The 54,947-nt window shown below is 65.1% G+C and carries 55 protein-coding genes (1 of these 55 running past the window's edge); 29 read left to right on the top strand and 26 right to left on the bottom strand.

Features of this window, described 5'->3' with window-relative positions; genetic code table 11:
- The 7 genes from WG899_RS03705 to fabI form a co-directional block, all read left to right on the top strand.
- Positions 1-482, top strand: the 3' portion of a protein-coding gene (locus WG899_RS03705; protein WP_339594712.1) for a class I SAM-dependent methyltransferase. 157 nt of this gene lie to the left of the window's left edge; 482 of the gene's 639 nt are visible here — the last part of the coding sequence; the start codon falls outside the window, past its left edge; its stop codon occupies positions 480-482.
- A 7-nt stretch (positions 483-489) separates the two neighbouring features.
- A complete protein-coding gene (locus WG899_RS03700) occupies positions 490-912 on the top strand; it encodes a nuclear transport factor 2 family protein (RefSeq protein WP_339594274.1) in 423 nt (140 codons plus the stop codon).
- Between the two features lie 26 nt (positions 913-938).
- Positions 939-2,141 (top strand): MFS transporter, encoded by a 1,203-nt coding sequence (locus tag WG899_RS03695; protein WP_339594273.1) that lies wholly within the window; start codon positions 939-941, stop codon positions 2,139-2,141.
- A gap of 128 nt (positions 2,142-2,269) precedes the next feature.
- Positions 2,270-4,618, top strand: coding sequence for a DUF3141 domain-containing protein (locus tag WG899_RS03690; protein ID WP_339594272.1), 2,349 nt, complete (start codon positions 2,270-2,272; stop codon positions 4,616-4,618).
- A 20-nt stretch (positions 4,619-4,638) separates the two neighbouring features.
- Positions 4,639-5,589: a phosphate acetyltransferase gene (locus tag WG899_RS03685; protein ID WP_339594271.1), complete on the top strand. Its 951-nt coding sequence runs from the start codon at positions 4,639-4,641 to the stop codon at positions 5,587-5,589.
- Positions 5,586-6,860, top strand: a complete 1,275-nt coding sequence (locus WG899_RS03680; RefSeq protein ID WP_339594270.1) for an acetate/propionate family kinase — start codon at positions 5,586-5,588, stop codon at positions 6,858-6,860. Before WG899_RS03685 ends, WG899_RS03680 begins: the two co-directional genes overlap by 4 nt.
- A 2-nt stretch (positions 6,861-6,862) precedes the next feature.
- Positions 6,863-7,645: an enoyl-ACP reductase FabI gene (gene fabI / locus WG899_RS03675; RefSeq protein ID WP_339594711.1), complete on the top strand. Its 783-nt coding sequence runs from the start codon at positions 6,863-6,865 to the stop codon at positions 7,643-7,645.
- Positions 7,646-7,665: 20 nt separating this feature from the next.
- On the opposite strand, the gene WG899_RS03670 is transcribed toward fabI, so the two are convergent.
- From WG899_RS03670 to WG899_RS03655, 4 genes are all read right to left on the bottom strand, one after another.
- The gene (locus WG899_RS03670) at positions 7,666-8,232 is read right to left on the bottom strand and encodes a tetratricopeptide repeat protein (protein WP_339594269.1); all 567 of its coding nucleotides are present in this window, start codon (positions 8,230-8,232) and stop codon (positions 7,666-7,668) included.
- 90 nt (positions 8,233-8,322) lie between these two features.
- Positions 8,323-8,721 (bottom strand): GFA family protein, encoded by a 399-nt coding sequence (locus WG899_RS03665; protein WP_339594268.1) that lies wholly within the window; start codon positions 8,719-8,721, stop codon positions 8,323-8,325.
- Between the two features lie 100 nt (positions 8,722-8,821).
- Entirely contained in the window at positions 8,822-9,694 is an 873-nt protein-coding gene (locus tag WG899_RS03660) for a tetratricopeptide repeat protein (protein ID WP_339594267.1), read from the bottom strand.
- A gap of 72 nt (positions 9,695-9,766) precedes the next feature.
- The gene (locus WG899_RS03655; RefSeq protein ID WP_339594266.1) at positions 9,767-10,276 is read right to left on the bottom strand and encodes a GNAT family N-acetyltransferase; all 510 of its coding nucleotides are present in this window, start codon (positions 10,274-10,276) and stop codon (positions 9,767-9,769) included.
- 194 nt (positions 10,277-10,470) lie between these two features.
- Between WG899_RS03655 and WG899_RS03650 the strand changes: the two genes are divergently transcribed.
- Positions 10,471-12,462, top strand: coding sequence for a peptidase U32 family protein (locus WG899_RS03650; RefSeq protein WP_339594265.1), 1,992 nt, complete (start codon positions 10,471-10,473; stop codon positions 12,460-12,462).
- Positions 12,463-12,535: 73 nt separating this feature from the next.
- Here the strand turns inward: WG899_RS03650 and WG899_RS03645 are convergent, their stop codons facing one another.
- On the bottom strand, positions 12,536-13,297 hold the full coding sequence (locus WG899_RS03645; protein ID WP_339594710.1) for an alpha/beta family hydrolase: 762 nt from the start codon (positions 13,295-13,297) through the stop codon (positions 12,536-12,538).
- A 342-nt stretch (positions 13,298-13,639) separates the two neighbouring features.
- On the opposite strand from WG899_RS03645, the gene WG899_RS03640 reads away from it, so the two are divergent.
- Positions 13,640-14,095 (top strand): hypothetical protein, encoded by a 456-nt coding sequence (locus WG899_RS03640; RefSeq protein WP_339594264.1) that lies wholly within the window; start codon positions 13,640-13,642, stop codon positions 14,093-14,095.
- Between the two features lie 197 nt (positions 14,096-14,292).
- Positions 14,293-15,876, top strand: coding sequence for a thioredoxin family protein (locus WG899_RS03635; RefSeq protein ID WP_339594263.1), 1,584 nt, complete (start codon positions 14,293-14,295; stop codon positions 15,874-15,876).
- A 48-nt stretch (positions 15,877-15,924) separates the two neighbouring features.
- On the opposite strand, the gene WG899_RS03630 is transcribed toward WG899_RS03635, so the two are convergent.
- The 3 genes from WG899_RS03630 to WG899_RS03620 are packed head-to-tail and all read right to left on the bottom strand — an operon-like array spanning position 15,925 to position 19,447.
- Positions 15,925-18,339 (bottom strand): bifunctional diguanylate cyclase/phosphodiesterase, encoded by a 2,415-nt coding sequence (locus WG899_RS03630; protein WP_339594262.1) that lies wholly within the window; start codon positions 18,337-18,339, stop codon positions 15,925-15,927.
- Positions 18,340-18,359: 20 nt separating this feature from the next.
- A complete protein-coding gene (locus tag WG899_RS03625) occupies positions 18,360-18,980 on the bottom strand; it encodes a methylamine utilization protein (RefSeq protein ID WP_339594261.1) in 621 nt (206 codons plus the stop codon).
- Between the two features lie 32 nt (positions 18,981-19,012).
- Positions 19,013-19,447 carry a group I truncated hemoglobin gene (locus WG899_RS03620; protein ID WP_339594260.1) on the bottom strand — a complete coding sequence of 145 codons (435 nt, stop codon included), beginning with the start codon at positions 19,445-19,447 and terminating at the stop codon, positions 19,013-19,015.
- A 157-nt stretch (positions 19,448-19,604) separates the two neighbouring features.
- On the opposite strand from WG899_RS03620, the gene WG899_RS03615 reads away from it, so the two are divergent.
- On the top strand, positions 19,605-20,483 hold the full coding sequence (locus tag WG899_RS03615) for a DUF3034 family protein (RefSeq protein WP_339594259.1): 879 nt from the start codon (positions 19,605-19,607) through the stop codon (positions 20,481-20,483).
- Positions 20,484-20,609: 126 nt separating this feature from the next.
- Here WG899_RS03615 and WG899_RS03610 read toward each other — a convergent pair whose 3' ends face one another.
- From WG899_RS03610 to WG899_RS03600, 3 genes are all read right to left on the bottom strand, one after another.
- Positions 20,610-22,544: a TonB-dependent siderophore receptor gene (locus WG899_RS03610; RefSeq protein WP_339594258.1), complete on the bottom strand. Its 1,935-nt coding sequence runs from the start codon at positions 22,542-22,544 to the stop codon at positions 20,610-20,612.
- A gap of 761 nt (positions 22,545-23,305) precedes the next feature.
- Positions 23,306-24,157 carry a YHS domain-containing (seleno)protein gene (locus WG899_RS03605; protein WP_339594257.1) on the bottom strand — a complete coding sequence of 284 codons (852 nt, stop codon included), beginning with the start codon at positions 24,155-24,157 and terminating at the stop codon, positions 23,306-23,308.
- 21 nt (positions 24,158-24,178) lie between these two features.
- Positions 24,179-24,787 carry an NUDIX hydrolase gene (locus WG899_RS03600; RefSeq protein ID WP_339594256.1) on the bottom strand — a complete coding sequence of 203 codons (609 nt, stop codon included), beginning with the start codon at positions 24,785-24,787 and terminating at the stop codon, positions 24,179-24,181.
- A 139-nt stretch (positions 24,788-24,926) separates the two neighbouring features.
- On the opposite strand from WG899_RS03600, the gene WG899_RS03595 reads away from it, so the two are divergent.
- Genes WG899_RS03595 through WG899_RS03585 form a run of 3 tightly spaced genes read left to right on the top strand, consistent with a single transcriptional unit; the run spans position 24,927 to position 28,202 of the window.
- On the top strand, positions 24,927-26,213 hold the full coding sequence (locus tag WG899_RS03595; protein ID WP_339594255.1) for an efflux RND transporter periplasmic adaptor subunit: 1,287 nt from the start codon (positions 24,927-24,929) through the stop codon (positions 26,211-26,213).
- 8 nt (positions 26,214-26,221) lie between these two features.
- Positions 26,222-27,496, top strand: a complete 1,275-nt coding sequence (locus WG899_RS03590) for an ABC transporter permease (protein ID WP_339594254.1) — start codon at positions 26,222-26,224, stop codon at positions 27,494-27,496.
- 4 nt (positions 27,497-27,500) lie between these two features.
- Positions 27,501-28,202 (top strand): ABC transporter ATP-binding protein, encoded by a 702-nt coding sequence (locus tag WG899_RS03585; protein ID WP_339594253.1) that lies wholly within the window; start codon positions 27,501-27,503, stop codon positions 28,200-28,202.
- 28 nt (positions 28,203-28,230) lie between these two features.
- On the opposite strand, the gene gstA is transcribed toward WG899_RS03585, so the two are convergent.
- The 4 genes from gstA to WG899_RS03565 all read right to left on the bottom strand — a co-directional run bounded on the left by gstA (position 28,231) and on the right by WG899_RS03565 (position 30,589).
- A complete protein-coding gene (gene gstA, locus WG899_RS03580) occupies positions 28,231-28,839 on the bottom strand; it encodes a glutathione transferase GstA (protein ID WP_339594252.1) in 609 nt (202 codons plus the stop codon).
- 75 nt (positions 28,840-28,914) lie between these two features.
- On the bottom strand, positions 28,915-29,250 hold the full coding sequence (locus tag WG899_RS03575; RefSeq protein ID WP_339594251.1) for a PspC domain-containing protein: 336 nt from the start codon (positions 29,248-29,250) through the stop codon (positions 28,915-28,917).
- 189 nt (positions 29,251-29,439) lie between these two features.
- Positions 29,440-30,009, bottom strand: coding sequence for a GNAT family N-acetyltransferase (locus tag WG899_RS03570; RefSeq protein ID WP_444718810.1), 570 nt, complete (start codon positions 30,007-30,009; stop codon positions 29,440-29,442).
- Positions 29,969-30,589, bottom strand: a complete 621-nt coding sequence (locus WG899_RS03565) for a helix-turn-helix domain-containing protein (RefSeq protein ID WP_339594249.1) — start codon at positions 30,587-30,589, stop codon at positions 29,969-29,971. The genes WG899_RS03570 and WG899_RS03565 overlap by 41 nt, the downstream gene beginning before the upstream one ends.
- Positions 30,590-30,780: 191 nt before the next feature.
- Between WG899_RS03565 and WG899_RS03560 the strand changes: the two genes are divergently transcribed.
- From WG899_RS03560 to WG899_RS03535, 6 genes are all read left to right on the top strand, one after another.
- On the top strand, positions 30,781-32,013 hold the full coding sequence (locus WG899_RS03560; RefSeq protein ID WP_339594248.1) for a cytochrome-c peroxidase: 1,233 nt from the start codon (positions 30,781-30,783) through the stop codon (positions 32,011-32,013).
- 145 nt (positions 32,014-32,158) lie between these two features.
- On the top strand, positions 32,159-33,373 hold the full coding sequence (locus WG899_RS03555; RefSeq protein WP_339594247.1) for a putative porin: 1,215 nt from the start codon (positions 32,159-32,161) through the stop codon (positions 33,371-33,373).
- Positions 33,373-33,939: an FMN-binding protein gene (locus WG899_RS03550; RefSeq protein WP_339594246.1), complete on the top strand. Its 567-nt coding sequence runs from the start codon at positions 33,373-33,375 to the stop codon at positions 33,937-33,939. The genes WG899_RS03555 and WG899_RS03550 overlap by 1 nt, the downstream gene beginning before the upstream one ends.
- Positions 33,940-33,948: 9 nt before the next feature.
- Positions 33,949-34,710: an FAD:protein FMN transferase gene (locus WG899_RS03545; RefSeq protein ID WP_339594245.1), complete on the top strand. Its 762-nt coding sequence runs from the start codon at positions 33,949-33,951 to the stop codon at positions 34,708-34,710.
- A 102-nt stretch (positions 34,711-34,812) separates the two neighbouring features.
- Positions 34,813-35,187, top strand: coding sequence for a hypothetical protein (locus tag WG899_RS03540; RefSeq protein ID WP_339594244.1), 375 nt, complete (start codon positions 34,813-34,815; stop codon positions 35,185-35,187).
- A 23-nt stretch (positions 35,188-35,210) separates the two neighbouring features.
- Positions 35,211-35,678, top strand: coding sequence for a MaoC family dehydratase (locus WG899_RS03535; RefSeq protein WP_339594243.1), 468 nt, complete (start codon positions 35,211-35,213; stop codon positions 35,676-35,678).
- A 24-nt stretch (positions 35,679-35,702) separates the two neighbouring features.
- Here the strand turns inward: WG899_RS03535 and WG899_RS03530 are convergent, their stop codons facing one another.
- Positions 35,703-36,353: a glutathione S-transferase family protein gene (locus WG899_RS03530; protein ID WP_339594242.1), complete on the bottom strand. Its 651-nt coding sequence runs from the start codon at positions 36,351-36,353 to the stop codon at positions 35,703-35,705.
- 180 nt (positions 36,354-36,533) lie between these two features.
- Here WG899_RS03530 and WG899_RS03525 point away from each other — a divergent pair, with 180 nt between their 5' ends.
- The 3 genes from WG899_RS03525 (at position 36,534) to WG899_RS03515 (ending at position 37,997) form a co-directional block, all read left to right on the top strand.
- Entirely contained in the window at positions 36,534-36,914 is a 381-nt protein-coding gene (locus WG899_RS03525) for a hypothetical protein (protein WP_339594241.1), read from the top strand.
- A complete protein-coding gene (locus WG899_RS03520) occupies positions 36,911-37,102 on the top strand; it encodes a helix-turn-helix transcriptional regulator (protein ID WP_339594240.1) in 192 nt (63 codons plus the stop codon). Before WG899_RS03525 ends, WG899_RS03520 begins: the two co-directional genes overlap by 4 nt.
- A gap of 106 nt (positions 37,103-37,208) precedes the next feature.
- Positions 37,209-37,997, top strand: coding sequence for a substrate-binding periplasmic protein (locus WG899_RS03515; protein WP_339594239.1), 789 nt, complete (start codon positions 37,209-37,211; stop codon positions 37,995-37,997).
- 52 nt (positions 37,998-38,049) lie between these two features.
- On the opposite strand, the gene WG899_RS03510 is transcribed toward WG899_RS03515, so the two are convergent.
- From WG899_RS03510 to WG899_RS03465, 10 genes are all read right to left on the bottom strand, one after another.
- A complete protein-coding gene (locus WG899_RS03510; RefSeq protein WP_339594238.1) occupies positions 38,050-38,853 on the bottom strand; it encodes an META domain-containing protein in 804 nt (267 codons plus the stop codon).
- A 63-nt stretch (positions 38,854-38,916) separates the two neighbouring features.
- Positions 38,917-39,312: a VOC family protein gene (locus WG899_RS03505; protein ID WP_339594237.1), complete on the bottom strand. Its 396-nt coding sequence runs from the start codon at positions 39,310-39,312 to the stop codon at positions 38,917-38,919.
- A gap of 27 nt (positions 39,313-39,339) precedes the next feature.
- Positions 39,340-39,852, bottom strand: coding sequence for a GNAT family N-acetyltransferase (locus WG899_RS03500; RefSeq protein ID WP_339594236.1), 513 nt, complete (start codon positions 39,850-39,852; stop codon positions 39,340-39,342).
- A gap of 89 nt (positions 39,853-39,941) precedes the next feature.
- A complete protein-coding gene (locus WG899_RS03495) occupies positions 39,942-40,370 on the bottom strand; it encodes an energy transducer TonB (RefSeq protein WP_339594235.1) in 429 nt (142 codons plus the stop codon).
- Between the two features lie 161 nt (positions 40,371-40,531).
- The gene (locus tag WG899_RS03490; RefSeq protein WP_339594234.1) at positions 40,532-41,458 is read right to left on the bottom strand and encodes a hypothetical protein; all 927 of its coding nucleotides are present in this window, start codon (positions 41,456-41,458) and stop codon (positions 40,532-40,534) included.
- Between the two features lie 215 nt (positions 41,459-41,673).
- Complete coding sequence (locus tag WG899_RS03485; RefSeq protein ID WP_339594233.1) at positions 41,674-43,386, bottom strand: AMP-binding protein; 1,713 nt, start codon at positions 43,384-43,386, stop codon at positions 41,674-41,676.
- Between the two features lie 167 nt (positions 43,387-43,553).
- The gene (locus WG899_RS03480) at positions 43,554-46,121 is read right to left on the bottom strand and encodes a tetratricopeptide repeat protein (protein WP_339594232.1); all 2,568 of its coding nucleotides are present in this window, start codon (positions 46,119-46,121) and stop codon (positions 43,554-43,556) included.
- A 119-nt stretch (positions 46,122-46,240) separates the two neighbouring features.
- The gene (locus WG899_RS03475) at positions 46,241-46,918 is read right to left on the bottom strand and encodes a zinc metalloprotease (RefSeq protein ID WP_339594231.1); all 678 of its coding nucleotides are present in this window, start codon (positions 46,916-46,918) and stop codon (positions 46,241-46,243) included.
- Positions 46,908-47,906 carry an XdhC family protein gene (locus WG899_RS03470; RefSeq protein ID WP_339594230.1) on the bottom strand — a complete coding sequence of 333 codons (999 nt, stop codon included), beginning with the start codon at positions 47,904-47,906 and terminating at the stop codon, positions 46,908-46,910. The genes WG899_RS03475 and WG899_RS03470 overlap by 11 nt, the downstream gene beginning before the upstream one ends.
- A gap of 35 nt (positions 47,907-47,941) precedes the next feature.
- Positions 47,942-48,181 (bottom strand): DUF2789 domain-containing protein, encoded by a 240-nt coding sequence (locus WG899_RS03465; RefSeq protein ID WP_339594229.1) that lies wholly within the window; start codon positions 48,179-48,181, stop codon positions 47,942-47,944.
- 253 nt (positions 48,182-48,434) lie between these two features.
- Between WG899_RS03465 and WG899_RS03460 the strand changes: the two genes are divergently transcribed.
- From WG899_RS03460 to WG899_RS03435, 6 genes are read left to right on the top strand one after another with little or no spacing between them, the layout of a single operon-like run.
- Entirely contained in the window at positions 48,435-48,923 is a 489-nt protein-coding gene (locus tag WG899_RS03460; protein ID WP_339594228.1) for a (2Fe-2S)-binding protein, read from the top strand.
- Positions 48,923-51,286 carry a xanthine dehydrogenase family protein molybdopterin-binding subunit gene (locus WG899_RS03455; RefSeq protein ID WP_339594227.1) on the top strand — a complete coding sequence of 788 codons (2,364 nt, stop codon included), beginning with the start codon at positions 48,923-48,925 and terminating at the stop codon, positions 51,284-51,286. The genes WG899_RS03460 and WG899_RS03455 overlap by 1 nt, the downstream gene beginning before the upstream one ends.
- A gap of 27 nt (positions 51,287-51,313) precedes the next feature.
- Entirely contained in the window at positions 51,314-52,105 is a 792-nt protein-coding gene (locus tag WG899_RS03450; protein WP_339594226.1) for an FAD binding domain-containing protein, read from the top strand.
- Positions 52,106-52,110: 5 nt separating this feature from the next.
- Positions 52,111-53,007: an AAA family ATPase gene (locus WG899_RS03445; RefSeq protein WP_339594709.1), complete on the top strand. Its 897-nt coding sequence runs from the start codon at positions 52,111-52,113 to the stop codon at positions 53,005-53,007.
- A 55-nt stretch (positions 53,008-53,062) separates the two neighbouring features.
- Entirely contained in the window at positions 53,063-54,256 is a 1,194-nt protein-coding gene (locus WG899_RS03440; RefSeq protein ID WP_339594225.1) for a vWA domain-containing protein, read from the top strand.
- A complete protein-coding gene (locus tag WG899_RS03435; protein WP_339594224.1) occupies positions 54,253-54,828 on the top strand; it encodes an SRPBCC family protein in 576 nt (191 codons plus the stop codon). Before WG899_RS03440 ends, WG899_RS03435 begins: the two co-directional genes overlap by 4 nt.
- Positions 54,829-54,947: the final 119 nt, after the last annotated feature.

Below are 54,947 nucleotides of genomic sequence, written 5' to 3'. Positions count from 1 at the left end.
CCCGGCGCCGTCGGGTACTGGAGTTAGGCTCCGGGCCCGGTTTTTTGGCCCAGCATCTGCTGCAGGCCTTGCCAGAACTGGACTATGTGGCCTTGGATTTTTCGCCGGCCATGCATAGCTTGGCGCGCGAGCGCCTCGGCGACTTGAGCCAGCGCGTGCAATTCATCGAACGCAGCTTCAAAGACCCAGACTGGGCCCAAGGTCTGGGTAGTTTTGATCATGTGCTGACCCACCAGGCGGTGCACGAATTGCGCCACAAGCGCTACGCGCCGGCGCTGCACCGCCAGGTCATGGCCCTGCTGAAGCCGGGTGGCGACTATCTGGTCTGCGATCACTGGGCCGGTGCAGGCGGCATGTCTAACGATCAGCTTTATATGACCGTGGAGGAGCAAGTTGCGGCGCTGCGCGAGGCCGGCTTTGGCATCGTTGAGCCGGTGCTGATCAAGGGCGGCTTGGCCCTGCACCGGGCCGGGTTGGCTTGAACACCCCATGAACAGCAGCGCCAGCCAATGGTCCGACGACGACGCCACGCTGCTGCAGCACTTGACGGCCTTGGAGTGCCAATTGCACCAACCGGCCATGCGCACCGATGCCGATGTCTTGGCGCAGCTGCTGCATCCGCAGTTTCGGGAGTTCGGTCGCTCGGGGCGAAGCTACACGCGGGAGAGCATGCTGGCTCTGCTGATGGCCGAAGATACGACCGACCCGACCTTGGTGCACGCCCAAGACTTTGAATTGCAGCGCCTCGGCGACGAGGCGGCGCTGCTGACCTATCGCTCGGCCCATCGGCAGCCTGACGGGCGCTTGAGCGGCCCGACCCATCGATCCTCGGTCTGGCGCAAGACGCCCAAGGGTTGGCAGATGATCTTTCATCAGGGCACGCCTACCAGTGACTTCTGGCCCAGCCGCTAGCCCTTAGCCCAGCGTCACCCTGCCCCATGGAACCCAGGCCTCCCAGCGCCACGCCCGAGCGGGCACGCTTGCCTGCCGGCATTTGGGTGTTGGGCTTCGTCAGTCTCTTGATGGATGTCTCGTCCGAGATGATCCACAGCCTGTTGCCGCTCTTCATGGTCGGGTCGCTGGGCGCCTCGGCTTTCACCGTCGGTTTGATCGAGGGCGCCGCCGAGGCCACGGCCCTGATCGTCAAGATTTTCTCCGGCGCGCTGAGCGACTACCTGGGGCGACGCAAGGGCCTGGCGCTGCTGGGCTATGGACTGGGCGTGGCCAGCAAGCCGATCTTTGCTGTCGCCAGCAGCAGCGGCTGGATCTTGTTTGCACGCCTGAGTGACCGGCTCGGCAAGGGCATTCGCGGTGCCCCGCGTGATGCGCTGGTGGCCGACCTGGCGCCACCGGCGCTGCGAGGCGCGGCCTTCGGTCTGCGCCAATCGCTGGACTCGATCGGCGCGGTGCTGGGCCCCTTGCTCGGCGTGGGGCTGATGCTGTGTTGGGCGAACGACTTCCGGGCGGTGTTCTGGGTGGCGGTGATCCCTGGGCTGATGGCGCTGGCCTTGCTGGCCTTTGGCGTGCATGAGCCCAAATCCGAACGCGCCGAGAAGCGCAGCAACCCGATCAGCCGCGCCAATTTGCGGCAGTTGTCGGCGGCCTATTGGGCCGTGGTCGGCTTGGGCGGCCTGTTCACGCTGGCCCGCTTCAGCGAGGCCTTTTTGGTGCTGCGGGCGCAGCAAAGCGGCTTGAGCCTGGCGATGATTCCACTGGTGATGGTGGCCATGAATCTGGTCTATTCGGCCAGTGCCTACCCTTTTGGAAGATTGGCCGATCGCCTATCGCACAAACAACTGCTGGCGGCCGGCCTGCTGGTGCTGCTGTGCGCCGACCTGCTGCTGGCCAGCAGCCCCCATATTGCCGCCTTGTTCGGCGGTGTGTTGCTGTGGGGCCTGCACATGGGGCTGACCCAGGGGCTGCTGGCCACGATGGTGGCCGACACCGCGCCGCCGCAGTTGCGCGGCACCGCATACGGCGTCTTCAACCTGGTTTGCGGCGTGGCCATGCTGTTGGCCAGCGTCTGCGCCGGGGCCTTGTGGGACGCTTTCGGCGCCGCCTCGACCTTTCTGGCAGGCGCGGCCTTTTGCCTGCTGAGCCTGGCCGCGCTGACGCGGCTGCACCCGACGCGCCCCGTCTGAACGGGCCAAACGCCCGGCTTTGGCGTCACACAAAAGAAACAAAACCGGCACATGATGAGTTTGCTGCACCGCAGCAAATCAAGTATCTTTGCTGAATCGAGGCCCAGGCCTCGCACCGAAAGACGCCCATGTTCCCGTTCAATCTGCCCCACCCCACGGGGTCCGCTGTCTCTTCGTTCTTCCCGGTGGCCGGGCCGGCCTTGCCCGCCGCGACGCTGGGCCAGCAGGCGCTGGACTACTGGCTCGACGCGGCGCAGCGCTCGGTGCTGTTCTGGGATGTGCTGCGCGAGCGGGGCAATGTCTACGCCCAGCATGCCCAATCGGGCAAGCCGCCGGTGCTGGTGTTCGAGTTTGAGACCGTGCTGGATGCGCGCGAGTTTGAATTGCCGGCCAACTACGCGCTGGTGCGCATCAAGCCGCCGGCCGGCCAAGCGACCGATGCCCACAAACGCGCCTTTGTGGTGATCGACCCGCGCGCCGGCCACGGCCCCGGCATCGGCGGCTTCAAACCCGACAGCGAGATTGGCATTGCGCTGGCCGCCGGCCACCCCTGCTATTTCTTCACCTTCTTCCCCGAGCCGATGCCGGGCCAAACCATCGAGGCGGTGGCCCGCGCCGAGGTGAAGTTCTTGGAGAAGGTCAATGACTTGCACCCGCAGGCCGAAGGCCGGCCCTTTGTGATCGGCAATTGCCAGGGCGGCTGGGCCTTGATGCTGATTGCCGCCGCCCAGCCCGAGTCGGTCGGCCCGATTCTGCTGGCCGGCGCGCCGGTGTCTTACTGGGCCGGCGTGGAGGGCAAGAACCCGATGCGCTACTCGGGCGGCCTGCTGGGCGGCTCTTGGCTGGCCTCGCTGACCGGCGACCTGGGCAATGGCAAGTTTGACGGCGCCCATCTGGTCAGCAACTTCGAGAACCTCAACCCCTCCAACACCTACTGGAGCAAGCTCTACAACTTGTACGCCAAGGTCGACACCGAGCGTGAGCGCTTTCTTGAGTTTGAACGCTGGTGGGGCGGCCATTACCTGATGAACAAGGCCGAGATGGACTGGATCGTGCAGAACCTGTTCGTCGGCAACAAGCTCGCGCGCGGCGGCGTGCACACCGCCGATGGCAGCGTGCAGATCGACCTGCGCAATATCCGCTCGCCCATCGTCGTGTTCGCATCCTGGGGCGACAACATCACCCCGCCGCAACAGGCCTTGAACTGGGTGGCCGATCTGTACGACAACGCCGACGAGATCCGCGCCAATGAGCAGACCATCGTCTACTGCCTGCACGAGAGCGTCGGCCATCTGGGCATCTTTGTCTCGGCCGGCGTGGCCAAGAAAGAGACCACCGAGATCGCCGGTGCGCTCGACCTGATCGACCTGCTGCCGCCCGGCCTGTACGAGATGGTGATCGAGGACACCCACCCCGAGATGAGCCATCTGGAGTTGACCGACGGACGCTACCTGTCGAGCTTCAAACCACGCGAGGTGGCCGACATCCTGGCGCTGGACGACGGCCGCGAGGACGAGCAGGACTTTGAGGTGGCGCGCCGCGTTGCCGAAATCAACCAGGCCAATTACGACAAGTTCCTCTCACCGCTGGTGAAGGCGGTAGCCAACGAACCGGCCGCGCAATTGGCGCGCGTCTTCAACCCGGCGCGCATGGAACGCTGGCTGGTGTCGGACGCCAACCCGGCCCTGTGGCCGATCAGGAGCGTGGCGGACCGGGTGCGCGAAAAGCGCCGCACCGTGGCCGAAGACAACCCCTTTGTCCAGGCCGAAAAGGCCGCCTCCGAATGGATCGTGCAAAGCCTGGACCAGTACCGCGATGCACGTGACGCCGCCCAAGAGCGGCTCTTCATGAGCTTGTACCGCTCGCCCTGGCTGAAGGCCGCCGTGGGCTTGCGCGACACCGACCCCGCCGGCCCAAACGCAGCGAACGAGCAAAAGACCGGCTGGGAGCATGAGGAGCTGCTGCGCCTGAAGCGCGCCCAGGCCGAGGCCTGCATCGAGCAGGGCAGCCCGCTGGACGCCGGCATGCGCATGCTGATTCACATCGCCTCCGATGGCGAGGGCGTGGACGAGCGGCCCTTCCGCATGATCCAACACATGCTGAAGGAAGCGCATGCCGCCGGCCAAAGCCAATTGACGCTGGCCGACCTGAAGCAAAGCGCCAAGACGCAACACCTGGCCCTGCTGCTGGATCGGCCGCGCGCCTTGGCCGCCTTGCCCAAGCTGCTGCCCGATGCCGGGTCGCGCAGGGCCGCGTTTGATCTGGTGAAGCGGATCGCCCGCGCTCAAGGCCCTTTGAGTGAGCAAAGAGCCGAACGCTTGTGCGAGATCGCCGCCGTGTTGGGCCTGCAGGTGATGGCCGAATCGTCCGATTTCGCCGATTCGGCCGACGCGCCCGCCGACACAGCGTCGCAAACGCAGGCCAAGCCCAGCCCCAAACGCAGCAGCAGCCGCAGCTCCAGCAAGCCCGCTCGCTGAACCGAACCGAGACCCACGCCATGAACACAAGCCCGAAGAAACGCGAGAAGTACGAGCGCCTGGTAGCGGCGGTGAAGGAGCTGCCGCCGGCGCTGACCGCCGTGGCCCACCCCTGCGATGCCGCCTCTCTGGCCGGCGCCTTGGACGCGGCCCAATTGGGCATCATCACGCCGATCTTTGTCGGCCCACGCGACCGCATCTTGGCCGCGGCCGCCGAGGCCGACCTGGACATCTCGGCCTATGAGATCGTCGACGCCCCCTTCAGCCACGCCGCAGCCGAAGCCGCCGTGGCCCTGGTGCGCGCCGGCCGCGCCGAGTTGCTGATGAAGGGCAGCTTGCACACCGACGAGCTGATGGCCGCCGTGGTCAAGCGCGACACCGGCCTGCGCACCGAGCGGCGCCTGAGCCACTGCTTCATCATGGACGTGCCGCACCACGCCAGCGCCCTGTTCATCACCGATGCGGCCATCAACATCTTGCCGACATTGGAAGACAAGGTCGACATCGTGCAGAACGCCATCGGCCTGGCGCATGCCTTGGGCATCCCCTGCCCCAAGGTGGCGATTCTGTCGGCGATGGAAACGGTCAACCCCAAAGTGCCTTCGACGCTGGAAGCGGCGGCCCTGTGCAAGATGGCCGATCGCGGCCAGATCACCGGCGGCGTGTTGGACGGCCCGCTGGCCCTGGACAACGCCATCAGCCCCGAGGCGGCCGCGATTAAAAAGATCGGCGGACCAGTAGCCGGCCAAGCCGACATCTTGGTGGTGCCCGATCTGGAAGCCGGCAATATGCTGGCCAAGAGCCTGTCCTTCCTGGCCGAGGCCGATGCGGCCGGCATCGTGCTGGGCGCGCGCGTGCCCATCATCCTGACCAGCCGCGCCGATTCGGTCATCACCCGCATGGCCTCTTGCGCGGTGGCGGTGCTGCTGGCCCACCACCGCAAGGCCCTCCTGGCCGGCAGCGACGCATGAACACCCAGGCCGACCTGTTTGCCGCCGGCGCCAGCCATGAGGCGCTGCTGGTGCTCAATGCGGGCTCATCGAGCCTGAAGTTCAGCGTCTATCGGGTCGCGGCGCCCGAGGCCCGGCCGGGCGCCACGCCGCTGCAGCTGCTGGTGAGCGGCGTGCTGGAGGAGCTGAGCCACGCGGCGCACTTCCATGTCAAAAACAGCCAGGGTCAGGTTTTGGAGGAACGGGCTTGGCCCGAACCGAATGCGGAGCGCGGCTGCGGCCCGCTCGGGCACAGCGGCGCAATCGACTTCTTGACCCAGTGGCTGCGCGAGCACAACGGTGGCGGCCTGCGCCTGATCGGCGTCGGCCACCGGGTGGTGCATGGCGGCATCAAGCATGCCAAGCCGGAGTTGATCACCCCCGGCTTGCTGCGCGAGTTACAGGCGCTGAGCCCGCTGGCGCCACTGCACCAGCCGCACAACCTCTTGCCAATCGACCTGATCGCGCAGCGCCTGCCCGGCCTGCCGCAGGTGGCCTGCTTCGACACCGCCTTCCATCGCCACGCACCGGAGCTCTCGCAAGCCTTTGCACTGCCCCAGGCCATCACCGAGCGCGGCGTGCGCCGCTATGGCTTCCATGGCCTGAGCTACGAGTACATTGCCCGCGCGCTGCCGGCCTTTGACGCCCACGCCGCCGCCGGCAAAACGGTGGTGCTGCACCTGGGCAACGGCGCCAGCATGTGCGCGATTGAAGCGGGCAAGAGTGTCGCCAGCTCGATGGGCTTCACCGCCGTGGATGGCCTGATGATGGGCACCCGCTGCGGCAACCTGGACCCCGGCGTGGTGCTCTACCTGATGGACGAGCTGAAGATGGACGCCCGCGCCATCGAACGGCTGCTCTACAAAGAGTCGGGCCTACTCGGTGTCTCCGGCATCTCCAGCGATATGCGCGCCTTGAGCGAGAGCGAAGACCCGCGCGCCCAAGCCGCCATCGAGTTGTTCGTCTACCGTATCAGCCGCGAGTTAGGTTCGCTGGCCGCTGCCATGGGTGGGCTCGATGCCATCGTCTTCACCGCCGGCATTGGCGAGCACAGCGTCAAGGTCCGCGAGGCCATCTGCAAGAACGCCGCCTGGCTCGGCGTGGAACTGGACTGCCTGGCCAACGCCAGCGGCGGCCCACTGATCAGTCGCCTGGGCAGCCGCTGCGCCGCCTGGGTCATTCCCACCAATGAAGAGCTGATGATTGCAAGCCACACCTTGGGCTTGCTCACTCGCCAACAGGAGTTCGCATGAGCATGATCGACAAGGCCGTGGGCCAACCCTTGATTGGCAAAAAGGCGCTGGTCGTCGGCGTGGCCAACGAAGCCTCCATCGCCTGGGGCTGCGCCAAGGCCTTCTACGAGCTGGGCGCCGAAGTCGCCCTCACCTACTTGAACGACAAGGCCAAGCCGCATGTGGAGCCGCTGGCGAAAAGCATCGAAGCCAGCCTGCTGCTGCCCTTGGACGTGAGCCAAGCCGGCCAGCTGGAGGCGGTGTTTGAGCAGATCACCCGGCGCTGGGGCAGCCTGGACATGCTGGTGCACTCGATCGCCTTCGCCCCCAAGGACGATTTGCAAGGCGGCCTCTTGAACTGCTCTGCCGAAGGTTTTGGCAAGGCCATGGATGTGTCTTGCCACTCCTTCATCCGCATGGCCCGTCTGGCCGTGCCGTTGATGGCTGAGGGCGGCTCGATGTTCGCCATGAGCTACTACGGCGCCAACAAGGTCGTGCCCAATTACAACGTGATGGGCCCGGTGAAGGCCGCGTTGGAAGCCAGCTGCCGCTACCTGGCCTATGAGCTGGGCCACCAAGGCATCCGCGTGCACGCCATCTCGCCCGGCCCGCTGAAGACCCGCGCCGCCTCCGGCCTGAAAGACTTCGACGCCCTGCTGCATGAAACCGAGGCCCGCGCGCCGCTGGGCCAGTTGGTCGACATCATGGACGTGGGCTACACCTGCGCCTATATGGCCACGCCCTTTGCGCGCCACCTGTCCGGCAACACGGTTTATGTGGACGGCGGGGCCAACATCATGGGCTGAGGCCAAAAGGCTGAAGGGCTTCAGCGGCTCTTCTGGACGGAAACAGCTGCCGCACCCGCTTGCCAGGTCTCAAGCGCCAACAAAGCCCGGCGCGAGGACGCTTGACCGGGCTCATCCTTGCGTTCTTCACGGATCGCCAGCGCGTTTGAAAAACACGCGCGCGCCTCGACCAGCCGTCCCTGTTCCGCGAGGCTGCGGCCCCAGTGGTGCGAGGCCAGCGCCTCCAGCCGACGCCAGCCGTTCTGCTTGGCCAATTCAATCGCTTGGATGAAGAAGGCTTCGGCCTGATCGCGGCGCCCGCTGTATTGCAGCGCGGTGGCATAGGCGTTCCAGAACCAGCCCGCCGGCTCATCAGCAACATGGCGCTCAGCTTGTGGCCGCTGCTGCTCGAGCAGATCCACGGCTTCTAGCTCCATGCGCGCGGAGGTGAGCAGGCTACCCAGATCGGCCGCAGCATCCACGATAGCCAACGAATCGCCCCCCTGCAGCGCTACCGCCAGCTTGAGCCGCATCTCGGCAATATCACGCTGCATGGCCACGGGGTCGGCAGCACTGAAACGGAGGAACTCGGCGACTTTGTTGGGCATGAATCTGTTGAGCTTGGGGGATTGATCTTGAAGACGCAGGGTCGCGCGCGATCAAGCCATGTCTTGCTGTGCGCTCTATCAATCAAGCATTCAGTCGAGATAAGTCCAGCTGTCCGCGCCATCAAAGCGGCGCACCGGCACCGTCTGCACCCACTCCGGATCAAAGTTATTCAGGTTGACCCCATGTCTGGCACCGGCTTGCCCATCCAGCGGCTCCCAATGCGTGACCACGCCGCAGGCTTTGCAGCGAATGGTGCGCAGCGTTTTATCGCCTTGAATGTAGTCGACCGTGTGCTCCGGGTGCCCTTCAATCACGACGGTGCCCAATGCGTAATACGCCCACTGCGCACCCAGCCTGCGGCAAATGGAGCAGTTGCAGCGCAAGCTCGTTTCGGGCCGTGACGGCAGCGTCAAGCGAACGGCGCCGCAGTGGCAGGAGCCCTGAAGCGATGGGGCGGAAGCCGATGGCAATACTTGTTCTTCGCTCATGAACGATAGGCTCCTAGGTGATGCTGTACCTTGTAAGCACGCCCGCCAGTGTGGCACCGGGGCTCTGCGCGCAAGTGCGGGGCTTCAAAAAAGACGGGGCTCACTGACCGCTGGCCGCGGAGGTGCGCTGAGCATAATGCTCCGCCTTGGCGGTATCGCCCGCCTTGCGGTACAGCGCCTCCAGTTCCTGAAACACAAAGGGGTCTGGCTTGCCCACCGCCTCTGCGGCCCTTTCAAGCGCTAGCTGCATCTGCAGTGCTTCTTCATCTCGACCCAGGTAGCGCAGCGTCCGCGCCACCATCCAGCGCGCGGCATGCGTCGCCTCCGCATTGCTGCCGCGTTCTCGAATCAACAGCGCCTGCTGGAACTGCGCCAAGGCCTCTTCATAGCGGCCCAGTTGATGCAAGGCATAGCCCACATTGTTTCGGATCGAAGCCTCCCAGCGCTGGGCCTGCGGCTGCGTAGAAGACACCGCCAGCGCCAAAGCCGCCTCGCCCCATTTCAGCTGATCGGCGGGCGCGGTGTCGATGAAGGCAAACATATGAATCGCATCAATCGCCAGGCCATCGAGTTGGGCCGCCCGCGCCAGGTCCAGCGCGCGCTGAATCTCTTGCCGGGCCTTGGCTTTGGCGTCTGCCGTCAGCAGCGCTGCCGGATGCGCCGCCGAGGCAAAGCTCCGCCCCAGCTCCAGATGGAAACGCACCTGGGCTTCGGGGCCCACCGAGGCCAAGCCCGGTTCCAAGTCGCGCAAAAGCTTGCGCGCCCCGTCAAAGTCTTTTCTTAGGCCGTAGGTTCTGGCGATCTGGGTGCGCAGAATGAAGGCATCGTCCCCGGTGGCTGTCTCAAGTGCCGCTCGGAAACGCTGCTCACTCAGCTCAGGCCGAGAGAAGTCCCACAAGGGGGCGAGGTCGATGGCTTGGGCCTGCGGGGCCGCAAGGCCGGTCAGCAGGGTGGCGAGAATCAAATAGCGCATGACCCCAATTTAAGGCCTGGCCCCCTCTGCGGGCAAGACATCGTCTTGGGTGAATGTGGACTAACTTCTTTCTCAGACGGCCTGGGGCGCTTGCGCGCGACGCTCCAGATAGGCCACATCGGGCCCATAACTGCCCAGCTTGTCCGACAGTGAGGCCGCCAGTGGCGAGGGCTGGAAACCCCAGCGCCCCCAAAAGTCGGAGGAGTTCTGCACCGCGATCAGGCAGGCGCGGTCCAGGCCGCTGGCTTCCAAGCGCTCCAAGAATCGCTGCACCAAGGCCTGCGCGAGCCCACGGCCCCGCGCTTGCGGATCAACCGACAGATCGTGCAGATACAGGCAGTCGGGTTGCGCGGGCAGGCTGCAGTCCGGCGCATCCAGCAGCGGCGGGGACTCGGCATGCCAAGGCAGGGCGAACAGATAGGCCGCCAAGGGGCTGGCCGGCTCGACGCTCGCCGTTGCCACCCAGCAGTGCGCTGGCGCGGCCCGCAGCTTGGCCGCCAGCGAAGCCTCGGACTCGGGCTCCAGCTCGGTAAAGCAAGCGGCTTGGATGCGCAGCACTTCGGCCAGATCGGCGGGCTGCATGGGGCGGATCAATCGGGACAAAGACACAAGAACCAGCAGGAACAAAGAAAGACTCAAACAGACCCAAGGCGCTCTCACGCGGCCCTGGCCTGAGCGGGGACGATATTGTCCCAGACCGCGCTGGGCCGCCCCAGGTGCACCAAAACACTTGGTGCGCCCGACTGAATCAGCCCTCTTTAAAATCGCGCTCCATCATGCAATGCCACCCACTCGAACTCCTGGCTCCGGCCCGTGATGCCGACATCGGCATCGAAGCGATCAACCATGGCGCCGACGCCGTCTACATCGGCGGCCCCGGTTTCGGCGCGCGCGACAAGGCGCCCAACAGCGTGGCCGATATCGCGCGCCTGTGCGCCCATGCCCACCGCTTCGGCGCGCGCATCTTCGTGACCATGAATACCATCTTGCGCGACGACGAGCTGGACGGTGCGCGCCAGCAGGCCTGGCAGCTGTACGAAGCCGGCGTGGATGCGCTGATCGTGCAAGACATGGGCCTGCTGCAGCTGGACCTGCCGCCGCTGCAGTTGCACGCCAGCACGCAGACCGACATCCGCACGCCCGAGAAGGCGCGTTTTCTGCAAGACGTGGGCTTCTCGCAAATGGTGCTGGCACGCGAGCTGGACCTGGGCCAGATCCGCGCCATCCGCGCCCAGGTGCAAGAGGCCACGCTGGAGTTCTTCATCCACGGCGCGCTCTGCGTGGCCTACAGCGGCCAGTGCTTCATCAGCCATGCCCACAGCGGCCGCAGCGCCAACCGCGGCAACTGCTCGCAAGAGTGCCGCCTGCCCTACACCGTGACCGATGCGCAGGGCCGCGTGATCGCGCATGACAAGCATGTGCTCAGCCTGAAGGACAACGACCAGAGCGCCAACCTGGAGCTGCTCGCCGATGCCGGCATCCGCAGCTTCAAGATCGAGGGCCGCTACAAAGACATGGCCACGGTCAAGAACGTCACCGCGCACTATCGCCTGCTGCTGGACGGCCTGATGGCGCGCCGCAGCGACTACCGGCGCAGCAGCAGCGGGCGCTGCAAGTTCAGCTTCACGCCGCAGCCCGAGCAGGGCTTCAACCGCGGCGGCACCGACTACTTCGTCAACGGCCGCAAGATCGACATCGGCGCTTTTGACAGCCCCAAGCACGCCGGCCTGCCGGTCGGCCATGTGGTGGCCGTGGCCGAGCAGCATTTCGATGTGGACACCGGCGACGCCACCCTGGCGCTCAACAACGGCGACGCCCTCACCTGGTGGGACCGCCAGGGCGAGCTGCAAGGCGTGCCCATCAACACGGTCGAGCCCCTGGGCGGCACCCGTTGGCGCGTGACGCCCAATCTGCACGGCAACCAAGCCGCGCAAAGCGTGGCCGATCTCAAAGACCTGCGCCGCGATCTGGCCCTGAGCCGCAACCGCGACATGGCCTGGGAGCGCCTGCTCGCCAAGCCCTCGGCCGAGCGCCGCATCGCCGTGGACCTGAGCCTGGCCCAGACCTGGGTGGACGGCCAACCCGGCTTCGAGCTCAGCCTCAAAGACGAAGACGGCCACCGCGGCGTGGCCCGCGTCCAGCATGCCCACGAGCCCGCGCGCGATGCCAAGCAGGCCGACGCCACGCTCAAAGACCAGCTGAGCAAGCTGGGCACCACCATCTTCGAAGCCCGGCGCGTGCGCCTGGCCTGGCGCGAGAGCTGTTTCCTGCCCGCCTCTTTGGTCAATCAGCTGCGCCGCGAGGCCGTCAGCGCGCTCGAAGAAGCCCGCGCCGCTGCGTTGGAGCGCCTGCCCCGCGCCACGCCGGTGGAGCCGCCCGTGCCCTACCCCGAAGACACGCTCAGCTACCTGGCCAATGTCTACAACGGCCAGGCCGCCGCCTTCTACGCCAAGCATGGCGTCAAGCTCGTCGGCGCGGCCTACGAGAGCCACGAGGAACTGGGCGAAGTCAGCCTCATGATCACCAAGCACTGTGTGCGCTGGAGCCTGAGCTTGTGCCCCAAGCAGGCCAAAGGCGTGACCGGCGTGCAAGGCACGGTACGCGCCGAGCCCCTGGTGCTGCAGCATGGCGAAGACCGTTTAACCCTGCGCTTCGACTGCAAGCCCTGCGAGATGCATGTGGTCGGCGCCATGCGCAAGAACGTGCTCAAGCAGCTGAAGGCGGAACCGGTGACTTTTTATCGGACACGGCCGGCGGCGCGGGCCTGAGCTCGTCGGAGAGGCGCTGAGCCGGTGCATCGCCAGGCCCCGCTAGCAGGAGGCTTCGGCCCTGACGACGGCGCTAGGGCCGGGGACGGCTGACCGGGTCGACGAAACCAGCGGCGAGCGCCGATACCGCACGCAAATTGCCAGCGCGAAACTCGTCTGCTTCGGCAGCAGCCAATGCGCGGTTCTCAAAGCTGTGATCGCCGCCAACAATGGCCACGCGCAATGCCTTTTGCCCGCCAGCAGCCAAGGCATAGAGAGCGACGGGATCACACAGAGGGTCCGCGTCGCCCGCGATCCACAAGGACGGGCGACGCTCAGCCTCCAGGCCAGGATAGTTCTCTCGGCCTTCCGGCCTTGGCGTGGTTTCACCCTTGGGCACACGGCTGCAGAGGGGCGTCAGCAGCAAGGCGCTTCGCAGTTTCTGATCAGCCACAAAAGCGCGCCACGCCACGACAGAGCCCAGCGACTTGCCGCCGACCGTGATGTTCTGTGGGTCCACGCGCGGATGCGCCCGTGCTGCCGCCACAACGGCCTGCAAATCCTGCAGTTCAAGCGATAGATCTGGCGACGGCTGGCCTTTGGGTTCCGCAGTGAAGTAAGTCCAGTTGAAGCGGAACACCGCGACACCGCGCTCGCTGAGCGCTCGGGCCGTTGCCTCCATGGCCGGCAAGCTCATGTGATAACCCTGACCCGGCGCAAGCACAAGAGCGGGCACTTTCGCATTGCCCGCAGGGAGATCCACCCTGGCTGAGATCTGCGTGCCGTCCGTGCGGTGTGCGACCGTGGCTTGAGCCAGCGCGCCACTTGCTCCAGAAAGCAACAGGGCCGCACACATGAGCAGGATTTGGGGATGCATATAAAGCTGCGGAGTTGCTTGCGAATGTCGGACAGAAGCTCAGATCTTGAATCTCGCGACTGTAGGTGCTTTGACCCCCAGGTTCATGACGATCTGCCCCCGGCCTTTAGGGCATTCACAGCCATGAACGTCTGCGACTAGAGCTTGGGTCTTGAACGTAAAGTCGCGAGACTCGTACGAGTCGAAGAAAACTCGGATAGATTCAGATCCCTCGATGGGTCAGTTTTCAGGCCCCCAAACGCAGGATCAGCGGAGAGAGAATTTTTGAACTACCGAAGGAAGTGCTGCTCAATTTTCTGGGCAGCTTTAAGCACCGTCCTGTTGACCTCCAGCATCACCGCATGCACCAGCGACAAGGTTGGTCATCGCGTCTCCAAGGTCTATCTCGGCCTCGGGCTGTCATCGATTCCAGACCCGAAAGTCAAAGAAGCAGCCACTGACGCAGCGTCCGCGGTTGAATGGACCTTGCTGCAATTGGTGAACTCCTCGCTCTCAGCCGAGGAGGTATCTGCAAAACTCAAATGGGACTCTGCTGAGCCGCTATTGCTTCCGCCAGAGAATTGGAACGCTGCCGACATGAAAGCTCGCTCTTCCCTGAAGCGTTATTGCTTTGTTTTCTGGAAGGGAGATGATTGGCAGCACGAAGGTGACTTCTTGTCCTTCACTGCGGAGTACCGCGAAATCGCTCGTAACTCGCCCGCGGTTCGTGAACGCCAGACCTACCGCAAGACCGCACAAGGGTGGAGGCTTGTGCGACAGCAGCGCCTTGAGAACTAAAGCGCTATGGGTATCACGGGCTCAGGTGTTGCGACTCCCGCCAGTTTCAGCGCTCCCAAGCAGACCCCAGGGTTCCCCTCATAAGCTCAGTTATCTTCCTCATATCGCCGCCTTTGACTTGGCCGCACAATGCGGCACCGCCATTTTTTGAAGTTCAGCCTCACCCGGGCTGAACCGATACCGGAACGATGCTCCATATGAAGAAACCGAACCGCACTGCTTTCGCCATTGCCTCCCTGAGCCTGGCTGCCGCTTTTGCTATGGGCCTGCCGCATGCGGCTGTTGCAGCCAGCGCCACGGCCAGCGTGGCTTGGCAGGCGGCCAGCGCCGATGCGGACATCGAAAAAGCTTTTGCCCAGGCCAAGGCCGAGAAGAAGCCGGTGCTGCTGTACTGGGGCGCCAAATGGTGCCCGCCTTGCAACCAGTTGAAGGCCACGCTGTTCAACCGCCAGGACTTCATCGAGCAGACCCAGGCCATCGTGCCGGTGCATATCGACGGTGACTCGCCAGGCGCGCAAAAGCTGGGCACCCGCTTCAAGGTGCGCGGCTACCCGACGATGATTTTGTTCAGCGCCGATGGCCGCGAGATCACCCGCCTGCCGGGCGAGATCGATGCGCCTCAAGTCATCAAGGTGCTGCAGCTGGGCTTGGCCGGTGGCCGCCCGGTGGGCGATGTCTTGGCCGACGCCAAGGCCGGCAAAAAGCTGAGCGCCAATGAATGGCGTTTGCTGGGCTTCTATTCCTGGGAAACCGGCGAATCGCAGCTGGTGCCTGCCGCCGAGCTGCCCGCCCTGCTCTCGCAGCTGGCCGGCGCTTCGCAAGGCGTGGATGCCGAAACCACCACCCGCTTGTGGCTGAAGGCCGTGGCCGCCAACAACGAAGGCAAGGGCGGCTTGAAGGTCGATGCCAAGCTGAACGAGCTGGTGCACCAGGTGCTGGCCAACCCGGCTGAAGCGCGGGCGCAGATGGACGTGCTGACGAATGGCGCTGGCGATATCGTCAAGACGCTAACGCCCGAAGCCGGCGCAGCGCGCAGCAAGTTGATCGCCGAGTTTGAAGTGGCGCTGAAGCGCTTGGAAAGCGACGCCAGCCTGTCGCGCGCTGACCGTTTGGGGGCTCTGGGCGCCCGCCTTGATCTGGCACGTTTGGATGTGGCCAAGACCGAACTGGCGCCGAAGCTGAACCCAGCCCTGGTCAAAGAAGTGAAGGACGCCGCCGCCAAGGCTGACCGCGAGATCACCGATGGCTACGAGCGCCAGGCCGTCATCAGCTCGGCGGCCTATCTGCTGGGCCAAGCCGGTCAGTGGAAGGACAGCGACGATCTGCTGAAGAGCAGCCTGGCCAAGAGCCACTCGCCCTACTACCTGATGAGCCAGCTGGGCGGCAACGCCAAGAAGCAAGGCCGCAAGGACGAGGCTCTGCGCTGGTATGAAGACAGCTTCAACAAGAGCGAAGGCCCGGCCACGCGCTTGCAATGGGGCTCGGGCTATGTGGCCGCGCTGACCGAGCTGGCGCCGCAAGACGCCGCCCGTATCGAGAAGACCGCCGCCCAGCTCTTCAACGAAGCCGCGCAAGACAAGGGCAGCTTCTACGAGCGCAGCGCCCGTTCGCTGCAACGCGTAGGCAGCTCGCTGCAGAAGTGGAATGCCGATGGCAAGCATGACGCCTCCATCGCTCGCCTGAAGACCCAGCTGGACGGCATCTGCAGCAAGGTGGACACCGCCGACAAGCAGCGCGCCACCTGCGAGGGCTTGCTGAAGGCGCCGGGTAAGAAGGCCTAATCCTTAGGCTGAACGGCTGAACGGCTGAGCTGGCCTCAGCCTCGTACTTCAACCCAAGGCGCCCAACAAGGTCTCCACCGACTCCTGGCTCAGGTCTGGCGCACGCCAGGCCTGCAGCCAGGCGGCCAGCTGCTCTTGCGGCATCGGCTTGGCGATGAAGTAACCCTGCCCCTCATCGCAACCCAGCTCGGCCAGCATCTTCCAGGCCTTGCCGGTTTCCACGCCCTCGGCCACCACGCTGAGGCCCATATTGTGGGCAAGCTCGATGGTGGAGCGCACGATCTTGGCGTCGCCCACATCGCTCTCCATGGCCAGCACAAAGCTCTTGTCGATCTTCAGCTCATCGACCGGCAGGCCCTTCAAATAGGCCAGCGAAGAGTAGCCGGTGCCGAAGTCGTCGATCGACAGCTTGAAGCCCATGGCGTGCAGCTCATTGAGCGTGTCGAGCGCGCGCTGCGGATCGTCCATGATGGCGCTCTCGGTGATCTCCAGGCACAGCGCCTCGGTTGGCGCTTGATGCTCGGCCAGCAAGGCGGCAATCTTGGCTGGCAGGTCGATGTCCATCAAATCGCGGGTCGACAGGTTGACGCTGATGCGCAGGGCCAGCTCTTGCTGCCGCAGCTCGGCCCAGGCCCGCACCGACTCGGCCATGACCCAGCGGCTCAGCTCACGAATGAAACCTGTCTGCTCAGCAAAGGGAATGAACTGCATCGGCGGCACCAGACCGCGCTCGGGGTGCTGCCAGCGCACCAAGGCCTCGGCGCTGATGACGCGGCCGCTTTGCAGATCCACCTTGGGCTGCAGATACAGGCGCAGCTGGCCGCCCTCCACCGCGCGGCGCAAGTCACCCAGCAAAGACAGCGACTCCTGGCTGCCCACATCGAGCTGCGCGGTGTAGACCACGCAGCCGCTTTGCCGCTTCTTGGCGGCATACATGGCCAGCGCGGCACGGCTCAGCAGCTGCTTGCCCTCTTGCCCATGCTGAGGCGCCAAGACGATGCCGATGCTGGCACTGAGGTCCACCATCTGGTCCTGCAAGGACACGGCGGTTTCAAAGTCTTTGCGGATCTGCTCGGCCGCGGCCCGCGCCGCCGCTTCATCGGCCTGGGTGAGCAGCAGCACAAACTCGTCGCCGCCTAAGCGCGCCAAGGTGTGCGAGCGGTCCACAAACAGCCGCTGCAAACGCGCGGCCACCGCGCACAAGAGTTGGTCACCAAAGTCGTGGCCTTGCACATCATTGACATGCTTGAAACGGTCCAGGCCCAGCAGCAAGACGGCCAACGGCTGCGCCTCGCCGCGCAAGCGCTGTTGCAGCCCTTCGCTGAAGCCAGAGCGGTTCGGCAAGCCGGTCAAGGCGTCGGTAAAGGCCAGTTTGTTCAGCCGCGCATCGCGGGCCTGAATGCCTTGGCGCATGGCCTCAAAAGCGGCAGCCAGATCGCCCACCTCATCGCCCGAGGCGCGCTGCACCGGCGTCTGATAGTCGCCCCGGCCAAGTTGCTCGGCGGCGCGCGCGAGGTCTTTCACCGGCCCGCTGATGCGCCGCGCCATCAGCACCGAGCCGAGCGCGAACACGGCCACGCCGATCAGAGTCAAGGCCAGCAGGGTCAGTTGCAATTCGCGGTAAGGCGCCACCGCTTCGTCAAAGGAGCGCAGCAGCAGCACGCCCAGGCGCTGCTGCGCGCCCTGCACCGGGTCCAGCAAGGGGGCCAGAAAGCCGCGCATGTTTTCATCACCGGCGGCGGCGGCAAACAAGGCGCTTTCGGCCGGAATCTGCGCCACCAATGTTTCCGCCGCTTCAGCGGGCAACAGGCTCAGCAGGCGCACCCAATGTCCAGGCATGCCAGCCTGGTCCTGCCGCACCACCACCGCCTGCAGGTCCGAAAGCTGCTGCAAGTCCTTCAGCACGGCGCTTTCCAGCGCGAAGCCCATCAAAATCCAACCGACTTGGGCCGGCGTCTTCACCGGCGCCCAGGCCAGTTGATAGACCTGGCCGCCCAGCAGCGCCAACCGGGCGGTCTCGGCTGCGGGCTTGGCCCCAGGCTTGAGCTCGGTCTGCAACTGCGAAATCAAGGCTGCATCGTCGCGCGTGGCGGCCACCAGTTTCAGATCATTGTCAAAGTAAGCCACCAAGCTGGCGCCGATGCGCTCACCCTGGTTGGCCAGCGCGTCTTTGATGGTTTCCACCGTGCCCTGCTCGGCCAGCGGCAGGCCCACCGCGTCGATAAAGCCATAGTCCTTGGCCAGCAGTTCGGCGGCGTCGTGCAGCTTGTCGGCGCGCTGTGTCAGCAGACGGCGGAAGATGCGCTCGCCGGTTTGTAGCTCCTTGGCAATGGAGGCATCGGCATTGCGCGCAATGCTGGAACGAATCAAGCCAAAGCTGGCGAACTGCACCACCAGCAGCAAGGCCAGGAACAAGGCAACGATGCGGCCCTCAAGCCGGCGCAGGTTCAGGTAGTCAGGCATCTTCGCGCTCGGTCATTCATTCAGTCGGGCAATACCAGCTTGCTCGCTGCGCCGCTGGCCTGGGCCTCTTGGCCCACGGTCAAAGGCTGCGGCAAGGCCTGCAAGCTGGGTGTCTTGAGGCTGGCATGCCAGGCCTTGACGCGGTGCTCGCCCGCAGGCAGATCGAACTTGACCTGGCCATTGGCGTCGGTCACGGCGAACACCGGGGTGTCCACCACCACGATATGGGCGCTCATGCGGTCATGGATATTGCAGCCCAGCGTGGCCACGCCGGGCTTGTCAAACACGATCGGCTCGGCCGGCGTGCCCGAATACAGCTTCAGGTCGATGACCTTGATCGGCGAGAAGGAATAGACATGGTGGCGCACCACATCAAAGTTAGGAAACGACACCGCCGTGCCGGTTTGCACCACCAAGACCGGTGGCTGAAACTGCCGCTCGCGTTGGCCCATCTCGGCCTTGGCGGCGTTGGTCTTGCTGCTGCGCCCGAGCACTTCCACCGCCACGGCGGCACCGGCCAGTGGTTTGCCGGCGGCGTTGTTGAGTTGAATCGTCCAGGGCAAGGCCTGTAGGGCTGAACTGCCCAGCGCGCCGAGCATCCACAAACTGCCTCGTAGCAGGCGCCGAATTGAGGTCTTCATCGTCTTCTGATCCAGCAGGCCGAGCGACTTGCTCAAGGCTTGACGATAGCCGTTTTCATCGGCGCCAGCAGGCGCAGCAGCTCATTCTTCTCGCGCGCGGCCACCCCCGAGGCATCCATTTCCTGGCGCAGGATCTCGACAAAAGCGTCGAACTCCGAATGGGCGATGCGCAGATCGCGGTGCACCAGATCCATCGCCTGGCCCTGGTATTTGCAGCCACCTCCGGTCAGCGCGCAGAGTTGCTCGGTCAGGCTTTCTTGCAGCGGGGCCAGCTTGATGCCGTCAAAGCTGCGTTGGGTGCGGGCGTCTTTGGCGGCGCGGCTGAGGGTCTTGCCCATCAGGGCGGACACGCCGGCCTGCCCGCCCAAGCGCTCGTACAAGCTGGCGGCGGGCGGCATCAGCGCGCAGGCCGACAGGGCAAGAGCAGCGCAGAAAGAAAGCAGCAAGCGTTGGCAGATGGCGAGCATGGCAAGAAGCGTCAATAGCGCTGAAGCGAATCGTTTTTTGCTTCAGCCGCGTGGAAAAAGTCCGATGAGGGAGAAGGCGCGGTGTGGGTGATGGCCGCCTATCACCCCCAGCCCCCTCTTATCGACCTTCGCCCCATTGACTTGAGACACGCGCTCCATGCTTGTGACTTCTGACCACCCCTCCCGCCTCCTGCGCGCTTTGAGCCTTGCCCTGCTGGCCTGGGTCCCCCAACTCAGCCACGCCGGCGACCGTTTGCTAGGCAGCTCCGGCGTCAGCCAAGTGGAAGGCGCGGCCGGCGGGGGACTCAGCCCCTGGGCGGTCATTGCCGGCAGCGGCAGCCGCGACCAAATCGGCGCCTCGGCCTTTGTCACCCGAGTGGAGACGCGCGGTGGCTACGTGCTGGAAGCCGGCGGTGCCGCGGTGGGTTTTTATGACCGGCTGGAGCTGTCGCTGGCACGCTGGCGTTTTGGCCTCTCGGACACCGTGCCCGGCCAAAGCCTGGGCCTGGAGGTGCTGGGCCTGAAATGGCGCGTCTTGGGCGACGCGGTCTATGACGCCGACAGCTGGCTGCCGCAAATTGCCCTGGGCCTGCAACACAAACGCAACCGCGACCCGGCTGTGCCGCGCTTGCTGGGCGCCCGGCAAGACCAAGACACCGAGCCCTACATCGCCGCCACCAAGCTCTGGCTGGGCGCGGCCGGCGGCTTCAATTTGCTGGGCAATCTGACGCTGCGCGGCACAAGAGCCAACCAGATGGGGCTGCTCGGTTTTGGCGGCGACCGGGGCCAGTCGCGCCAGCTGCATGCCGAGGGTTCGCTGGTCGTGCTGCCGCGCGACAACCTGGGCTTGGGGCTGGAGTGGCGCAGCAAGCCCAGCCTGCTCAGCGCGGCGCCCGAAACCCGCGCGCTGGACCTCTTTGTGACCTGGTGGCCTCAGGCGAACTTGAACCTGACCGTGGCTTATCTGGACCTGGGTCAGATCGCCAACAAGACGCAGCAGAGCAGCAGCTATGTCTCGCTGCAAGCCCAGTTCTGAGCGCAGCGAATAAAACCCTTCTGGCGGCGTTGGCCCGGCTTGCCGTACGCCAGTACTGTCTACGCCGGGCCGCCTAGCCAGAACCGCTTCGCTGGGTTTTCTTCGCCGCGCTATACCCGTTTCTTGCTACCAGCGGGTATCAACCGTCAGCGCCAGCAGGCGGCAGGGCCGCTCGGCATAGCTGCCGCTGCCGCGCAGCTCGTAGCTGCGACGATTCAGCGCATTGCTGAGCAGCAGTCGCAAGGCCGAGGGCTGAGCGCCTAACTGGAAGGGCCAGCGCAGGCCCAAGTCCAGCTCGGTGCCGGCGGGCAGCTCGACCCGGTTGTCGCGGGTGGCGGGCATGGCGCCGGTGTGGTTCAAGCCGGCATCCAGGCTCAAGCCGCCCAGGGCCGCAGGCCGCCAGACGGCGTTGAGCTTGAAGACCCGCTCCGGCTGGCCCACAGGCCGCGCGCCGACACGCCCCAGACGCACGCCCTCGCCCAGTACGCGCGGCTGCATCAGCACCGCGCCGCCCACCAGCTGCCACTCGGGCGCTGGTTGGCCGTTCAGCGAGATCTCGACGCCGCGATGCCGCACCTCGCCCAGCTCGGTGAAGAGCTGCTTGGCGTCGAGGTTGTAATAAGGCTTGCTGACCTCAAAGACGCCGGCCACCAGCTTCATCTTGGGGTGCATCTGCCAGCGCAGGCCGGCATCATGCTGCGAGGTCTTGATGGCCGGCATAGCCTGGTTGCGGTTGCTGGCGTTGCCGGGGGCCACGCCGCTTTCTTCCAGGCCGTGCGTCAAACCAGCGTAGAAGGCCAGGGTCGGGCTCCAGTGCCAGGCGGCGCTGAGGTTGTAGAGCAGCGGTGCGTCGCTGGTTTCAGCCATGGGCTGATCGGGGCGGCTGACGCGCTTGCGGTACTGGGTTTTCTGCAGGCCGGCATTCAGCTCCAGTTGCTGCGCCCAGCGCAGCTCGTAGGCCAGACCCAGCCAAGACTGACGCACCTCGTCCACGCTTTGCTTGTCAGAGAAATTGAACACCGGCTCGGGCGGCTGGAAGGCTTCGGTCTGGCTCATGCGGCCATAGTCAAAGGTCTGCGAATCGCCCAAGCGCCGATCGCGTGCGCGGCCGGCCAGTTGCAGGTGCAGGCGCTGCGCCCAAGGTGCCGGGCTGAAGGCCCAGCTCAGCCGCAGCTCGCCGCTGTCTGACGCCACTTTGCTGGGCGCGTCGACAATGATGAGGCGCTGCGCCGTGCCGTCCGGCTTCATGTTCAAGAGCAGATTGCTGAAGCCGGCCCGGTCGTCGAACTCGGAATGGAACAGCCCGGCTCGCAACTGCCATTGCGCATCAAAAGCATGGCGCAGCAGGCCGCCGTAGTTGCGGCCGGTGCCGCGGTAGCTGGCCCAGTCTGGCCCTTGGAACTTGCGCTGCTCGCCCAGCGGCGGCAGCTCGGCGTCGGCGCTGGACACCTGCGGGCCGGTGCGGTCAAACGGGGTGTCGATGGCCGAGACGAAGACCATGGCTTCGGTGCTGGCCTGCGGCCGCCACCAGAAGGCCAGGCTGCCGGTGCCGTACTGGCCCTTGGTGCCGTTGGTGTACTCGGGCAGGCCCAGCGACAGGCCGCCGGTCACAGCGGCCTTGCCCTCGGCCAAGCTTTGGTTGAAGTCCAGGTCTAGAAACTGCGCGCCCCAGCTGTCGGCGGTCAGCATCAGCTGGCCATTGCTGCGGCCATCTTCCAAGGGGCGGCGCAGGCTGTAGTCGACGATACCTGTAGGCGCGGGGAAGGCAAAGCCCTGCGCCGACAAACCCACGCGCACCCGGCTGGATTCGCGCAGCCGCGCGCTGATGCCCCAGACCTGGTCGAAGTACAAGCCTTCCACCCGCACATTGCCCGCTGCAGTGGGCGAGAACCCACGCACGCTGCTGCTGGTGTAAAGGCCAATGGTCTCACGGCCAATGCTGGTGCCAAAGGCATCGCTGGCAGCTTGCACGGCGGCATCATTGGCCTGGGCGGAGCCCAAAGCGGCCAGGCTCAAGGCAAGAAATGTCGGCAGGGCCGGTGCTGGAAATCGAAGCTTCATGAATACGGGGCCGCTCTTGGGATGTGGCCGCCCTGCGGTCAAGGCGCCAATCACGCAAAGCCGCGCAGTCTAGGCGATCCGCATGACCCAAGCGAAAGTCAGGGGGGGGTGAGGAGGCCTTTTGGGGCCATATCAACTGCGACTCGGTGCATGGGCCTTGCGAACGGACTTTTTGACCGCTGGCAATGGCCAGCTTGCAGGTCTTCAGTAGCGGCGATGTGCCCGAAGCGGAACTTTGTGGATTAGCAGGGTGCCGAGCGCCGCCGGCGGCGCAATTCCGCTCCTGTCCCCCGCCGTCGCCTTGCAGGCGCCGGCTCCTCCTTAACCTCGCGGAATCGCACCACCGACGCCACTCGGCAGTTCCACCGATATGCTTCCGCGTCGAGGGAGCACGGCCGCGCTGGATCAGGACGCTTGGGGGTTCTGCGACGCGAGGTTAAGGAGGAGCCCCGGGCGCAAGCCCGGGGCGGGGGACAGGAGCGGCGCAGAGCCCCCGGGCGGCGTGATCTCCGCCCAAACGAAGGGCCGTTCTGAGCACGAAACAATCTCGCACGCTGCGCGGCCTACCAACCTTCACCTGGCAGGAGCTTCGATTTCTCTGCCACTCTAGACAACTTGCCCAGGCTGGCCGCGAGCCTATATTTCGAAAGCTAGCTCCCTGGTTCGCCCACGCGCTCGAGGCACTGGAGATGGAAGTCGTGCGCGTCAAGCTGCTATCGGTTCACCCAAACACTTCGAAGTGAGTCTCAGGGGCCGCCCCGTTAGGGTTGAGCCTCCAACTCCGGCTTGAAGCGAGTCCAGTTCTCGTCGGCCTTCTTCATGCGCACAGCCGGGCCTCCGAAGCGGCGCCAGTCGTTGTAGGGTCCGTCGGGAGAGTTGGTTCCCGCGGGAAAGAGGTAAAGCTTGCCCTCCTGGATGTCAAAGCGCCCGCTAGTTGGCTTCTTGCTGACGTAGCCCTCGGACATTCCCAGCGCGCAATGGCCACCGTACTGGGGCGCCCAGCGCTCAGGGTCGGTTTCGAACTTTGCCTTGGCTTCAGCCGAGGCGAACCACCAGGTCGCGCCTGCCCACGCGACGCTGAATTCAGCGACGCCCTTGACCGCGCGCTTATCCAGGTGAAAGGCGACTGCGTCGTACCCTTGGATGGCAACTCCACCCGGTGACCCAATCGTGTTAACAAAACTCCCCGCCTGCACGGGACCGGCAAATAGGATCGCTATCGCGACCAGCAGGTTTGCTACAAGTTTCATCCAAGCTCCTAAGTAGTCAATGTCCAGCGGCCCGGAGGGCTCCATCTTGCGTTGTTGTCGCAATAGGCGTTCGCCGCCAACCTGCCCAGGCCATTGATCCCGAAAGGAGTGCCGATGATCGACGAGTTGCGCTGGGTCATCAAGCGGTTTCACTGCCCGCTGAAAGTGTTGGTCGTGTGCTGCAACAAAGGGCGACGAGACGTCGCAGAGGATGGAAGAGGAGAAATGTAAACACCAGAAAACTGCGCTACCGGATAGCTGCAGATGGCCAGCGACTATTGACCTCGATGCGCCTTCCTGTCGACGCAGCCAGACAGCAGCTTCGCTCCATTCGCCAAACCCTGGATCAGCCTGGCTGGGCAAGGCAAAAAAACCTTTGGCGATCTACGCGAACCCCAAGCGCAACAGCTTTTCCCCCAGCACCCGCATGCGCTGATCGGGCAGCAGTGCCAGCTCGGACAGCGGCACCCAGGCCGCCGCATGAACCTCGGCGATCTGCGGGCTCAAGCCCTGCGCCGCATCTGCCAACAAGAGGTAGGCATAGTCGTGATGCCAGTGCGGGCCTTCTTGCTTGCGCGGGTTGGCCGGGATCGCGTGGCTGTCGATGTCAAAAGGCAGGGCCAGGCCCGAGGCCCGGTCGCGCCATTCGGGGTGCGGCAGCAGTTGGTGCACCCCGGTTTCCTCGCTCGCCTCGCGCAGGGCCGAGTCCAGCAAAGGGTCGGCTGCATCATTGGCCTCGAAATGGCCGCCGGGCTGCAGCCAGCGGTCCAGGGTCTTGTGGTGAATCAACAGAATTTGCTGAGCCGCTGGGTCCAACACCACCGCGCTGGTGGTGATGTGGCCGCGCAGATTGCTACGGCAGAACGGGTCTTGCGCGTCCTCGGCGAGTTGCTGGCCCAGGGCCTGCAAACGCGCAGCCTCCTCTGGAAAGCGCTGCGCCAGATAGGCGTTCAAGACCTGTAGAGCTTGCGAACGAAGTGAAGGGTTAGGCATGGCCCCAATTGTCTCAGCCGAGTTTTGCCTTCCTGAGTAGCCGCCTGGCAAGCCTCGAATGCAGGCTTGACCTATCGCAAGACTGAGTCGGCCGCGGCGCCCGAGACTGAGGCCTGCTGACACCACCGGACATCGCTGCATGAAATTGAACCTCACCACATGGCTTCAGGGCCTGGGCTGGAAGTCCAAGCTTGCGCTGCTGGCCGTGCTGGTGGGCTTGTTGATCCTGACTTGGTTCCGTTGGCGAGGGCCGGAGGTGGCGACCGAGACGGTGTTGCGGCGCGACTTTGTGCAGTCGGTGGTGGCCAGTGGCCGGGTCGAGACGCCGCACCGGGTGGACATTGCCGCGCAGATCACCGGCACGGTGGCGCGTGTGCCGGTGGCCGAAGGGCAGCGGGTTGCGGCCGGCGATGTCTTGGTGGAGCTGGATTCCACCGAGTTGCGCGCCAGCCAGCGCCAGGCCGAGTTAGCGGTGCAGCAGGCCCAGGCGCGGCTGCGCCAGCTGGCAGAACTGCAAGCCCCGGTGGCCGAGCAACAGCAGCGCCAGGCGCTGGCGAATCTGAATATCGCCAAGACCCAGCTGAGCCGCCAACAGAGCTTGTTTGCCCAGGGCTTTATTGGCGAGGCCGCGCTGGACCAGGCGCGCAATGCGCTGGAACTGGCCGACGCGCAATGGCGCTTGACCCAGAAGCAGACCGAAACGCTGCGCCCCAGCGGCAGCGACCACGCACTGGCCCAGGCCGCGCTGGCCCAGGCACAAGCCAGCGCCGAAGCGGCCGCGGCCCGCACCCGCTACACCCGCATCGTCGCGCCGGCCGCCGGTACGCTGATCGGCCGCAGCATTGAGGTTGGCGATGTGGTGCAGGCCGGCAAGCTGATGATGACCTTGTCGCCCGCCGGGCGTACCCAGCTGGTCTTGAACATTGATGAGCGCAATCTGCGCCTGATCGCGCCCGGCCAAAAAGCGCTGGCCTCGGCCGATGCCTTCCCCGAGCAGCGCTTCGCCGCCGAACTGGTCTTCATCAACCCGGCGGTGAATGCACAGACCGGCGCGGTGGAGGTCAAGCTCGATGTCGCCGCGCCACCGGCCCGCTTGAGCCAAGACATGACGGTGTCCGTGGACATCGAGGTGGCCCGCAAGCCGCAGGCCCTGCTGGTGCCGCTCAGCGCCGTGCGTGAATTGCAGAGCGCCTCGCCCTGGGTGCTGCGCTTGGACGAAGCCAGTGGCCGCGCCCAAAAGCAAGCGGTGCGACTGGGCCTGCGCAGCGGTGGCCATTCCGAAGTGCTGGCCGGCTTGGCCGAGGGGGACCGCCTGTTGCTGGCCAGCGAGCCGGTGGAGGCCGGCGCACGCGTGCGCGCCAAACCAACACCTAACGCGACGGTGGAGCGCCCCGCCCTGGCCGCCAGCGCCCCCACCCAACCCTAGGCAAGCGCATGGCCGGCAAACTGCAACCCTGGCTGCCCTTTGAGTGGATCGTGGCGCTGCGCTTTTTGCGCGAGGGGCGGCTGCAAACCCTGTTCATCATCGGCGGCGTGGCCATCGGCGTCGGAGTGATCGTCTTCATGTCGGCCCTGCTGGCCGGCTTGCAGGGCAACTTCATCCGACGCGTCTTGTCGGCACAAGCGCATATCCAATTGCTGCCGCCACAGCAAGTCACCCGAGCGCTGCGGCCGGCCTCGCCGACCGAGCAGCCCGGCGCCATCATCCAAGCGCCGCAGCAACGCCTGAAGTCGATTGACCAATGGCAGGCCGTGGCCGCGCAGGTGCGCGCCATGCCCGATGTGAAGGTGGTGTCGCCGCTGGTGAATGGCTCGGCCCTGCTCTTGCGCGGCAATGCCAGCCGGGCCATTTCGGTCAATGGCATCGAGCCCGAGCTCTATTACCGCATCGTCGATCTGCCCGAAAAGCTGCTGCGCGGCCACGCCAATCTGGGCAGCACCGACATCCTGATCGGCACCGACCTGGCCACCGACCTGGGCGTTGATGTCGGCGACAAGCTGCGGCTGAGCACCGCCACTGCGGGCGCCGGGGCGACCGCTTCCAATTCAGCCGCGGCGATCAGCACGCTGAACATCGTCGGCATCTTTGACCTCGGCAACAAGGGCGCCAATTTGCGCAGCACCTTCGTCGCCCTGCACAGCGCGCAAAGCCTGCTCGGGCTGCCCGGCGGGGTCAGCAGCCTGGATGTGACGGTGCATGACGTCTACGCCGCCGAGCAAATCGCCCAGCGCATTGCGGCCAGCACCGGCGTGGAGGCTGACAGCTGGATCAAATCGAGCGCACAGTTCTTCTCCGCCATCAGCGCGCAGACCACGGCCAACACCGCGATCCGCTTCTTTGTCGGCCTGTCGGTGGCCTTCGGCATCGCCAGCGTGCTGGTGGTGGTGGTGGTGCAAAAGTCGCGCGAGATCGGCATTCTGCGGGCGATGGGCGTGTCGCAGGCGCAAATCCTGCGCGTCTTCCTGCTGCAGGGCGGGCTGCTCGGCTTGGGGGGCTCGCTGGTCGGCAGCGCCATTGGCGCCAGCGCCTTGCTGCTTTGGCAGCGCTATGCGCGCAATGCCGACGGCACGCCGCTGTTCCCCATGGTGTTTGACCCGCGTTTGTTTGCCTTGGCGCTGCTGCTGGCCACGCTGACCGGGCTGATCTCCGCCTTTGCCCCGGCGCTGCGCGCGGCAAGACTTGACCCCGTGGTGGCCATCCGTGGCTGATTCAATGACAACAAAGCTCAACGCGGCCGGCCCGGTGGTGCAACTGCGGGCGGTGCGCAAGGTCTTCAACCCCGGCACCGACATCGAGACCGAGGTCTTGCACGGCATCGACCTGAGTCTGCAGGCGGGCGAGTTCTGCGCGGTGATGGGGCCCTCGGGCTCGGGCAAGAGCACGCTGCTGAACATCGTCGGCCTGCTGGACCGGCCCAGCAGCGGCACGCTGTCGATCTGCGGCGAAGAAACCACCCAGCTCGAGGATCAGGCGCTGACCCGGCTGCGCGGCCACAACATCGGCTTTGTCTTCCAGTACCACCACCTGATCGGCGCCTTCAGCGCGCTAGAGAACGTGATGATGCCGATGCTGGGCGCGGCTGGCTTCCCGAATGCCGAGATGCGCGAACGGGCGCAGGAGCTGATCGCCAGCGTTGGGTTGACCCGCTGGCAAGACAATCTGGCCGGCAATCTGAGTGGCGGCCAACAGCAACGCGTGGCCGTGGCGCGGGCCCTGGCGATGCGCCCGGCGCTGGTGCTGGCGGACGAGCCGACCGGCAATCTGGACACCAAAAGCGCCGACGCGGTCTTTGACCTCTTGCGCCGCGTCAACCAGGAACAGGGCACGGCCATGCTGTTTGTGACCCACAACCCGGCCCTGGCGGCGCGCTGCGACCGCACGATTCAGGTGATCGACGGCATGGTCAGCGGCTGAGGCCGCCGAACCCTGCCAACCTAGCCACTTACTTGATCAGGCCCTCGGCCTTCATGGCCTCGACCACGCTTGGTCGAGCGGCCACACGGGCGCGCAAAGCGACCAGATTCGGGAAGCCGGCCACATCGACGCCGACGTATTGGCCCCAGTTGGAGACCACGAACAAGTAAACATCGGCAACCGTGAACTGCTCGCCCATCAGGAAAGACTTGCCCTCGAGCTGCTGGTTGATCCAGGCAAAACGCTCGGCCAGCTTGGCACGCACCTGCGGCTTGTACTCTTCGGTGGTGACCGGGTTGAACAGCGGCGAGAAGCCCTTGTGCAATTCGGAAGTGATGAAGTTCAACCACTCCTGCAGGCGGTAACGCGCCATCGTGCCGTTGGCCGGGGCCAGGTTCGAGGCCGGGGCCTGGTCAGCGATGTACTGAACGATGGCGGGGCCTTCGGTCAGGCGCTCGCCGTTGTCCAGCTCCAAGACCGGCACCGAGCCCTTGGAGTTGATGGTGTTGAAGTCGGTACCGTCGACCAGTTTCTTGGTCTTGGTGCTGGCCAGCACCAGCTCAAAAGGCAAACCGGCCTCGCGCAAGGCGATGTGGGGGGACAAGGAGCAGGCGCCGGGGCTGTAGTAGAGCTTCATGATGAATGGTTTCCCTTGCGGTTTGAAAAGACGCGCAAGCCTACGCCGAATTGGATTCGCCTGCTCGGGCTCGGTTTATTGATCTTCGGGTACGAAGATCCACAGCAGGATGTAGACAAACAACCCGGTGCCCACACACAGCACCAACAAGGTGAACAAGAGGCGCCAGATCCAGGCGTCAATGCCGGTGATGCGCGAGATGCCGCCGCAAACACCGCCCAACCAACGGTCCTCTCGGCTGCGGCGCAGCTCGTTGATGGCGGCCATGGCCGGTATCTCGCCCGAAGCCGCATGCGGCTTGGCAGCCGAGCCATTCAGCAAACGCTCTTTGGCGCGGGCAAATTCCTCGGCGCTCAAGACACCGCGCTGGTGCAGTTCGGCCAGTTTTTCCAATTCGATGCTGTCTGACATTGCGTTCTCCTCGAATCATGTTCAGGCGGCCCAACAAGACCTCCATGCCGCCAGCTTAACGCGCCACTTACTCGGCGCAGCGCGCACTTGCGACAGAGTGCAGTCTTGGCCGACCAAAACGAAGCAGTTCGACATTGTTCAGGCGCGGCATGTGCCACGGACGTGCAGCGAAGCCTGGCTTTGCGACGCTCAGATCGGCCGGTAGAACAAGGTCGTGCCGCAAGCACCGCCTTCCGGCCAAAGCGCATAACCGGGGATGACGCCAACCGGCGTCCAGCCCAAGCGCGTATACAGCCGCTCGGCGTCGCCGCCAGTGACGGTATCCAGCACCAAGAGGGTCTTGCCGCAGTCACGCGCCAAGTCCTCGGCGCCCCGCATCAAGGTCGCACCCAGACCCTGGCGGCGCGCCCGCCGGTGCACCAGCATCTTGGACAAATCAGCGCGATGGGGCTGGTTGTCCGGTTGGTCCAGCACCAGGTGCACGGTGCCGACGATGCCTTGCTCGTCCTCGGCCACCAGCAGGGCGCGGGCGCCAGCCGCCACATCGGCGGCAATACGGCGCCAAAACGCCAGGGCCTTGTCGGTGGCCAAGGGCTGCATAAAGCCGACCGAGGCGCCGCCGGCCACACAGTCCAGCAGCACGTCAGCCAGTTGCTCAATGTGCGCCTGCTCGAGTTGCGGCAGGCGTCGGACTTTCAAAGCTTCAGTGTTCACTGACTTATTTCCTGATGGCCGTCTCTGCGACGATGACGACGGCATAGCGGGCGGTTTGCTGGCCGGGGTTGAAGAAAAAAGTCGGGCGATCCAGGGTGAAGGCCAGGCAGTCGCCGGCGCTCAAGCGATGGGTTTCGTCACCGATGCCGAAGTCCATCTCACCGGCCAGCATCCAGATCTGTTGATGCTGGGCCAAGGCCCCCGGCGCGTTCTCAAAGGCGACACGCTGGCCAGCCGGAAACTGCACCTCAACGATCTGCATCGGTGACGCCACGCCGGCCGGCGAGACGCTGCGCCGCAGATAGCCCGAGACCGGGTCCTGCCAGATGAACTGTTCAGCCAAGCGGGCTACTGGCGAAGCCGGCGCTAACTTCATGCCATCCAACTCGGCGGGGTGCTGCTCTTCCAACAGCGAAGACAGGGTCACGCCAAGCCCGGTCGCCAGCTTGTTCAGCAGCACCGCGGTGGGGCTGCTTTCGGCCCGCTCGATCAGCGACAACGCCGAACGACTGACGCCGCAGCGCGTCGCCAGCGCCTCCAAAGACAGGCCCCGCTCGGCTCGCAGCTTGCGCAGCCGGTCGGCGATGCGCTGATTCAGAGGATTAATTTGGGTTGATTCCAGCATGATGGAATTTAGTATCCATAAAACTGGATGATTTTGCAAGCTGACCAAGTTGCAAGGCCGCAATCGCACTCGGCCTGAAACGATGCGCCGGCGCCACGCGATCTTGATCGAACGCAAGCTTTCGCATTGCCATCACCACAATTGCAGATGCGAATCGTTATTATTGCTGAATTCAATTTAGTTTCTCTGACATGCTTCTTTCATCGAACGCCAAGGCCTCCGGCCGACTGCTGCTTTTAGGCCTCGCCGGCCTACTGGTGGCCTGCGGCGGCGGCAGTGGGGGCAGTAGCGCCGATGCCCTGCCGAGTACCGGCGTCAGCAACGCCAATCAGGACGGCGCGCGCAGCACACAAGCCCTCTTGGGCGAGAAGATCTTCAAAGACGTTTCCCTGTCGGCCTCCGGGCGGCAGGCTTGCATCAGTTGCCACGCGCCCGAAACCGGCCACGCCGGCGCCAATACCTTGTCGGCCCAGTTGGGCGGTGCGCTCTTGGATCAACAGGGCGGCCGCAGCTCGCCCGGCATGCGCTACTTGGCCGCCAACAAGCCTTTCCAGATCGCGGCGGACGGCACACCCAGCGGCGGCTTCTTCTGGGACGGACGGGCGACCTCGCTGCAAGACCAGGCCACACGCCCCTTCCTCAACCCCAAGGAAATGGCCAATGTCGATGCGGCCGACTTCACCCGGCGCCTGGCCAAGGCCGACTACGCCGCCGAGTTGCGCCAGATGTTTGGCGCCGACTTCTTCGACAAACCCGAGCAGGCGCTGCAGCGTGCCGGCTTTTTGCTGCAGAGCTTTCAGCTGGAGTCCAGCGAGTTCCGCCCCTTCAGCAGTAAGTTTGACGAGGTGCTGCGCGGCCGCGCCAGCCTGAGTGAACAGGAGTTGCGTGGCCTGGCCCTGTTCAACGCAAAGGACAAGGGCAATTGCGCGGCTTGCCACCCGTCCGCCAAGGGCAGCGATGGCAGCTTCCCGCTGTTCACTGACTTCACCTATGACAACCTGGGCGTGCCGCGCAATAGCAAGCTGAGCCAAAACGCCGACCCGGCCTTTTTCGATCTGGGCCTGTGCGCTCGCGATGGCGGCGACCTGGCCGGCAAGCCCGAGCTGTGCGGCAAATTCAAGGTGCCCTCACTGCGCAATGTGGCACTGCGCAAGGTCTTCTTCCACAACGGCAGCTTCAGCTCCCTCAAAGAGGTGCTGAGCTTCTACGTCAGCCGTGACACCGATCCGGCGCGCTGGTACTCACGCCGCGCCGATGGCAGTGTCAACGTCTTTGATGACCTGCCCGAGGCCTACAAGGCCAATGTCAATGTCAAGGAAGGCCCATACAACCGCAAACCCGGCGACGCACCCGCACTCAACGATGCCGAGATCGACGATGTGTTGGCCTTCTTGAGCACGCTCAGCGACGGCTACAAAAAATAAGCGGCATGGCCGCCACTCGCTCCAAATTCTTGCCCCTACTCTCCACATGAAAAACCGCCTGACCCTCTCCCCTCTCGTCCTCGCCCTCAGTCTTGGTCTTGGCGCCTTGAATGTCCAGGCCCAAAGCGCCACTGAACTTGAGTTGATGCGCAGGCTTGACCAATTGGCGGCCGAACTGGGCAAGGTGCGCGCCGAGTTGGGGCAACTGCAACAACAGCAGCAACAACGTGCGGCAGAAGCCAGCAAGCCGCAGGCCGCCGTGGCAGCGCAGCCGCAGGCTAGCGCCATGGCCGCCGAGACCGAGCGGCGTGCCGAACCCAGCACCGTGCTGGGCGGCTATGCCGAGCTGAACTACAACCGCCCGCGCAATCACAGCCAAGACGCCCAGGCCGATCTACGCCGGCTGGTCTTGTCGCTGCAACATCGCGTCGACGAAAAAACCAAGATCGTCACCGAGATCGAAGTGGAGCACGGCGTCAGCAGCGCCGGAGACCCGGGCGAGGTCGCCATCGAGCAGGCTTACGTCGAACATCAGCTGACTCCGACCTGGGCGGTGCGCGGCGGTCTGTTCTTGATGCCACTGGGTTTGCTGAACGAAAACCATGAGCCGCCGGCCTTCTTCGGCGTCGAGCGCAATTTTGTCGAGACCGCCATCATTCCGAGCACCTGGCGGGAAGGCGGCTTCCAGCTGGTCGGTAATTTCGACAACGGCATCACCGTCCAAGGCGGCCTCTCCACCAGCTTCGACCTGAACAAATGGGACGCCGGCGCCAGCGAGGGCCGTGAGTCGCCGCTGGGCGCCATCCACCAAGAGATGGCGCTGGCCAAGGCCCATGACCTAGCCTGGTTCGGCGCCCTGAACTGGCGCGGCATCCCCGGCCTGCAAGTGGGCGGCGGCGTGTTCAGCGGCCAGGCCAGCCACAAGCAGGCCGCGGCCGACGCCCGCATCACCCTTTGGGACCTGCACGCCCGCTGGACGCCGGGCCGTTGGGACCTGAGCGCGCTCTACAGTCGCGGCAGCATCTCCAACACGGCACGGCTGAATGCGCCGCTGATCGGCGGCAACGCGTTGATCCCCAAGAGCTTTGAGGGCTGGTATGCCCAGGCGGGCTACAAGCTCTGGGAACACGCCAACTACGCGCTGCTGCCCTTTGTGCGCTGGGAACAATTCAACACCGCCAGCGGCTACGCCGATCTGGGCCAGGGCCTGACCCCTGCGGTTCAGCCCCATGAACGCGTCATCACCCTGGGTGCTAACTTCAGGATTGCGCAGGGCGTGGTCTTGAAGACCGATGTGCAGCGCTTCCGCGAGAACAAGGACGGCGACCGCTTCAACCTCGGCGTCGGCTGGAGCTTCTGATGCGCCTCAGTTTGGCGCCGGCCACAGCGCTCGCGGCGAGCGCCTGCGTCGTCATGGCCACTGCGCCGAGCAGCGCCTTCGCCGTCGACTACCTGAGCGCCGAGCAGGCCGCCAAGCTGCTGTTCCCTGAGGCGGATCGCTTCGAGCCGCGCGACTTGAGCCTGGATGCCGATCAGCTGCAGCAACTGCGCCAAACCGGCATCAGGCCTCGCAGCGCTCGTTGGGCCCTGCGTCTGGCATGGCGCGGCAAAGATTTGCTGGGCGTGGTGGTGGCCGATGAGGTCTTGGGCAAGTTTGAACTGATCAGCTATGCCGTCGGCCTGGGGCAGGACGGCCGCGTGCGCGGCATCGAGATCCTCTCTTACCGCGAAAGCCACGGCCATGAGATCCGCCTGCCCGCTTGGCGCAAACAATTCGTCGGCAAGAACGCGACCGCGCCTCTGCAGGTCGGTGAAGACGTCGCCAATATCAGCGGAGCAACACTGAGCTGCAGCCATGTGACCGAGGGCGTCAAGCGCATCGTGATGGTGCTGGACCTGGCCCGGCGCAACGGCCTGCTGGCCTGAGGCCCGGCCTTGCAGGCGGCGCCACTCGAACCCGCAGCGGCGCAGCGCCGCGCCCGGCCGCTGCTGGGCACGTTGGTGGAGATCAGTCTTGCAGCGGATGCGCCGGCGGCCTGGTTTGAGCTGGGCTTCGCGACCATCGCAACGGTGCAGGCGGACTTGTCACGCTTTGAATCGGACAGCCTGATTGCCCGTTTCAATGCCGCGGCGGCAGGCACAGCGCTGGCGGTACCGACTCCCAGTCTGCGTCTGCTGTGGGCGGCCCGGGCGCTCCAAAGGGCCAGCCTGGGCCTGTTTGACATCAGCCAGGGCAGTGGCCAAGGCCCAGATCGCGGCTGGCAGCTGCGCGAGGGTCATTTGCTCAAGCTGCAGGCGCAGACCCGGCTGGACCTGGGCGGCATCGCCAAGGGCTGGGCCGTCGATCGCGCCCTCGGCGCTTTGCGCCAAGCCGGTGCCGCCTGGGCCTGCGTCAATGCGGGCGGCGATTTGCGCGTGAGCGGGCCGCGCAGCGTCAGCCTGCGCCTGCGCGATGAGCGCAGCGGCGGTGTACGCGAGTTTGGCCTGCTAGAGCAAGGCGCTTTCGCGACCAGCCACTTTGCCCCCGGCAGCCGCAGCCACCTGAGCGGCGACCGTGCCGCGAGCAGCGTCTGCCATGTCAGCGTAGCGGCACCGCGCTGCCTCTGGGCCGACGCGCTGACCAAGATCGTCGCCGCCAGCGGCGATACTGCACACCCCTTGTTGGCGCGCCTGGGCGCTCAAGCCTGGCTGCATTGACGCTTAGGCAAGACCTGGCCCCGAACGAATTACCCCGTGACCTCGCAGCTTTTACTGAAACTCCCCCGCTGGCAAAAACGCTGTTTCTACCTGGCTTTTGCCTTGCTGCCAATCAGCGGTCTGGCTTGGCTGTGGATCCACCTTGGACGCGCCGAGGACGCCCTGCCCTCGGTCGCCGAACCCTGGCTGATGCGGCTGCATGGGCTCGCCAGTTTTCTCACCCTGCTGGCCCTCGGTGCCATCGGCGGCACCCATATCCCGGCCGGCTGGAAGCTGACCCGCCGCCACCGGCGAATCCGACAACGCAATACCGGCTTGCTGCTCAGCGGCCTGCTGGGCCTGTCGGTGCTGACCGCGTATGTCCTGTACTACTTCGCCCCCGAAGGTCTGCGCGAGCCGCTTGGCTGGACTCATGCTTTGCTGGGCCTGCTCAGCCTGCCGGCCTGGTGGCTGCATCGACGCCGCAAGAAGTCCTGAGTAAGTCTCTATAGACTCAGGCCATGAGTGCAAAAACCTACGCCTTCGAAGACTTCACCCCCGGCCGCGTTTTTGACCTGGGAAGCAAGCAGGTCAGCCGCGACGAGGTACTGACCTTTGCCGCCGCTTTTGACCCGCAGCCGCTGCACCTGGACGAAGTGGCCGCCGAGGCCTCGGTGCTGGGCGGTTTGTCGGCCAGCGGCTGGCACAGCTGCGCGATGCTGATGCGCATGATGTGCGACGCCTATCTGCTGGATTCGACCAGCCAAGGCTCGCCCGGCATCGACGGCCTGCGCTGGCTCAAGCCGGTGCGGCCCGGCGACACGCTGCGCGCCCGCATGACGGTGCTGACCGCGCGCGGCAGCCAAAGCCGGCCTCAGATTGGCCTGGTGCGCTCCGAATGGGCGGTCTTCAACCAGGCCGATGAGCAAGTGCTGAGCATGGAAGGATGGACCATGTTCGCGCGCCGCGAGGTCCCGCCGTCCAACTAGGCCCAGGGGCGACTTGATGTCGCCTCAGTACCAGGGTGCGCTCAGCTGCTCGGTAGCCAGCATGCGCTGCAGGGCCGGGCGCGCCGCCATGCGCTGCAGATAAGCGCCAATCTGCGCAAAGTCGCGCGCCGGGCGGCTGGCAAAGCCACGCGTCCAGCGGCACAACATAAAGGCCAGCGCATCGACCGCGCTGTAGTTCGCGCCCAGCACCCAGGCTTGGCCATGGCTGGCCAATTGCGCCTCCAGCTGATCCAGCAAAGCAAGGACGCGGGCCTCGGCCTGAGCTTTCACTTCGGCGACGCCCTCGGTGTTGCCCTCTTTCACCCAACGCTCCGGGTAGAAGTAGGCCAGCAAGGCCGGTTGCAGCGTGTTGGTCAACCAGACCATCCATTTGTAAAACTGCGCACGCTCGGCACTACCCAGCGCCGGTGCCAGTTGCGCAGCCGGATGCGTGTCGGCCAGGTGCATCAGGATGGCGGCGGTCTCGTACAAGACGATGTCCCCATCCACCAGCACCGGAATCAGCCCATTCGGATTGAGCTTCAAGTACTCCGGCGATTTGTGCGCATTGTTGTCACGGTCGACCTTCTTCAACTCGAAGGGCAGGCCGATTTCTTCCAGCAAGAGGTGCGGGGCCATGCTGGCATTGCTGGGGTAGTAGTGCAGTTGAACCATGGTGTGTGGGCGAAAAGTGAGTGGCAGTGTTGCGATGAAACGGCTCCAGCATCCTAGCCTTACGGCCTCGCTCGCCGGTCGCTGCAAGAATTTTCGCAAAACATGTAAAACATGCTTTACACGGCGGATCACAAGGGCTACAGTGGAAAGCATGCTTTACACCACAAGGAGCAACAAAGCATGAACCACAAACAGTATTTGAAAGAACTCGGTATGGCACTGCTGGCTTATGCGGGGATCTTGGTCGGCTCGATCAGCTGGCTGAACAGCCATGACGACATGTCCTCACCCGGGCGCGACCTGTTGGCGCTGAGCCCGATGTTGCCGGCCGCCTTGGTGGTCTGGGCCATCCTGCGCCAACTGGGGCGGCTGGATGAGTTGCAGCGCCGCGTCCAATTCGAGGCGCTGGCCATGTCCTTTGCCGGCACCGCCTTCATCAGCTTCAGCTATGGCTTCCTGGAGGGCCTGGGCTACCCGCGCCTGAGCATGTTTGTGATCTGGCCGCTGATGGCCGTCTTGTGGATGCTGGGCCTGGTGCTGGCCTCGAGGCGCTACAAATGAAAAACCTGCTGCGTGAACTGCGTGCCCAGCGCGGCTGGTCGCAAACCGAGTTGGCCGAACGGCTGAAGGTGTCGCGCCAGACCATCAACGCGATCGAGAACGAGCGCTACGACCCCAGCTTGCCGCTGGCCTTCGACATCGCCCGGGTGTTCGAGATGCCGATCGAGTCGATCTTCTCGGCCCACTGAAACCCGCCCACCGCCGACCCAGCTTGAACGCGGCAGATCGTGAAGAGGCCGCAAAGCCGGCTTCTTCTTGTTACGACCGATCTGCCGGCTCTGCTAAATTGGGGCCGTGCTTTTTGTCTCATCTCGTCAACCGCTGAACCGCCGGTCCGCCTGGGCTTGGGCCGCAACACTGCTGCTAGGCGCACTGGCGCCGGTGGCCATGGCGGCCGAATTCAAGGTTGACCTGATTCAGCTCGACCCCTGGGCCAAGCCCAACCCCGATCCAGTGCTCGCCGCCAACGAGCCCTATGTCGGCATCGTGGTGGATTTGTTCAAAGAGTTTGAGCGCCGCAGCGGCCATAAAACCGTGCGCATGTTGACGCCCTACGCCCGGGTGGAACGGGATCTGCAGCTTGGCGACATCGATTTCTCCATCATGGCCTGGGGCGATGCCCGCGCCGCCTACGCCAACCGCGGCACCGCCTTTGTGCCGCTGGAATTTGGCGTCAGGGCACGTCAAGGCGTGGTGCTCAAGAAGTACGATGATCTCAAGGCCATCGTCACCGCCGCACCGCGCGGCCTGAAGGTAGACCCGCGCTTTGATAGCGACCCCGCCGTACGGAAGGAGCTGGTGTTGGACTACACCCAGGCCGTGCGCATCACCGTGTCCCAGCGCGACGCCAAAGCGGTGGCCGGGTCACTGTCGTCCTTGGGGCACATCATTCACAAGCTCGGCTTAGAGTCCGAATTCGGCGATGTGCTGGTGCTGAACACCACCTATTTGACGGTGGCCTTTTCCAAGAAATCAAGCCAACTCGGCGCCGAAGCGCAGGTGAACGCCGTCTTCAAGACCATGGTCGACGACGGCACCGCCAAGAAGATCTACGAACGCTGGATGTTCCCGCCGAATCGCTGAGATCAATCGCTGGGTGCTGCCTCAACGCTGCCCAGCGCCACCATGGACAGAGTTAAAGCCCCTTGGCCCCTTGCAGACCAATGGCCAGGCCCCCATCGGCGCGCCGCAACTCCAGGCGAGTACCTTCAATGCGCAGCGTGGCGACGGACTCCAGCGCCTGCAAGAAGGCGCGCTCCTGCTCGGCCACGCCGGCATCCATGCACATCATCCGGGTACTGACCACCGGGCCGATCGACAACTTGCTGCCGCCCTCCAGCCGGTAGGCCCCATTGAACTGATTGCAACCCGCCGACCCACTGACACGCCCTTCAGCGCTGAAATTCAGCGTGACATGGCTGCCCGCCACCAGGCTGACAACGGCCTGTTTGCCATTGTTGATGCTGGTCGCGTTCCACTGCATGCCGACCAGAGACATCGGCTGCGGGGCCAGCGCTTGCAGCACCTGCCCGTCGGCACCCAGCAGCTCCAACATCCCCTGGCCGCTGACACGGTAGCTCTTGGCCTTGTGCAAGGCCTCCATAAAGGCTTGCGTCCTCGCCTCAATCTCGGGCGGGCAAGCCATCATGGTAGAAGCGCCGCGCGGCCCCAACTCAAAGCTCGCACCTTGGCTCTTGTAGGGCGCCGAAAAGCGATTGCAGCCATCGCTGCCGACCACCCGGCCGGCCTCGAAGCGAATCGTCGCGCCATGCGGCGCTGGCGACCCAGCGCCTGCACTCTGCACCCAGGCCGAACCCTCCAGCGCCGGCGGCAGCTCCGGTTTAGCGGGTGACACGGCCGAGCATCCCTGGAAACTGAGCGTCAGCAGCCATCCGGCCACGGCGGCGGAAACACCGGTCTTGTTCAGCAAAGCCATCATTCAAATCCTCCTGCGGCTTGATCAAGGTCGCGCCGCTCACGTTCACACCAAGGCAGGCAAGCTTCACGCTGTGGCGTCGAGGCTCTGCCGCAACTGGAATACATTGCCCTCGGGGTCATAGGCATTGCGCACAGTGAAGCCCGGCCCCGCGTAGCTGGGGCCGAACACCTCACCACCCAAGGCCCGTGCACGCTCGCCCGCTTCCGCAATGCTGGGCACGGTAAAGAACAGCTTGATGGCCTGCTCCTCGCGTACCGCGGGCGGACTGCTGATGCTGAAGCTGGCCGCAATCGGCGCCGCAAGCGCATGAATCACCAGCTGCATATCGGCAGACTCGAGCACCTGATGCTCGGCGCCCGCGTGCAGCACCTGCATCGCCAGCACTTGTTGATAAAAATTCGACAGCCGGGGCAGGCTGTGGGCGTAAATCATGGCGCCGGCGCGGGCGGGTCCTGGCATAGAGCTAACTTTCGAGTTGAAGACCCATTATGCGACCCAGGCGTAGAGCAACAGCTCTCGCCCGCTGTCCGGGAGGGTGAAGGTACGCTCCTGGTGCAGACCCAGCTTGCTCAGCAGCCCCTGCGAGGCCAGGTTGTAGGGGCGTGTCGTGGCCAGCACACGCTTGAGCCCCAGATCTTGCTGCGCAAAGCGAAGCACTTCCGTCGCCGCTTCCAAGGCATAGCCCTGGCCGCAAAACTGCGGCAGCAGCGCGAAACCAAGATCGGGGCCATCCAGATAATCTCGCTGCGACAGGCCACAAATGCCGATGGCTTCGCCCGTCGCTTTGAGCTCCACCGCGCAAAAGCCAAAGCCCAGCCGCGCGTACATCTCAACCGGGCCAGTGAGGATGTAGCGCTGGGCATCGTCCAAGGTCCGAACCCCGCGGTCGCCAATGAAGTGCAGCCAAGACGGGTCATTCAAGAGCTGGAGCATGAAGCCGGCATCGGCCGTAGGGTCGAGTCTTCGGATTCGCAGGCGTGAGCTTTCGAGGGTGCGCATCAAGGTCGGCTGTCGGAAGGAAGGGTCGATTCGCTACTGTCGCTGCATGGCGGAAGTCGAGCTTGCCAGCCTCGCCGCCCGGCTGCCGCTTAGCTCACCCGAAAGGTGAACTCCTGCATGGCGCGCACCTGGGTCGGCCTGCCATCCTTGCGCGGCACCTCAAACCGCCACCGCATGATGGCCTCCAGGCTCAGCGCGGCAAGCACCGAAGGCGGCGAACCCAGCACGGTCGGATTGCTGACGCGGCCGTCCTCTCCGACCGAAAAGACCACGCGCACAAGCCCGCTGATCTGGGCATCGCGGACTTGCTGCGGATAGTCGGGAAACGGCGAGCTGAGCGTTTTGAGCGGCGCATCCAGTTCGGCCACATTCGGCAGCTTGGCCATCAACTCGGCATGACTACGCTCGGCCGCTGCGCGCGACTCCGGCGTGCCATCCGTCCGCACCCGGTAGTTGGGCTCCATCGAAGAGCAAGCCACCAGCAAGGTGAGCAGGGAAAGAGGCAACAGACTGCGCATTGGGTGTCGGAGGAGACGGTGGCTGAGTTTGATGATTATGCCGAGGCCGCCCGGCTTCTCTTGATTGCGCTGAACTGAATCGCTAGCCCCGCACGTAAAACCCAGCCCATCAGCGACAACTGGTGCCAATCTCAGCGCTCACCTCAAGCCACTTGTCGCATTCACAAGAGCTTCTTGAGGGCCGCGTCAAGCTCTGCTTGCTGGATGGTCTTGCTCGCAAGCGGGCCCTCTTTGTTGCGCAGCGATAGGCGCAACTGAGCGCCCTCTCGTGTGATCGTGAGTTCCGAACCGTCGACCGCCGAGACGACCACCGGTTGCTCTGAGACGGTCTCGTTGCCGGGTGCAGCTCCGACGGGCCGGCTCAGCACGGTGGTCCTGCGGATCTTCAAGGCTTGCGCGAAGTTGTTGTTTGAAACCGTGGACTGAGTCTCAATGAAACTCTGCTCAACGCCGCCTTGCGCAACGAATTTCTGGTCATGGCGCACACTCATCTCGGCATTGATGAACAAACTCTCCCGGCTGAGCCGATAGCTGGCTGACCCTCCATACACCCCGCTAGAAGACACTCGAATGAAGCTACCGCCGTTGAGCACCGGCGCGTCCGCCCCAATGAGCCCCGCTTCTGACAAAAAGTTGTAGGAGGATTTCCAGTTTTTGTAGTTTGTGGACACCATCTCTTCGCCCGCATTCGCCTGCCTGCCCATCTGCATGTCACCGGATGTCAGCACCAGCTCCCTACCGCTGAAGCTGTGCTTACAAGCATCGGGCGTGAGACTGAATTCAACATCACTCTGCTTATAGGCGACCGAACCCGAAGTCGAACACTTCTTGGTACCGGCCCCATTCGCACCGTTTGAGAACTCGCTCTGCAAGAACAGCGCAGCACTGACGTAGCCGCTTTGCCTGTTTTCGAATTCACTCAAGGCAGCGACCTCCACCATGTTCTCGGCCGTGATCCGCGAGGCTTGTGCCGGGTCTTCTGAGCTCCCGCCGCCGCAAGCCGTCAAAGCGAGGCTGAAACTCAAGCCAAGCGCACTACCGAGAAGACGCTTGCGAAAGCAAGTGTCGATTTGATGGGTTCGAATCATGAGGCTCTCCCTGTTGGTATGAACAGGGGGAGTTTCTCGGCCGAGCTCTAGAGCGTCAAAGCACCTGGGCGAGGTAGCGATGCAAGCGCCCAAAGAGTCCATGTGACGCTACTTTGCCTGGACAAGCCATCCGGGGCGGGTGGCCTAACGCCGCATTTTATCGATTTAGTACCGGGGCAATGATCACGGACCCCAGCGGGGGTTCAGCGCTTACCTCACGCCCACTGCACCGCGCGCCCGGCCGTGTACCAGGCCTCAATCCGCTCGGCCACTTCGGCTTCAATGCGGTTGCGGCGAATTTTCATGGTCGGGGTCAGGCAGCCGTTTTCTATCGTCCAGGGTTCTTGGGCGATCACCAACATGCACAGCTTCTCGTAGTCAGGCAGCGCCGCGTTGACGGTTTTCAGATGCTCGCCCAAGGACTGTTCCACCTCGGTATGCAAGGCCGATCCGGGCCCCGCTTGCTTGATCTTGGCGCGCAGGTCTTCACTCAAGACCACCAGGCCAAAGGCCGCCGACTGGCCAACGCCGGCGACCAAGGTGATCTCCACCATCGGGTGCGCGTTCAGTCGGTTTTCCACAGGGGCCGGCGCCACGTACTTGCCCTTGGCGGTCTTGAACAACTCCTTGACGCGGCCGGTCAGCTTGAGCATGCCGTCACTGGCGCGGCGCTCGCCCTTGTCGCCGGTGCGGAAGAAGCCATCGGCGGTCAGGCATTCCTGGTCCAGATCGGGGCGCTTGTAATAGCCCACCAGCTGACCCGGCGACTTGATCAGGATTTCGCCCTCCTCGCTCAGCTTGCACTCCACGCCAGGCAAAGGAATGCCGACACAACCCGTTTCATGCAGGCTGTTGGTGGAGCTGTGGGAGTAGGCAAAGTCCTCGGTCATGCCATAGCCTTCGAGCAGGTTCAGGCCGAGGCGCCGATACCAGGCAATCAGCTCTGGCGGGATCGGCGCCGAGGCGCTCATCGCCGCCTTCACCTGATCCAAACCCAAGCCCTTCAGCACCTTCTTGCGCACGATGCCGCCGAGCAGCGGAATCTTCAGCAGCCGCTCGAGCTTTTGCGCCGGCATCTTGCTGAACACGCCTTGCTGGAACTTCAACCACAGGCGCGGCACCGAGCAGAACACCGTCGGCCGGGCGCGGCACAGGTCCTGCACAAAGGTGTCCAGCGACTCGGCAAAGAACACATGGGTTTGGCCCTCCATCAAGGAGGTGCATTCCAGGCAGGCGCGCTCATAGACATGGGCCAGCGGCAAATAGGACAGCACGCGCTGCTCCGGCACAGGGCCAGCCAGACTGCGGATAAAGGCCACGGCACCCTCGGTCGCCGCGGTGACGCGCCCAAAGCTGTGCATCACCCCCTTGGGCTGGCCGGTCGAGCCCGAGGTGTAGATCAGCATGGCCAAGTCATCTGGCCGACGCTGCGGCCGACCGCCCAGCGGCGTGCTGCGCGCCGTGATGGCCTCCCAACTCTCAAAGCCGGGCTGGTTCTTGGCCTCGGCCGGCGCCAGCGGCAAGGTGATGCACGGCAGCTGCGCCGACACGCCGGGCGCCTGCGCGGGCCAGGTGTCGAGCTTGCCGACAAAGAGCAGGCTGGCCTCGCTGTGCTCCAGCACAAAGCGCACCGTGTCGGCCGTCTCGGTCGGGAAGATCGCCACCGTGGTGCCGCCCGCCATCCAGATGGCCAGCTCGGCCATGATGAAGTGCGCGCAATTCTTGGAGAGGATGGCAATGCGCGCGCCGGGCGCCAGTTGCAGGCTGAGCAGGTGCGTCGCCATGCGGCGAGCCTGGTCCATGGTCTGGCCCCAGCTGTAGTCCAGCACCTGGCCGCCGCCGATCGGCTGGGTCAGATAGACCTGGTTCGGGCGTGCGGCCTCGTGCTCATAGACATGCTCAAGTATCAGCTTGGGGCTAGACCTCATGGCGCGCACTCTCCGGGGATGGGAATGCCAAATTATGGGCAGCCGCCGGGTGCGCGCCGATGAGCAGTCACCCTAGGTCACGTTGTTTTTGAAGAACTGGCTGACGCCGCGCCGCGCGACCCGAATGGGCCGGGCAGCGGGCACGACAGCCGGCGATTCAGCCAAACTTATTCACCCAGCCAGCGGCGCAGCAGCTCGCGCTCCAAGGCCGGCAGCTGGTGCACCGAGACCCAGCTCGATTTGTCGGCGCGGTACAGATACTCGGGCGCAGCGGCGCTGGCAATGCGCTGGCGCAGCGGCGCCACCGTGGCCTGGGCCTCGGTCTCCTGGCTTTGGACACGCAGCGCGGCCGCCTTGACGATGCGCGCCAGATCCGACCAGGGGCCCTTGGCCAGCGCCGCATCGGCCTGCCGCACCGCGCCGGCGGCGTCGCGCTCGGCCAGCGTCAGCCAGGCTTGCAGCGCCAGCAGGCGCGGCTCCTGATCATCCAGCAGTCGCGCTTCCTTCAGCTGCGCGCGGGCCTGCGGCAAACGCCCGGCACGCAGCAGGTCTTGAATCAGATCGGCCCGCAGCTCGACCACGCCGGTGCGCAAGCGCAGCGCCTTCTCGTAGACGGCGAAGGCCTCGTCCCAACGCTCGGCCAGGCCCAGGGCGGCGGCCCGGCCCCACAGCGCTTCGGGGCTGTCGGACTGGTAGCCCAACGCGGCGTCAAAGGCGCTGAGCGCGCCCGCCGCATCGCCCAGATTGCGGTAGGCCTCGCCCAGGCTCAGCTCAACGCGGTAGCGGTCTTCACCCTCCAGCTGATCGCGGCCAGCGGCTAGCGTCTGGCTCAAGGCGAGCAAGGGCTGGCCGGCATGCCAGCCAGCATCCAGCGCACTGACCCGCAACTGGCCGCTGCGCGGGTAGAGGCTCAGCGCTCGCGTCGCCACCGCGCGGGCCTCGGCCCGCTGGCCCAGAATGGCGTGGCCATTCAGCAGCGAGGCCAGCACCTGTTCATCGTCCGGCGCCACCTGGGCGGCGCGGGCGAACAGCTGTTGCGCCGCCTCGGCCTGGCCCTCTTCCAACTTCTGGTTGCCGGCATTGACCAACGCAATCGGCAGGCTGGCGCGCACATCGCTGCGTTCGAAGTGACGCTGCACCAAGGCCATCAGCGCCGGGTCCATGCTTTGCAGACGCTCGCGCACGATTTCGCGCTTGTCATAGGCATCGCGGCGCGGCGAGTCATAACTGTTCGCGCCCTCGGCAAAGTATTCCCACACCGAACCGCCAGCGTAGCGCGACAGGAAACCGTTTTGGCTGGCTTCGTCGCGGGTTTTAGCCTGACGGTACAGCTCCTGAATCTCACGCGCCTGGTCGGCCGTCATGATGCCGTGCACCTGGTGCGTCAGCTCATGCAGCACGGTGTTGTACTGATCAAAGATCGAACGCTCCACATCCTCGATGCCGGTGACGGTGTTGAAACCACCGGCGCCGCGCACATCGTCCCAGAGCCGCGAGTCGTAGTTGATGCGGGCATCCTTCAAGGCCTGCGCGCCCGGCGTTTCCGACAGCTTCAGATGCAGCGGCTTGATGAAGTGCGTCAAGCCACCCTCCAGCAGCACCGGGATATAAGCCTTCCAGGGCGCGACCGACAAGGCCACGCGCTTTTGATGGCGCGGCGACAGCTCGGCCCAGTTCAAGACATAGCGCTCGATGCCGGGCACTTCGGGCATCGGCGTGGCGGCGAAGCGGGCCTCGGCGGCGGCCCGGTGAATATCCACCGCCATGCGCTGCGACTCGATCGCCTTGGCCAGCACCGCATGCGCCCGTCCGTAGCCGGCCTGCTGACGCAGGGCCTGGAAGCTGAGCGTTTCGGCGCCCTTGAAGTCGCCGCGCACAAAGGCTTCCGAGGCCTTCAAGGTCAACGCCTTGGCTTCGGCGAATGCCTTCGGGTTCAGCGCAGCCAACTCGCTGTAGTTCTTGCGCGCATAACCGTTGCCGAGATGGTAATGGGCCATTTCGTGGCGCGGATTCAGGGCCACGGCGCGCTCGGAGGCGGCAATCGCCGCATCGGTGCGTCCGAGGCGAATCAAGGCATCGGCCTGGGCCATCAGCGTGTCGGCCGTCGGGTATTGCTTGAGGCTGGCTTCTTGCAGCTTGAGCGCGCCTTCGTAGTCGCGCAATTGAAAAACCACCTGGCCCTGGCCGCGCAGCGCGGCGGCCCGGTCCATCGGCGTGGGGCTGAGCTGCAGGGCCCGTTCAAAACAAGCCTTGGCGCGCTCGAAGTTGCGCTGCTCCAGCGCCAGACGGCCGGCAGCCTGGAAGTCGGCGGCCATCAGGCCCTTGCGCTGCGGGTCCAGCACGTCGCGGGTCTGGGCATCCACCGTAGCCAGGTCTTCGCGGATAAAGCCCCATTGGTAGAGCTGGGTCCGCTCGGCATTGCTGAGCATCGGCTTGCGCTGCAAGGCCTCGATCAAGACCCCGGCAGCGCGGTAGTCCTGCTGGATCAACAGGCGCTCGATCTGCAGGGCCGAGTCGGCCGGCTGTGCCGCCTTGGGGGCATTCTTGGGCGCGGCCTTCTTTGCCGCCGGCTTGCCGGCCTTGGCACTTTGGCTCGGCTTGACGGTCTTGTGCGCGGCATTGTGGGCGGGCTTGCTGGGGGCAGCGTGAGCCGGGGCCACCATCGCCGTGCCGAAGGCGCAAACAAGACTCAGCCAAAGATGACAGGCCGAGCCTGCCTTGCGGATCATGGGCATGGAAAGAAACCGTGGTTTAGAAGAGAAAATAGGTGTGAGCTTAAGCGGACGCCGAGACCATTGCGAAAGTCAGCCTCAGCGGGTGGGGGGGCGCCGCACATGCAGGGCGAGCCACCCCGCTAGGGCGGCGTCGGCGCAAAGCCATTGGCACTGCGGCAGCGCTGAATATCGCAAGCGGTGGGCAAGATGCTGCGGTACTCGGCGACTGAGTTCAGCAACGAGCGGTCGCGCGCATAACACTGCCCGCCCTTGCCGTCGTGGTAGTAAGAGGTGACGTCCACGCAGCGGCGCGAATGCGCCATCAGGCCAAAGAAGTGGCCCATCTCATGCGAGACCACCATCTGCAAGGTCTGCTCCGCCGGGTGCTTGGGATTGCGGCTGCGCAGCAGCTGGAACGAGGCCGCGCTCAGCGCCAGCGTGCGTTGGCCCAGGTTCGCCAGACCGAAATTGCCCATGCTGCCCGGCTCGCTCCATTGCACGACGATGGCGCCGGCCGGCAGGTCATCCTGCGGACCGAGCACTTGCACCCGGCTCTCTATCCCACAGCCCGCCCAGGCCTTGGAAGCGCGCCGCAAGCTGCCGAGCACAGCGTCCGCGCTGAACCAGGCGGGCGCACCCGCATGCCAGTACACAAAGCGCAGCGGCTTGCTCAAGGCCGGGCGATCCCGCCCATCGCCCCAGGTGACGATCTCGCCGGGCCGGCATTCGGCAATCTCTTGTTCGCGCACCGAGGTCTGCGCCGAGGCGGCGCTGGCCAAAACACTCAGCCCCAATGCCAAGGCTCGACTAAATCGCACAACCACTCTCGGCGCCGGAGCGCAGCTGCGAGCTACTCAGTTGCACACCGTAGCGTTCCGCCGTCATGTGCGCCAGGATGGCCAGCGCGATCTCGGGCGGCGTGCGCGCGCCGATGTTCAGGCCCACCGGTCCATGCAGGCGCGCCAGCTGCTCAGGGCTGACATCGAAATGCTCGGCCAAGCGCGACTTGCGCTTGGCTTGGTTGACCCGCGAGCCAATCGCGCCGACATAAAAGGCCGGGCTTTTGAGCGCCTCCATCAGCGCCAGGTCGTCGAGCTTGGGGTCATGGGTCAGGGCCACCACGGCGCTGTGCCCGTCGGGCGCGAAGGCGCTCACCACATCGTCGGGCATCTCGCGCGTCAAGGTGCAGCCCGGCACGGCAAAGCCTTCGGCGTACTCTTCGCGCGGGTCACAGATCAGCACCTGATAGTCCAGCCCAAGCGCCATGCTGGCCAGGTATTGGGTCATCTGGCCGGCGCCGATGATCAGCAGGCGCCATTGCGGGCCGTGGTGGGTGACCAAGGTCTGCGCGTTCAGGCTCAAGAGATCGGCGCCAGCCTGGGGCGCACTCAAGGAGACGGCACCGCTGGCCAGGTCCAGGCTGCGGCAAACGCGCTCGCCGCGGTCCAGCCGGGCCAGCAGTTCGGTGATTTGCGAGTCGGCCCCCAAGGGCTCCAACATCAACTCCAGAGTGCCGCCGCAAGGCAGGCCGAAACGGGTCGCCTCTTCGGCGCCAACGCCGTAGCGCATCAGCTCCGGCCCTTGCAGCTTCAGGGCGCCCTCGCGCACCCTGGCAATCAAATCGTCTTCGATACAGCCGCCCGACACCGAGCCGGCGATCTGCCCGTCGTCGCGTACCGCCACCACCGAGCCCACCGGGCGCGGCGCCGAGCCCCAGGTGCGGGTGATGGTGCCCAGCACCACCGTGTGGCCCTGCGCGCGCCATTGGGCGACCTGACGCAACACAGCAAGATCGACGTTGTCCATGCTCTCGGCCTCCTCCGCCTATATGGGGCTAGCCCTCAGCCGCGGTGACGCAGCGCGGCATCCAGTTGGTCAACCAATTCGGCCCAGTCAGCGTCATCGCAGCGCTGCTCGCACAGCATCTCGGCCTGCACCGGGCTCCAGAACGGCGCATCGGCCAGGCGGAATTCCGACGCCAAGGGCGCATGGCGCGTCAAGAAGGCGTGGATGCCGGCCGGATCATTGGGCAGACCCAGCTGGGCAAACAGTTCGTTGAAACGGTGGTGAGTCTTTTCCATGATGTGTTGGGCTACCGGACAAAGCAGGACCTGATGCAGATGTTCGCACGATCCGGCGCCGGCCTGGACCGCGCCGACGCCCGAAGTGTGAGGCCATGTATCAAGTCGGGACACAAGCCTCAAGCGCAACAGTCTATGTATGCGCATACATGGGGGTAAACCGTGGGTGGCGCCGGGCCGGCGCTGCGGCGACGATAGCCCTTGGACCGGCGCCCTCAGCGCTTGGCCGGCGCCACCTTCCAGGAGACAAACAATGAGCTCGCACAAGATCACGCTCAGGGTCAATGGCAAAGCGGTCACGCGCGAGGTCGCGTCGGATCGCCTGCTTTCGCAACTGCTGCGCGAGGACCTCGCGCTCACCGGCACCCATATCGGCTGCGACACCGGCCAATGCGGCGCCTGCACCGTGCATCTGAACGGCCGCGCGGTGAAGAGCTGCGTGATGTTGGCCGTGCAGGCCAGCGGCGCCGAGATCAGCACCATCGAAGGCTTGGCCGCCGCCGACGGCACTTTGCACCCGATGCAAGCCGCCTTCAAGGAGTGCCATGGCCTGCAATGCGGCTTTTGCACACCGGGCATGGTGATGAGCGCGGTGGACCTCGTGCAGCACCACGGCTGTCACTCTGAGGCTCAAGTCCGCGAAGCCCTGGAAGGCAATCTCTGCCGCTGCACCGGCTACCAGAACATCGTCAAGGCGGTGCAGCTCGGCGCCACTGGCATGCAAGCAGAAGGGAGCAAGTGATGACAACCAGCACCACCCCTCAAGCCGGCCTGATTGGCCAAAGCCTGCGCCGCCGCGAGGACGGCCGCTTTCTGACCGGGCGCGGCCAGTACACCGATGACATCGTGCTGCCGCGCCAGACTTATGCCTACTTTCTGCGCTCGCCCTATGCCCACGCCCGCATTGGCAACATCAACACCACGGCCGCTGCCGCCGCCGAGGGCGTGCTGGCCATCTACACCGGCGAGCATTTCCGCGCCGTGGGCGGCCTGCCCTGTGGCTGGCTGATCAACAGCCTGGACGGCTCGCCGATGAAGGAGCCCAAGCACCCCATCCTGGCCGATGGCAAAGCACGTTATGTGGGCGACCAGGTTGCCCTGGTGGTAGCCGAAACTTATGAGCAAGCCAAGGCTGCGGCGCAGCTGATCGAGGTGGACTACCAAGAGCTGGTGCCGGTGGTGGACACCGCGCGAGCCAAGAACTTCGCCAGCAGTGTGCACACCGAGGCGCCCGACAACGTCTGCTACACCTGGGGCTGCGGCGACGCGGCCGCCACCGACACGGCCTTCAAGGGCGCTGCCCATGTGACGCGGCTGGAGTTCCGCAACAACCGGCTGATTCCTAACGCGATTGAGCCGCGTGCAGCGAATGCCAGCTACAACCCCGGCGACGAGAGCTACACGCTCTATGTGGCCAACCAAAACCCGCATGTCGAGCGCCTGCTGATGTGCGCTTTTGTGCTGGGCATTCCCGAGCACAAGGTGCGGGTGGTGGCGCCTGATGTGGGCGGCGGCTTCGGCTCCAAGATCTTTCTTTATGCCGAAGAAACCGCGCTGACCTGGGCCAGCAAGCAGATCGGCCGGCCGATCAAATGGACGGCCGAGCGCAGCGAAAGCTTCCTCACCGACGCCCATGGCCGCGACCACGCCACCGTGGCCGAGCTGGCCATGGACGCAAACGGCAAGTTCCTCGGCATGCGGGTGCACACCACCGCCAATCTGGGCGCCTATCTGTCCACCTTTGCCTCCAGCGTGCCGACGATTCTGTACGCCACGCTGCTGGCCGGCCAGTACACCACGCCGGCCATCTACGCCGAGGTCACCGGTGTGTTCACCAACACCGCGCCGGTGGACGCCTACCGCGGCGCCGGCCGGCCCGAGGCGACCTATGTGGTGGAGCGCCTGGTGGAAACCGCCGCGCGCGAGCTGAAGATCGACCCGGCCGAGCTGCGCCGGCGCAACTTCATTCGCAGCTTCCCCTACGCCACACCGGTGGGCCTGAGCTACGACATTGGCGACTACGACGCCACCTTGAACAGCGTGGTCGAGCTGGCCGATGTGGCCGGCTTTGCCGCACGCCGCGCCGCCAGCGAGGCCAAGGGCTTCAAACGTGGCATCGGCTACTCCACCTATATCGAGGCCTGCGGCCTGGCGCCGTCGAATATCGCTGGCGCTCTGGGCGCACGCGCCGGTTTGTTTGAAGCCGGCGAGGTGCGGGTGCACCCCACCGGCAAGGTCACCATCTTCACCGGCAGCCACTCGCACGGCCAGGGCCATGAAACCACCTTCGCCCAGGTGGTGGCCGACAAGCTGGGCATTCCCTTTGAAGACGTCGACATCCAGCATGGCGACACCGGCAAGGTCTTGTTCGGCATGGGCACTTACGGCAGCCGCTCGCTCTCGGTGGGCGGCACCGCCATCGTCAAGGCGGTGGACAAGGTGATTGCCAAGGGCAAGAAGATCGCCGCCCATTTGCTGGAGGCGGCCGACACCGACATCGAGTTTGAAAACGGCGTCTTCAAGGTCTCCGGCACCGACAAGAGCGTGCCCTTCGCCTCCGTCTCGCTCACGGCCTATGTGCCGCACAACTACCCGCTGGCCACGCTGGAGCCGGGTCTGAACGAGAACGCCTTTTACGACCCCACCAACTTCACCTACCCCGCCGGCAGCTATGTCTGCGAGGTGGAGGTGGACCCCTTGACCGGCCAGGTGCGGGTGGACCGCTTCAGCGCGGTGGACGACTTCGGCAATATCGTCAACCCGATGATCGTCGAAGGCCAGGTGCATGGCGGCATCGCCCAAGGCATCGGCCAGGCGCTGCTGGAGCATGGCATTTACGACGTGGACAGCGGCCAGCTGCTGACCGGCAGCTATATGGACTACGCCATGCCGCGCGCCGACGACCTGCCCAGCTTCCAGGTCCAAACCGCCAAAGGGACGCCCTGCACCCACAACCCGCTGGGCGTGAAGGGCTGCGGCGAGGCCGGCGCCATCGGCTCGCCGCCGGCTGTCATCAACGCCATCTGCGACGCGCTCGGGCTGAAAGACCTGCCCATGCCGGCCACGCCGCACACCGTGTGGCAAGCGATCCAAGCCAGCCGCTGACCAGCCCTTGACGAGGAACATCCCATCATGAGCAGCTTCAACTTCATCCAAGCCGCCAGCGTGGCGGAGGCCGCCAAGGCCGCAGCCGGCTCTGAGGCCAAGATCATTGCCGGGGGTCAGTCCTTGCTCGGCGCCATCAAGCTGGGCTTGGCCACGCCGGAGTCCCTGGTCGATCTGAGCGCCCTGGCCGACCTGAAAGGCATACGCCTGGACGGCGCCAAGCTCACCATCGGCGCGATGAGCACCCATGCCGCCGTGGCCGCCTCGCGCGAGGTGCAGCAGGCCATCCCCGCGCTGGCCGACTTGGCCGGCCACATCGGCGACCGCCAGGTGCGCAACCGCGGCACCCTGGGCGGCAGCCTGGCCAATAACGACCCCGCCGCCTGCTACCCCGCCGCCGTGCTGGGCCTGGGCGCCACGGTCTACACCGACCGGCGCAGCATCCCCGCCGACGCCTTTTTCACCGGCATGTTCGAAACCGCCTTGCAGCCCGGCGAAATCATCACCTCGGTGAGCTTCCCAGTGCCGGAAAAGGCCGCTTGGCAAAAGTTCAAACAGCCGGCCTCGCGCTTTTCCATCGTTGGCGTCTTCGTCGCCAAGACGGCCGGCGGCGTGCGCGTGGCCGTCACTGGCGCGGGGCCGGTGGTGTTCCGCGCTGCGGAGGTGGAAGCAGCCCTGAGCCAAAGCTGGAGCCCCGCTGCCACGCAGGGCCTCAGCATCAGCTCCGACGGATTGAACAGCGATCTGCACGGCTCGGCCGAGTACCGCGCGGCGCTGATCCCGGTCTTGGCCGGGCGGGCGGTGGCGGCGGCGCGGTGAATGCGCTGCCGGCCTCCATCGACGAGACCGCCGCCGGCTTGCTCGCGCAAGGCTATGTGGCGCCGCGCGAGCTGAGCACGGCGGTGTTTCTGGCGCTGCGCCTGCAGCGGCCGCTGTTTCTGGAGGGCGAGCCCGGCACCGGCAAGACCGAGATCGCCAAGGCGCTGGCCGCCCTGCTCGGCCGGCCGCTGATTCGCCTGCAGTGCTACGAGGGCCTGGACCTGGCCGGCGCCGCTTATGAATGGAATTACGCCCGCCAGATGCTGGAGATCCGCATGGCCGAGGGCGAGGCCCGGCAGGCGCTGGCCGATGATTTGTTTGCGCCGCGTTTTTTGATCCCGCGTGCCTTGCTCAAGGCCATTGACCCCGCGCAGCCGGTGGCGCCGGTGCTCTTGATCGATGAGCTGGACCGCGCCGACGAGCCTTTTGAGGCCTATCTGCTGGAGGTCTTGAGCGACTACCAGATCAGCATCCCCGAGCTGGGCAGCATCGCCGCGCCGGCGGGCCGCCCGCCCATCGTCATCATCACCTCGAACCGCACGCGGGAGATCCACGATGCGGTGAAGCGGCGCTGTCTCTACCACTGGGTGGACTTCCCCGATGCGGCCCGCGAGCTGGAAATCTTGCGCCAGCGCGTGCCGCAAGCGCCCGAGGCGCTGGCGCGCCAAATCGTCGCTTTCATCCAGGGCTTGCGCGGGCTGGACCTGTACAAGCTGCCCGGCGTGGCCGAGACGATTGAATGGTCGCGCGCGCTGCTGGAGCTGAACGCCTTGGTACTGGACCCGGCCACGCTGCAGTCCACCCTGGGCGTGCTCTTGAAGTACCAGGACGATATCGCCCGGGTGCAGGGCTCCGAGGCGGCCCGGCTGCTGGAGCAGCTGCGGGTTGCTGGCCGTGGCTGAAGCTGATGCGGCGCGTCATTCCGCTGAGGCTCACGGTTACTTGGCGGAGAACGTCATGCACTTCGCCCGTGTGCTGCGCCAAGCCGGCATGGCGGTGGGCAGCGACCGGGTCTTGCTGAGCCTACAGGCCTTGCAGCTGGCGGGCCTCTCTTCACGCCAGGACTTTCACGCCACACTGGCGGCCTGCTTGATCGACCGGGCCGAGCACCGCGCGCTGTTCGACCAAGCCTTTCACATCTTCTGGCGCGAGCCCGACCTGCTCGGCCGGGTGATGCGCATGCTCTTGCCGCAAGCGCAGGCCAAGCCCGGCATGCCCGCGCTGCCGGAGAACCGGCGCTTGGCTCAGGCGCTGTTTCCGCATGCACCCACGCACAGCCCAGCGCCCGAGCCCGAGCAGCAAATCGAGATCGACGCCCGCCTGAGCTGGAGCGCCCGCGAGCTCTTGCGCCAGCAAGACTTCGACACCATGACGGCGCAGGAGTGGCTCGCCGCCAAGCGCTTGCTGGCGCAGCTGCAACACAGCTTGCTGTTTGAGCCGCGACCGACGCGACGCTGGGCCCCGGCTGCGCGCGGCCGGCTGGACTGGCGCGCCAGCCTGCGTGCCCAGGCGCGCGGCGAGCGCTTGGCCTTGCCGCGCCAGGCGCGCAAGACCAAGGTGGCGCCGCTGCTGATCTTGGCCGATATCTCCGGCTCCATGGGCCGCTACTCACGCATGCTTTTGCACCTGGCCCATGGCCTGGCCAACCCCGCGCAGCGCGGCGGCAGCCATATCCCCAAGGTCGAGAGCTTTGTCTTCGGCACCCGGCTCACCCCCATCACTCGACTGCTGAAACAGCGCGACCCCGACCTGGCCGTGGCGGCCGTGTCGCGCCGCGTGCAAGACTGGTCGGGCGGCACCCGCATCAGCGCTTGCCTGCAAGAATTCAACCACCGCTGGGCGCGCCGCCTTTTGCACAGCGACAGCACCGTGCTGCTGATCACCGACGGCCTGGAACAAGGCAGCGAAGCGGACCCGCAGTGCGCCGCCCTGGCCTTTGAAGCCGAACGCCTGCGCCTGAGTTGCCGCCGCCTGGTCTGGCTGAATCCGCTCTTGCGTTTTGAGGGCTTCGAGCCCAAGGCCGCCGGCGTGCGGGCGCTGCTGCCCGAAGTCTGCCTGCACCTGCCGGCGCACAATCTGGCCAGCTTGGAAGCGCTGGCGCAGCTGCTGGCGTCGCACACCAGAAAACCCAACTCATCAGGCTCATCATGAAGCTCACCGGCCAAGAAACCCTGCCCGTCTCGCAAGCCCAAGCCTGGGAAGCGCTGAACGACGCCGCCCTGCTGCAAGCCAGCATCAGCGGCTGCGAAAGCCTCACGCTGATCGGCGAGCATGAGTTCGAAGCCTTGATGACCGTGGCCATCGGCCCGGTCAAAGCCAAGTTCAAAGGCAAGCTCAAGCTCGCCGATCTGCAGCCGCCCGATAGCTACAGCCTGGCCTTTGAAGGCAGCGGCGGCGCCGCCGGCCACGGCAAAGGCACGGCCCAAGTGCGGCTCGAACCCCAAGGCCCCAACCAGACGCTGTTGCATTACGAGGTGCAAGCCAGCGTCGGCGGCAAGATCGCCCAAATCGGCTCCCGCCTGGTGGACATGGCCGCGCAGAAGATGGCCGGCGATTTCTTCTCAGCTTTCAATACCGCGTTGCAGGCGCGTTATGGGGTGGCGGCTGCTGCGCCGGTTCCGGCAGAAGACGGAGCAGCTGAGGTGGAGAAAAAGAGTCTGTTCCAGCGGGTGCTGGATTGGTATTTGGGGTGGTTGGGAAGGGTGTTTACGGGGAAGGTGTGAGGGCGCACATGTATGGGGCATGGAATTCGTAGCCCACAAAGAGATGCCAGTGGATCAAGAACCTGGGACCAAAGACAGTTTTCAAAAGTGGTTTTACAGCCAGGCAGCCCCTTGCTGAT

This window comes from Paucibacter hankyongi, from assembly GCF_037482915.1.
In the GTDB taxonomy this organism is placed as follows: Bacteria; Pseudomonadota; Gammaproteobacteria; order Burkholderiales; family Burkholderiaceae_C; genus Paucibacter_A; species Paucibacter_A hankyongi.
This window is presented reverse-complemented; position numbering and strand designations above follow the sequence as displayed.

Bases quoted from the DNA above. Each gene is read 5' to 3' on its own strand.
- WG899_RS03700 (WP_339594274.1), top strand. From the start codon at position 490: ATGAACAGCAGCGCCAGCCAATGGTCCGACGACGACGCCACGCTGCTG.
- WG899_RS03695 (WP_339594273.1), top strand. From the start codon at position 939: ATGGAACCCAGGCCTCCCAGCGCCACGCCCGAGCGGGCACGCTTGCCT.
- WG899_RS03690 (WP_339594272.1), top strand. From the start codon at position 2,270: ATGTTCCCGTTCAATCTGCCCCACCCCACGGGGTCCGCTGTCTCTTCG.
- WG899_RS03685 (WP_339594271.1), top strand. From the start codon at position 4,639: ATGAACACAAGCCCGAAGAAACGCGAGAAGTACGAGCGCCTGGTAGCG.
- WG899_RS03680 (WP_339594270.1), top strand. From the start codon at position 5,586: ATGAACACCCAGGCCGACCTGTTTGCCGCCGGCGCCAGCCATGAGGCG.
- fabI (WP_339594711.1), top strand. From the start codon at position 6,863: ATGATCGACAAGGCCGTGGGCCAACCCTTGATTGGCAAAAAGGCGCTG.
- WG899_RS03670 (WP_339594269.1), bottom strand. From the start codon at position 8,232: ATGCCCAACAAAGTCGCCGAGTTCCTCCGTTTCAGTGCTGCCGACCCC.
- WG899_RS03665 (WP_339594268.1), bottom strand. From the start codon at position 8,721: ATGAGCGAAGAACAAGTATTGCCATCGGCTTCCGCCCCATCGCTTCAG.
- WG899_RS03660 (WP_339594267.1), bottom strand. From the start codon at position 9,694: ATGCGCTATTTGATTCTCGCCACCCTGCTGACCGGCCTTGCGGCCCCG.
- WG899_RS03655 (WP_339594266.1), bottom strand. From the start codon at position 10,276: ATGCAGCCCGCCGATCTGGCCGAAGTGCTGCGCATCCAAGCCGCTTGC.
- WG899_RS03650 (WP_339594265.1), top strand. From the start codon at position 10,471: ATGCAATGCCACCCACTCGAACTCCTGGCTCCGGCCCGTGATGCCGAC.
- WG899_RS03645 (WP_339594710.1), bottom strand. From the start codon at position 13,297: ATGTGTGCGGCCCTGTTGCTTTCTGGAGCAAGTGGCGCGCTGGCTCAA.
- WG899_RS03635 (WP_339594263.1), top strand. From the start codon at position 14,293: ATGAAGAAACCGAACCGCACTGCTTTCGCCATTGCCTCCCTGAGCCTG.
- WG899_RS03630 (WP_339594262.1), bottom strand. From the start codon at position 18,339: ATGCCTGACTACCTGAACCTGCGCCGGCTTGAGGGCCGCATCGTTGCC.
- WG899_RS03625 (WP_339594261.1), bottom strand. From the start codon at position 18,980: ATGAAGACCTCAATTCGGCGCCTGCTACGAGGCAGTTTGTGGATGCTC.
- WG899_RS03620 (WP_339594260.1), bottom strand. From the start codon at position 19,447: ATGCTCGCCATCTGCCAACGCTTGCTGCTTTCTTTCTGCGCTGCTCTT.
- WG899_RS03615 (WP_339594259.1), top strand. From the start codon at position 19,605: ATGCTTGTGACTTCTGACCACCCCTCCCGCCTCCTGCGCGCTTTGAGC.
- WG899_RS03610 (WP_339594258.1), bottom strand. From the start codon at position 22,544: ATGAAGCTTCGATTTCCAGCACCGGCCCTGCCGACATTTCTTGCCTTG.
- WG899_RS03600 (WP_339594256.1), bottom strand. From the start codon at position 24,787: ATGCCTAACCCTTCACTTCGTTCGCAAGCTCTACAGGTCTTGAACGCC.
- WG899_RS03595 (WP_339594255.1), top strand. From the start codon at position 24,927: ATGAAATTGAACCTCACCACATGGCTTCAGGGCCTGGGCTGGAAGTCC.
- WG899_RS03590 (WP_339594254.1), top strand. From the start codon at position 26,222: ATGGCCGGCAAACTGCAACCCTGGCTGCCCTTTGAGTGGATCGTGGCG.
- WG899_RS03585 (WP_339594253.1), top strand. From the start codon at position 27,501: ATGACAACAAAGCTCAACGCGGCCGGCCCGGTGGTGCAACTGCGGGCG.
- gstA (WP_339594252.1), bottom strand. From the start codon at position 28,839: ATGAAGCTCTACTACAGCCCCGGCGCCTGCTCCTTGTCCCCCCACATC.
- WG899_RS03575 (WP_339594251.1), bottom strand. From the start codon at position 29,250: ATGTCAGACAGCATCGAATTGGAAAAACTGGCCGAACTGCACCAGCGC.
- WG899_RS03570 (WP_444718810.1), bottom strand. From the start codon at position 30,009: ATGCCGTCGTCATCGTCGCAGAGACGGCCATCAGGAAATAAGTCAGTG.
- WG899_RS03565 (WP_339594249.1), bottom strand. From the start codon at position 30,589: ATGCTGGAATCAACCCAAATTAATCCTCTGAATCAGCGCATCGCCGAC.
- WG899_RS03560 (WP_339594248.1), top strand. From the start codon at position 30,781: ATGCTTCTTTCATCGAACGCCAAGGCCTCCGGCCGACTGCTGCTTTTA.
- WG899_RS03555 (WP_339594247.1), top strand. From the start codon at position 32,159: ATGCGCAGGCTTGACCAATTGGCGGCCGAACTGGGCAAGGTGCGCGCC.
- WG899_RS03550 (WP_339594246.1), top strand. From the start codon at position 33,373: ATGCGCCTCAGTTTGGCGCCGGCCACAGCGCTCGCGGCGAGCGCCTGC.
- WG899_RS03535 (WP_339594243.1), top strand. From the start codon at position 35,211: ATGAGTGCAAAAACCTACGCCTTCGAAGACTTCACCCCCGGCCGCGTT.
- WG899_RS03530 (WP_339594242.1), bottom strand. From the start codon at position 36,353: ATGGTTCAACTGCACTACTACCCCAGCAATGCCAGCATGGCCCCGCAC.
- WG899_RS03525 (WP_339594241.1), top strand. From the start codon at position 36,534: ATGAACCACAAACAGTATTTGAAAGAACTCGGTATGGCACTGCTGGCT.
- WG899_RS03520 (WP_339594240.1), top strand. From the start codon at position 36,911: ATGAAAAACCTGCTGCGTGAACTGCGTGCCCAGCGCGGCTGGTCGCAA.
- WG899_RS03510 (WP_339594238.1), bottom strand. From the start codon at position 38,853: ATGATGGCTTTGCTGAACAAGACCGGTGTTTCCGCCGCCGTGGCCGGA.
- WG899_RS03505 (WP_339594237.1), bottom strand. From the start codon at position 39,312: ATGCCAGGACCCGCCCGCGCCGGCGCCATGATTTACGCCCACAGCCTG.
- WG899_RS03500 (WP_339594236.1), bottom strand. From the start codon at position 39,852: ATGCGCACCCTCGAAAGCTCACGCCTGCGAATCCGAAGACTCGACCCT.
- WG899_RS03495 (WP_339594235.1), bottom strand. From the start codon at position 40,370: ATGCGCAGTCTGTTGCCTCTTTCCCTGCTCACCTTGCTGGTGGCTTGC.
- WG899_RS03490 (WP_339594234.1), bottom strand. From the start codon at position 41,458: ATGATTCGAACCCATCAAATCGACACTTGCTTTCGCAAGCGTCTTCTC.
- WG899_RS03485 (WP_339594233.1), bottom strand. From the start codon at position 43,386: ATGAGGTCTAGCCCCAAGCTGATACTTGAGCATGTCTATGAGCACGAG.
- WG899_RS03480 (WP_339594232.1), bottom strand. From the start codon at position 46,121: ATGCCCATGATCCGCAAGGCAGGCTCGGCCTGTCATCTTTGGCTGAGT.
- WG899_RS03470 (WP_339594230.1), bottom strand. From the start codon at position 47,906: ATGGACAACGTCGATCTTGCTGTGTTGCGTCAGGTCGCCCAATGGCGC.
- WG899_RS03465 (WP_339594229.1), bottom strand. From the start codon at position 48,181: ATGGAAAAGACTCACCACCGTTTCAACGAACTGTTTGCCCAGCTGGGT.
- WG899_RS03460 (WP_339594228.1), top strand. From the start codon at position 48,435: ATGAGCTCGCACAAGATCACGCTCAGGGTCAATGGCAAAGCGGTCACG.
- WG899_RS03455 (WP_339594227.1), top strand. From the start codon at position 48,923: ATGACAACCAGCACCACCCCTCAAGCCGGCCTGATTGGCCAAAGCCTG.
- WG899_RS03450 (WP_339594226.1), top strand. From the start codon at position 51,314: ATGAGCAGCTTCAACTTCATCCAAGCCGCCAGCGTGGCGGAGGCCGCC.
- WG899_RS03440 (WP_339594225.1), top strand. From the start codon at position 53,063: ATGCACTTCGCCCGTGTGCTGCGCCAAGCCGGCATGGCGGTGGGCAGC.
- WG899_RS03435 (WP_339594224.1), top strand. From the start codon at position 54,253: ATGAAGCTCACCGGCCAAGAAACCCTGCCCGTCTCGCAAGCCCAAGCC.